The 52,828-nt window shown below is 61.7% G+C and carries 51 protein-coding genes, 1 tRNA gene and 3 pseudogenes; 24 read left to right on the top strand and 31 right to left on the bottom strand.

What is annotated here, in order from left to right:
- Positions 1-232: pseudogene (locus tag AC1DUR_RS22630) on the top strand (IS4 family transposase); the annotation flags it as partial.
- Between the two features lie 670 nt (positions 233-902).
- On the opposite strand, the gene AC1DUR_RS22625 reads toward AC1DUR_RS22630, so the two are convergent.
- The 7 genes from AC1DUR_RS22625 to AC1DUR_RS22595 form a co-directional block, all read right to left on the bottom strand.
- Positions 903-992 (bottom strand) — tRNA-Ser (locus tag AC1DUR_RS22625).
- 73 nt (positions 993-1,065) lie between these two features.
- Positions 1,066-1,722 (bottom strand): urease accessory protein UreG, encoded by a 657-nt coding sequence (gene ureG / locus AC1DUR_RS22620; protein WP_477720713.1) that lies wholly within the window; start codon positions 1,720-1,722, stop codon positions 1,066-1,068.
- An 80-nt stretch (positions 1,723-1,802) separates the two neighbouring features.
- Positions 1,803-2,504 carry an urease accessory protein UreF gene (locus tag AC1DUR_RS22615; protein ID WP_477720712.1) on the bottom strand — a complete coding sequence of 234 codons (702 nt, stop codon included), beginning with the start codon at positions 2,502-2,504 and terminating at the stop codon, positions 1,803-1,805.
- Between the two features lie 28 nt (positions 2,505-2,532).
- Positions 2,533-3,207, bottom strand: a complete 675-nt coding sequence (gene ureE / locus AC1DUR_RS22610; RefSeq protein ID WP_477720711.1) for an urease accessory protein UreE — start codon at positions 3,205-3,207, stop codon at positions 2,533-2,535.
- A gap of 118 nt (positions 3,208-3,325) precedes the next feature.
- Positions 3,326-5,047, bottom strand: a complete 1,722-nt coding sequence (gene ureC, locus AC1DUR_RS22605) for an urease subunit alpha (protein ID WP_477720710.1) — start codon at positions 5,045-5,047, stop codon at positions 3,326-3,328.
- Entirely contained in the window at positions 5,047-5,385 is a 339-nt protein-coding gene (locus tag AC1DUR_RS22600; RefSeq protein WP_477720709.1) for an urease subunit beta, read from the bottom strand. Before AC1DUR_RS22600 ends, ureC begins: the two co-directional genes overlap by 1 nt.
- A 317-nt stretch (positions 5,386-5,702) precedes the next feature.
- Positions 5,703-6,005, bottom strand: a complete 303-nt coding sequence (locus AC1DUR_RS22595) for an urease subunit gamma (protein WP_477720708.1) — start codon at positions 6,003-6,005, stop codon at positions 5,703-5,705.
- A gap of 187 nt (positions 6,006-6,192) precedes the next feature.
- On the opposite strand from AC1DUR_RS22595, the gene AC1DUR_RS22590 reads away from it, so the two are divergent.
- The 4 genes from AC1DUR_RS22590 to infA all read left to right on the top strand — a co-directional run bounded on the left by AC1DUR_RS22590 (position 6,193) and on the right by infA (position 11,748).
- Positions 6,193-9,717 (top strand): hybrid sensor histidine kinase/response regulator, encoded by a 3,525-nt coding sequence (locus tag AC1DUR_RS22590; RefSeq protein ID WP_477720707.1) that lies wholly within the window; start codon positions 6,193-6,195, stop codon positions 9,715-9,717.
- Positions 9,701-10,750 carry a response regulator gene (locus AC1DUR_RS22585; RefSeq protein WP_477720706.1) on the top strand — a complete coding sequence of 350 codons (1,050 nt, stop codon included), beginning with the start codon at positions 9,701-9,703 and terminating at the stop codon, positions 10,748-10,750. Before AC1DUR_RS22590 ends, AC1DUR_RS22585 begins: the two co-directional genes overlap by 17 nt.
- Before the next feature lie 384 nt (positions 10,751-11,134).
- On the top strand, positions 11,135-11,374 hold the full coding sequence (locus AC1DUR_RS22580; RefSeq protein WP_477720705.1) for a hypothetical protein: 240 nt from the start codon (positions 11,135-11,137) through the stop codon (positions 11,372-11,374).
- A 116-nt stretch (positions 11,375-11,490) separates the two neighbouring features.
- The gene (infA, locus tag AC1DUR_RS22575) at positions 11,491-11,748 is read left to right on the top strand and encodes a translation initiation factor IF-1 (RefSeq protein WP_477720704.1); all 258 of its coding nucleotides are present in this window, start codon (positions 11,491-11,493) and stop codon (positions 11,746-11,748) included.
- 89 nt (positions 11,749-11,837) lie between these two features.
- Here the strand turns inward: infA and AC1DUR_RS22570 are convergent, their stop codons facing one another.
- A complete protein-coding gene (locus AC1DUR_RS22570; protein ID WP_477720703.1) occupies positions 11,838-13,199 on the bottom strand; it encodes a dicarboxylate/amino acid:cation symporter in 1,362 nt (453 codons plus the stop codon).
- Between the two features lie 182 nt (positions 13,200-13,381).
- The gene (locus AC1DUR_RS22565) at positions 13,382-14,002 is read right to left on the bottom strand and encodes a DUF502 domain-containing protein (RefSeq protein WP_477720702.1); all 621 of its coding nucleotides are present in this window, start codon (positions 14,000-14,002) and stop codon (positions 13,382-13,384) included.
- A gap of 364 nt (positions 14,003-14,366) precedes the next feature.
- On the opposite strand from AC1DUR_RS22565, the gene AC1DUR_RS22560 reads away from it, so the two are divergent.
- The 7 genes from AC1DUR_RS22560 to AC1DUR_RS22530 all read left to right on the top strand — a co-directional run bounded on the left by AC1DUR_RS22560 (position 14,367) and on the right by AC1DUR_RS22530 (position 20,416).
- Positions 14,367-14,747: a hypothetical protein gene (locus tag AC1DUR_RS22560; RefSeq protein WP_477720701.1), complete on the top strand. Its 381-nt coding sequence runs from the start codon at positions 14,367-14,369 to the stop codon at positions 14,745-14,747.
- Positions 14,744-14,917, top strand: coding sequence for a hypothetical protein (locus tag AC1DUR_RS22555; protein WP_477720700.1), 174 nt, complete (start codon positions 14,744-14,746; stop codon positions 14,915-14,917). The genes AC1DUR_RS22560 and AC1DUR_RS22555 overlap by 4 nt, the downstream gene beginning before the upstream one ends.
- Positions 14,918-15,131: 214 nt before the next feature.
- Positions 15,132-15,362 (top strand): hypothetical protein, encoded by a 231-nt coding sequence (locus AC1DUR_RS22550; protein ID WP_477720699.1) that lies wholly within the window; start codon positions 15,132-15,134, stop codon positions 15,360-15,362.
- Positions 15,363-15,496: 134 nt separating this feature from the next.
- Positions 15,497-16,306, top strand: a complete 810-nt coding sequence (locus tag AC1DUR_RS22545) for a hypothetical protein (protein ID WP_477720698.1) — start codon at positions 15,497-15,499, stop codon at positions 16,304-16,306.
- Positions 16,307-16,856: 550 nt separating this feature from the next.
- Positions 16,857-17,549: a hypothetical protein gene (locus AC1DUR_RS22540; protein WP_477720697.1), complete on the top strand. Its 693-nt coding sequence runs from the start codon at positions 16,857-16,859 to the stop codon at positions 17,547-17,549.
- Between the two features lie 359 nt (positions 17,550-17,908).
- Positions 17,909-18,883, top strand: coding sequence for a Bug family tripartite tricarboxylate transporter substrate binding protein (locus tag AC1DUR_RS22535; protein ID WP_477720696.1), 975 nt, complete (start codon positions 17,909-17,911; stop codon positions 18,881-18,883).
- A 75-nt stretch (positions 18,884-18,958) separates the two neighbouring features.
- Positions 18,959-20,416 carry an aldehyde dehydrogenase family protein gene (locus tag AC1DUR_RS22530; protein WP_477720695.1) on the top strand — a complete coding sequence of 486 codons (1,458 nt, stop codon included), beginning with the start codon at positions 18,959-18,961 and terminating at the stop codon, positions 20,414-20,416.
- Positions 20,417-20,766: 350 nt separating this feature from the next.
- Here the strand turns inward: AC1DUR_RS22530 and AC1DUR_RS22525 are convergent, their stop codons facing one another.
- The 10 genes from AC1DUR_RS22525 to AC1DUR_RS22480 form a co-directional block, all read right to left on the bottom strand.
- Positions 20,767-21,744, bottom strand: a complete 978-nt coding sequence (locus tag AC1DUR_RS22525) for a Bug family tripartite tricarboxylate transporter substrate binding protein (RefSeq protein WP_477720694.1) — start codon at positions 21,742-21,744, stop codon at positions 20,767-20,769.
- A gap of 166 nt (positions 21,745-21,910) precedes the next feature.
- Entirely contained in the window at positions 21,911-22,660 is a 750-nt protein-coding gene (locus tag AC1DUR_RS22520; RefSeq protein WP_477720693.1) for a class II aldolase/adducin family protein, read from the bottom strand.
- Entirely contained in the window at positions 22,657-23,055 is a 399-nt protein-coding gene (locus AC1DUR_RS22515; protein WP_477720692.1) for a nuclear transport factor 2 family protein, read from the bottom strand. Before AC1DUR_RS22515 ends, AC1DUR_RS22520 begins: the two co-directional genes overlap by 4 nt.
- A gap of 4 nt (positions 23,056-23,059) precedes the next feature.
- On the bottom strand, positions 23,060-23,908 hold the full coding sequence (locus AC1DUR_RS22510; protein ID WP_477720691.1) for a fumarylacetoacetate hydrolase family protein: 849 nt from the start codon (positions 23,906-23,908) through the stop codon (positions 23,060-23,062).
- Positions 23,909-23,951: 43 nt separating this feature from the next.
- Complete coding sequence (locus tag AC1DUR_RS22505; protein WP_477720690.1) at positions 23,952-24,971, bottom strand: Bug family tripartite tricarboxylate transporter substrate binding protein; 1,020 nt, start codon at positions 24,969-24,971, stop codon at positions 23,952-23,954.
- Between the two features lie 34 nt (positions 24,972-25,005).
- Complete coding sequence (locus AC1DUR_RS22500) at positions 25,006-26,697, bottom strand: bifunctional 3-(3-hydroxy-phenyl)propionate/3-hydroxycinnamic acid hydroxylase (RefSeq protein ID WP_477720689.1); 1,692 nt, start codon at positions 26,695-26,697, stop codon at positions 25,006-25,008.
- The gene (locus tag AC1DUR_RS22495; protein WP_477720688.1) at positions 26,694-27,497 is read right to left on the bottom strand and encodes an IclR family transcriptional regulator; all 804 of its coding nucleotides are present in this window, start codon (positions 27,495-27,497) and stop codon (positions 26,694-26,696) included. The genes AC1DUR_RS22500 and AC1DUR_RS22495 overlap by 4 nt, the downstream gene beginning before the upstream one ends.
- A 45-nt stretch (positions 27,498-27,542) precedes the next feature.
- Complete coding sequence (locus AC1DUR_RS22490; RefSeq protein WP_477720687.1) at positions 27,543-28,370, bottom strand: VOC family protein; 828 nt, start codon at positions 28,368-28,370, stop codon at positions 27,543-27,545.
- A 368-nt stretch (positions 28,371-28,738) separates the two neighbouring features.
- Positions 28,739-30,094: a hypothetical protein gene (locus AC1DUR_RS22485; RefSeq protein ID WP_477720686.1), complete on the bottom strand. Its 1,356-nt coding sequence runs from the start codon at positions 30,092-30,094 to the stop codon at positions 28,739-28,741.
- Positions 30,095-30,360: 266 nt separating this feature from the next.
- Positions 30,361-32,754, bottom strand: coding sequence for an ATP-dependent DNA helicase (locus tag AC1DUR_RS22480; protein ID WP_477720685.1), 2,394 nt, complete (start codon positions 32,752-32,754; stop codon positions 30,361-30,363).
- 250 nt (positions 32,755-33,004) lie between these two features.
- Here AC1DUR_RS22480 and AC1DUR_RS22475 point away from each other — a divergent pair, with 250 nt between their 5' ends.
- On the top strand, positions 33,005-33,967 hold the full coding sequence (locus AC1DUR_RS22475; protein ID WP_477720684.1) for a rhodanese-like domain-containing protein: 963 nt from the start codon (positions 33,005-33,007) through the stop codon (positions 33,965-33,967).
- A 56-nt stretch (positions 33,968-34,023) separates the two neighbouring features.
- Here the strand turns inward: AC1DUR_RS22475 and AC1DUR_RS22470 are convergent, their stop codons facing one another.
- Entirely contained in the window at positions 34,024-34,449 is a 426-nt protein-coding gene (locus tag AC1DUR_RS22470) for an EF-hand domain-containing protein (protein ID WP_477720683.1), read from the bottom strand.
- A 344-nt stretch (positions 34,450-34,793) separates the two neighbouring features.
- Complete coding sequence (locus AC1DUR_RS22465; RefSeq protein WP_477720682.1) at positions 34,794-35,888, bottom strand: endonuclease/exonuclease/phosphatase family protein; 1,095 nt, start codon at positions 35,886-35,888, stop codon at positions 34,794-34,796.
- 131 nt (positions 35,889-36,019) lie between these two features.
- On the opposite strand from AC1DUR_RS22465, the gene AC1DUR_RS22460 reads away from it, so the two are divergent.
- The 4 genes and pseudogenes from AC1DUR_RS22460 to AC1DUR_RS22445 all read left to right on the top strand — a co-directional run bounded on the left by AC1DUR_RS22460 (position 36,020) and on the right by AC1DUR_RS22445 (position 38,104).
- Entirely contained in the window at positions 36,020-36,529 is a 510-nt protein-coding gene (locus AC1DUR_RS22460; protein ID WP_477720681.1) for an ArsR/SmtB family transcription factor, read from the top strand.
- Between the two features lie 8 nt (positions 36,530-36,537).
- A pseudogene (locus AC1DUR_RS22455) lies at positions 36,538-36,870 on the top strand (SRPBCC family protein); the annotation flags it as partial.
- A 24-nt stretch (positions 36,871-36,894) separates the two neighbouring features.
- Positions 36,895-37,272: a VOC family protein gene (locus AC1DUR_RS22450; RefSeq protein WP_477720680.1), complete on the top strand. Its 378-nt coding sequence runs from the start codon at positions 36,895-36,897 to the stop codon at positions 37,270-37,272.
- A gap of 46 nt (positions 37,273-37,318) precedes the next feature.
- Complete coding sequence (locus AC1DUR_RS22445) at positions 37,319-38,104, top strand: DUF899 domain-containing protein (RefSeq protein WP_477720679.1); 786 nt, start codon at positions 37,319-37,321, stop codon at positions 38,102-38,104.
- A gap of 39 nt (positions 38,105-38,143) precedes the next feature.
- On the opposite strand, the gene AC1DUR_RS22440 is transcribed toward AC1DUR_RS22445, so the two are convergent.
- From AC1DUR_RS22440 to AC1DUR_RS22430, 3 genes are all read right to left on the bottom strand, one after another.
- Positions 38,144-39,130: a response regulator gene (locus AC1DUR_RS22440; protein ID WP_477720678.1), complete on the bottom strand. Its 987-nt coding sequence runs from the start codon at positions 39,128-39,130 to the stop codon at positions 38,144-38,146.
- Between the two features lie 226 nt (positions 39,131-39,356).
- Positions 39,357-40,085, bottom strand: coding sequence for an aldolase (locus tag AC1DUR_RS22435; RefSeq protein WP_477720677.1), 729 nt, complete (start codon positions 40,083-40,085; stop codon positions 39,357-39,359).
- Positions 40,086-40,206: 121 nt separating this feature from the next.
- Complete coding sequence (locus tag AC1DUR_RS22430; RefSeq protein WP_477720676.1) at positions 40,207-40,452, bottom strand: SlyX family protein; 246 nt, start codon at positions 40,450-40,452, stop codon at positions 40,207-40,209.
- A 115-nt stretch (positions 40,453-40,567) separates the two neighbouring features.
- Between AC1DUR_RS22430 and AC1DUR_RS22425 the strand changes: the two genes are divergently transcribed.
- Entirely contained in the window at positions 40,568-41,272 is a 705-nt protein-coding gene (locus tag AC1DUR_RS22425) for a glutathione binding-like protein (RefSeq protein ID WP_477720675.1), read from the top strand.
- 44 nt (positions 41,273-41,316) lie between these two features.
- Here AC1DUR_RS22425 and AC1DUR_RS22420 read toward each other — a convergent pair whose 3' ends face one another.
- Entirely contained in the window at positions 41,317-42,084 is a 768-nt protein-coding gene (locus AC1DUR_RS22420) for a sulfurtransferase (RefSeq protein WP_477720674.1), read from the bottom strand.
- Here AC1DUR_RS22420 and AC1DUR_RS22415 point away from each other — a divergent pair.
- A complete protein-coding gene (locus AC1DUR_RS22415) occupies positions 42,071-42,223 on the top strand; it encodes a hypothetical protein (protein ID WP_477720673.1) in 153 nt (50 codons plus the stop codon). The genes AC1DUR_RS22420 and AC1DUR_RS22415 overlap by 14 nt on opposite strands.
- A gap of 322 nt (positions 42,224-42,545) precedes the next feature.
- Entirely contained in the window at positions 42,546-42,902 is a 357-nt protein-coding gene (locus AC1DUR_RS22410) for a hypothetical protein (RefSeq protein WP_477720672.1), read from the top strand.
- A gap of 124 nt (positions 42,903-43,026) precedes the next feature.
- Here AC1DUR_RS22410 and AC1DUR_RS22405 read toward each other — a convergent pair whose 3' ends face one another.
- From AC1DUR_RS22405 to AC1DUR_RS22385, 5 genes are all read right to left on the bottom strand, one after another.
- A complete protein-coding gene (locus tag AC1DUR_RS22405; protein WP_477720671.1) occupies positions 43,027-43,962 on the bottom strand; it encodes a hypothetical protein in 936 nt (311 codons plus the stop codon).
- A gap of 139 nt (positions 43,963-44,101) precedes the next feature.
- Positions 44,102-44,266, bottom strand: a complete 165-nt coding sequence (locus AC1DUR_RS22400; RefSeq protein ID WP_477720670.1) for a transposase — start codon at positions 44,264-44,266, stop codon at positions 44,102-44,104.
- A 38-nt stretch (positions 44,267-44,304) separates the two neighbouring features.
- Positions 44,305-44,724 carry a DUF1801 domain-containing protein gene (locus AC1DUR_RS22395; protein WP_477720715.1) on the bottom strand — a complete coding sequence of 140 codons (420 nt, stop codon included), beginning with the start codon at positions 44,722-44,724 and terminating at the stop codon, positions 44,305-44,307.
- A 106-nt stretch (positions 44,725-44,830) separates the two neighbouring features.
- A complete protein-coding gene (locus tag AC1DUR_RS22390; protein ID WP_477720669.1) occupies positions 44,831-45,694 on the bottom strand; it encodes an alpha/beta fold hydrolase in 864 nt (287 codons plus the stop codon).
- 169 nt (positions 45,695-45,863) lie between these two features.
- Positions 45,864-46,238, bottom strand: a complete 375-nt coding sequence (locus AC1DUR_RS22385) for a cupin domain-containing protein (RefSeq protein ID WP_477720668.1) — start codon at positions 46,236-46,238, stop codon at positions 45,864-45,866.
- A gap of 664 nt (positions 46,239-46,902) precedes the next feature.
- Here AC1DUR_RS22385 and urtA point away from each other — a divergent pair.
- The 4 genes from urtA (at position 46,903) to urtD (ending at position 51,995) form a co-directional block, all read left to right on the top strand.
- Complete coding sequence (gene urtA / locus AC1DUR_RS22380; protein WP_477720667.1) at positions 46,903-48,180, top strand: urea ABC transporter substrate-binding protein; 1,278 nt, start codon at positions 46,903-46,905, stop codon at positions 48,178-48,180.
- 286 nt (positions 48,181-48,466) lie between these two features.
- Positions 48,467-49,987 (top strand): urea ABC transporter permease subunit UrtB, encoded by a 1,521-nt coding sequence (gene urtB, locus AC1DUR_RS22375; protein ID WP_477720714.1) that lies wholly within the window; start codon positions 48,467-48,469, stop codon positions 49,985-49,987.
- Positions 49,984-51,117, top strand: coding sequence for an urea ABC transporter permease subunit UrtC (gene urtC / locus AC1DUR_RS22370; RefSeq protein WP_477720666.1), 1,134 nt, complete (start codon positions 49,984-49,986; stop codon positions 51,115-51,117). The genes urtB and urtC overlap by 4 nt, the downstream gene beginning before the upstream one ends.
- Positions 51,114-51,995, top strand: coding sequence for an urea ABC transporter ATP-binding protein UrtD (gene urtD / locus AC1DUR_RS22365; RefSeq protein ID WP_477720665.1), 882 nt, complete (start codon positions 51,114-51,116; stop codon positions 51,993-51,995). Before urtC ends, urtD begins: the two co-directional genes overlap by 4 nt.
- Positions 51,996-52,638: 643 nt before the next feature.
- Here the strand turns inward: urtD and AC1DUR_RS22360 are convergent.
- Positions 52,639-52,828, bottom strand: a pseudogene (locus AC1DUR_RS22360) (IS481 family transposase); the annotation flags it as partial.

The raw sequence follows: 52,828 nt of genomic DNA, 5'->3' as shown, positions 1-52,828 counted from the left end.
CAAGCACACGGTGCAACTGTGGACAGAGTGGGTCTCGCGAGGCCTCTCGGCCACGAAGGATTGCGGGCGGCTATTCACGTTGATCGCACAATGCAGGGTCGGCCATCGACCCGGACGCATCGAGCCGCGAATGCGAAAACGAAGGCCCAAACCCTACCCCTGGTTGAAGGTGCCCCGCGACCAGGCTCGCCGACACGTCCAGAGGCATGGTCATGCCTATGAGCCAAAGTAAGTGCCATTCGTATTAAGCGCCGCAGAGGCGCGGTGGAAAAAGCACTAGAGCTTGATCGAATGGGCCCTGTAGCACCTGACAAATTAAGCCGCCTCGCAAAGCGGCTTGGGCATGAATGATTTGTTGCCACCGTACGCCAGCACCCCCAGATGAAAGCCAGAAACGGCATTGATCTTGCCGCGCCAAAGAACACCTCCATTGGTAGGCATGCTGCCGTTTAGGAACTGAATCCTCGCATTTTGCAAATGTATGTATTGCGGCGGCATCGGCAGTTGCTTTCGCTTTGCTAGGTCGTAAATATCGTCGTACGCAGCGAACGAATTGTGAATTTCATCCTTGTCTTCGCCGGTCCATGCCGCGGAAAAATCAGCAGCGAAGGTGTCAAAGTACTTCCTGCCGCCAATGAGGATTCCGGAGACTACGCTGCCGCCCAGCGAGCGGGAGGCTTTTTGGGCATTCCTTGTGCTTCAATTTCGGTATCAGAAGTTCTTTCGAGAACCGACTGACTGACAAGGTCGCCGCTGGCCATGATGCAGCTATCAAGAGCAGAGCCTGAAGCGCTCCGCAACGAAACAGGAGTCGCACATCAACTCATGATGTCGCATCGACGTTGATGGACGAGATGACGGGGAAAAGAAAAAGGGCCCGAAGGCCCTGTTCATGCGGTTATTGGCGGAAGCTGTGAGATTCGAACTCACGGAGGACTCGCATCCTCGGCAGTTTTCAAGACTGCTGCATTCAACCGCTCTGCCAAGCTTCCGGACCGGTAATTTTAACCCAGGCTTGAGATGGACTCGAATAAACCCAAAAGACTGGGCTGAGGTATCTGCCGCTCAGCCGGCCTGCAGCATGCCTTTGGTTTCGATGAACGCGATCACTTCGGCCAGGCCCGCGTTGGTCTTGAGGTTGGTCATCACGAAGGGTTTCAGGCCTTTTGGTGTGGTGCGCATGCGTATGGTGTCGGCTTCCATCACGCCCAGGTCGGCGCCCACGTAGGGGGCGAGGTCGGTTTTGTTGATGACGAACAAATCGCTTTTGGTGATGCCGGGGCCGCCTTTGCGCGGGATTTTTTCGCCGGCGGCGACGTCGATCACGTAGATGGTCAGGTCGCTCAGTTCCGGGCTGAAGGTGGCGGCCAGATTGTCGCCGCCCGACTCGACGAACACCACATCGGCGTCGGGAAAGTCCACCAGCATGCGGTCAATGGCTTCCAGGTTGATGGACGCGTCTTCGCGTATGGCCGTGTGCGGGCAGCCGCCCGTTTCCACGCCCATGATGCGCTCGGCGGCCAGCGCACCGCTCACGGTCAGCAGGCGCTGGTCTTCCTTGGTGTAGATGTCGTTGGTGATGGCCACCAGGTCGTACTTGTTCTTCATGGCCTTGCACAGCATTTCAAGCAGTGTGGTTTTACCGGAGCCGACAGGCCCGCCTATGCCGACGCGCAGGGGCGGCAGTTTTTTGGTGCGGTTGGCGATGTGGTGCAAGCTCATGGGTTTACTCTGGTTGGATACGTTGGCGTTCAGGACGTTCAGGACGTTCAGGACGTTCAGGTTCAGGGCGTTCGGGACATTCAGGAGCGGAACAGCCGCGAATACTGGGTTTCGTGCTGGGAAGAAAGAATGGCAAGCATGGGCGAAAACGCCTGTCGCTCGTGATCAGGCAGCAGGATCGCGGCCTCGACGGCGGCGGGGATGTCGCTGGCCAGGCGCGCGAGCATGCGCTGGCCCGCGCTCTGGCCCAGGGGCACGGACTTGAGCGCGGCCTGCATCATGTTCTCCGCCCAGCCAAAGGCATAAGCCAGCAGGCAGTCGCGCACGCCCGCGGCCGTTTGCGACGCGGCCAGCGCAAATGCGACGGGGTAGGTCGGCTGCATCTGTGCGCAGGCTGCTATGTGTTGCGCATTGGCGCCGTCATGGTTGCGCAACCAGTCGAGCAGCGACCTGCCCATCTGCTCGGCCTGGGCCCGCATTTCGCTGGTCTCGCGGGTTTGCAGAACCCAGTCATTGAGCTCACGAATGCGCACCACATCGCCCGATCGCCAGGCCGGAATCGCCTGCGCGATGACGGCGAGGTCGCCGCGTGCGAGGCTCAGGTGCAATTGGTCCCGGAGCCAATCACCGGCCAGGGCTTCGGTCGTGACACCGGCTCGCTCCACCGCTGTTTCCAGGCCTTCGGAGTAGGAGAAGCCGCCGACCGGCAGGGCGGGCGAGGCCAGCCAGATCAGCTGCAGCAGGCTGGCTGCCGGCAGTTGCGCTGCGGGGGAGGCTGGCATGTCCACGGGGTTTAATGGATCAGAGGATTTAGGGGTTTGCGGGCCGGCGTTTGTGGATCTGTATCGTGGCCGGCTTGGCCTCGTGCGTATGATCGTGGCCGTGGTTGCAGTCGGGCCCGTGCACATGGGCAGCGGGCGTTGCCGCTTTGACCGGTGTGGCCGGCGCATGGTCATGGGCGCTATGGTCATGCTCGCCGTGGTCGTGGTCGTGGTCGTGGCCGCCGTGATCATGGCTATGGCCATGGCCCCCGGCGCTGTAAGCCCCGCCCTCCGGCTCAAATGCTTCCTCGACTTCATTGACGATCAAATGCATGGCGCGCAGCATGTCGGCGAGCACATGGTCGGGCTCGATCTTGAGGTGATCGGGCTTGAGTTCGATGGGCACATGGCGGTTGCCGAGGTGGTAGGCCGCGCGGGTCAGGTCAAACGGCGAGCCGTGTGCGCTGCACGCCGTGATGCGCAGCACCGGCTGCGGCGAGGCAATGACCCTGACCATCGAACCATCTTCGGCGACCAGCACATCGCCGCCACGCACCAGGGTGCCGCGCGGCAAAAAAACGCCGAGCGGGCGGCCCAGCGAATCGGTCGCGTCGAAGCGGCTTTTCTGGCGCACGTCCCAGTCGAGTTCGACGGTCGATGCGCGTTTGACGAGAACGGGCGCGAGACCCGCGCCCTGTGGAATGACTTTGGAAACCTGGATCACGTTTAACCTTAAAAAAACGAGTATGCCAGCGCGGCAAGCCCTGCGTAAACAAGGGTTGGACGCAGCCCGCCACACCATGGGCTGGTTCTGGCGGCCGAGAATCGTTCTTCAGCGTTCTTCAGAACAGGAAATAACGCTGCGTCATCGGCAGGCTGCTGGCCGGCTCACAGGTCAGCAGCTGACCGTCGGCACGCACCAGGTAGGTCTGGGCATCGACTTCCATTGTGGGCGCATAGTCGTTGTGGACCATGTGCTGCTTGCGCACCCCGCGGATGTTCTTGACGGCGCTGAGCGTCTTGGCGAGGCCGAAACGGTCCTTGATGCCGGCATTCATCCCGGCCTGCGAGACAAATGTGAGGGAGCCCCTGGCAATGGCGCCGCCGAAACCGCCAAACATGGGACGGTAATGCACGGGCTGCGGCGTGGGTATCGACGCATTCGGGTCGCCCATCGCTGCCATCGCGATGAAGCCGCCCTTGAGGATGACGGACGGCTTGATGCCGAAAAACGCCGGCTTCCATACCACCAGGTCGGCCCATTTGCCGACTTCGACCGAGCCGACTTCGTGCGAGATGCCGTGGGCAATCGCCGGGTTGATGGTGTATTTGCTGATGTAGCGCTTGGCGCGGAAGTTGTCGTGCCGGTCGCTGTCGCCGGGCAGTTTGCCGCGCTGCTGCTTCATCTTGTGCGCGGTCTGCCAGGTGCGGATGATGACCTCGCCGACCCGGCCCATGGCCTGGCTGTCGGAGCTGAACATGCTGATCGCGCCCAGGTCATGCAGGATGTCTTCCGCCGCGATGGTTTCCTTGCGGATGCGGCTTTCGGCAAAGGCCAGGTCTTCGGCAATGCCCGCGTCGAGGTGGTGGCACACCATCAGCATGTCGACATGCTCGTCCAGCGTATTGACCGTGTAGGGCATGGTCGGGTTGGTGGAAGACGGCAAAAAGTTCTGCTCGCCCACCACCCGCAAAATATCGGGCGCATGGCCGCCGCCGGCGCCTTCGGTATGAAAGGCGCAGAGGGTGCGGCCTTTGGTGGCGGCAATCGTGTTTTCGACAAAGCCCGATTCATTGAGCGTGTCGCTGTGAATCGCCACCTGCGTGTCGGTTTCCTCCGCCACATCCAGGCAGTTGCTGATGGCGGCCGGCGTGGTGCCCCAGTCTTCATGCAGCTTCAGGCCAATCACGCCGGCGTTGATCTGCTCGTGCAGCGCAGCGGGCAGGCTGGCGTTGCCCTTGCCCAGAAAGCCCAGGTTCATCGGGAAGGCGTCTGCCGCCTGCAGCATGCGCTCGATGTTCCAGGGACCGGGTGTGCAGGTGGTGGCAAACGTACCGGTGGCCGGGCCGGTGCCGCCGCCCAGCATGGTCGTCACGCCCGAGGTGAGGGCTTCTTCAATCTGCTGCGGGCAAATGAAGTGGATGTGCGAGTCGATGCCGCCGGCGGTGACGATCATGCCTTCGCAGCTGATGATCTCGGTACCGGGGCCAATGATCATGTCCACGCCGGGTTGGGTGTCGGGGTTGCCGGCCTTGCCAATGGCGGCGATGCGGCCGCCTTTGAGGCCGATGTCGGCCTTGACGATGCCCCAGTGGTCGATGATGAGGGCGTTGGTCATCACCGTGTCCATCGCCCCCTCGGCGCGGGTTTTTTGCGACTGCGCCATGCCATCGCGAATGGTCTTGCCGCCGCCGAATTTCACTTCTTCGCCGTAGCTGCCGGCGCGCAGCAGCGTGTAGTCGGCTTCCACCTCCACCACCAGGTCGGTGTCGGCCAGCCGCAGGCGGTCACCCGCGGTGGGGCCAAACATTTCCGCATAGGCGCGTCTGCCAATGGTTGCCATTACGTCGTTCCCTTTTGACTCTGCCCGAATTCGTCCAGGCCACCCTGTACCAGGCCCCGGAAGCCAAACACCTTCCGCTCGCCCGCATAGTCCACCAGCTCCACCGTGCGCTGCTGGCCCGGCTCAAAGCGCACGGCCGTACCGGAGGCAATATTCAGCCGCATGCCGCGCGCCGCCTCGCGGTCAAAGCCCAGTGCGGCATTGGTTTCGGCAAAGTGGTAGTGCGAACCCACCTGGATGGGACGGTCCGCGGTGTTTTGCACGACCAGTGTCAGCGTGCGCCGCCCGACATTGAGGATGTGGTCGGGGCCGTCGGTAAACAGTTCGCCGGGTGTCATGGCTGCCTCAATGGTTGTTTTGCTTATTTGCCGCCACGGGACATCCAGATGGCCAGCGCCGTCAGCGCGGCCACCGCCAGAAACCCCCAGGTGTCGGTGGCGTGCCAGTGGGTGGCGCCCATGGTGGCGTCCATGCCATGTCCTTCATGGGCCCATGCGGCACCAGCCCACATGATCATTGGGAAAACAGCTGTTTTTTTGAGAGCGTTGGGAGTTTTCATGATGAGCAATCGAAGGTAGGTGAAGGGGGCGGCGGGGAGGTGATGGGCGGGGTGAGGCAGGGTGGAGGGGTGCGTGATAAAAGCGGCGCGGCCCGCTCAAACAATGGGCTGGTGCACGGTCACGAGCTTGGTGCCGTCGGGGAAGGTGGCTTCCACCTGGATGTCGGGAATCATCTCGGCGATGCCGTCCATCACATCGGCCCGGCCGAGGATGGTGCGGCCTTCGCTCATGAGCTGGGCCACGGTTTTGCCGTCGCGTGCGCCTTCCATCACGGCCGCGCTGATCAGTGCGACGGCTTCCGGGTAGTTGAGCTTGAGGCCGCGGGCGCGGCGCCTCTCGGCCAGCAGGGCCGCGGTAAAAATGAGCAGCTTGTCTTTTTCTCGGGGGGTCAATTCCATGGGGCTCTCTCGGGGCTGGCTGCCTGCTTGTTGAGGTGAGTCGGGGTGCAAGAATGGTGCCACAAGCATCGTGCCACAAGAGGGTGGGCAGACCAAGGGCGGTCCGGAGGCCCCCGGCTCCATGGCACAGAACCTGCACTGAATACAGGTCACCACTTCGCCGCCACCCCCCATGGACGCCCCGGTCATGCCTTCGCCGCTGCCAGCCCGACCCGATGCGCCCCCGGCATCGCCGGACGCGTGCGCCAGGCCCGAGGTGGCGGTGCAGCGCATCATCAAGGTCCGGCGCGACTACAACAGCTGGGTCGCCAGCGAGACCATGGAGGACTATGCGCTGCGCTTTACCCCCCAGCGTTTTCGCAAGTGGTCGGAGTTCCGGGTCGCCAACACGGCGTTTGGCGCGGCCTCCTTCCTGATTCTGGAAGCCGTGGGGGCCACCCTGCTGGTGAAATACGGCTTCACCAATGCCTTCTGGGCGATTGTGGCCACCGGGCTGATTATTTTTCTGGCGGGGCTGCCCATCAGCATTTACGCCGCACGCTACGGGGTTGACATGGATTTGCTGACCCGCGGTGCGGGTTTTGGCTATATCGGCTCCACGCTCACCTCGCTGATCTACGCGTCATTCACCTTCATTTTCTTCGCGCTCGAGGCGGCCGTCATGGCCTACGCGCTGGACCTGGCCTTGGGCATCCCCCCCAGTTGGGGTTACCTGATCTGTGCGCTGGTCGTGATTCCGCTGGTCACCCACGGGGTGTCGGCCATCAGCCGCCTGCAGGTCTGGACGCAACCTTTGTGGATCGTGATGCTCGTGGTCCCCTTCATCTACGTATTGCTGCGCAATCCTGGTGCTTTTTCAGGGGTGCTGCACTACGGTGGTGATAGAGGGGGCGGCAGTGAGTTCAATTTGCACTTATTTGGTGCTGCGTTGACGGTGGGCATTGCGCTGATCACGCAAATGGGCGAGCAGGCAGACTACCTGCGCTTCATGCCGGTGCAGACCCGGGCCAATCGCTGGCGCTGGTGGGGCGGGGTGCTCGTCGGCGGGCCCGGCTGGGTGATTCTGGGGGTGATCAAGATGCTGGGCGGCGCCCTGCTGGCTTACCTGGCCATCACCAACATGGTGCCGCCAGACCGCGCGGTCGACCCCAACCAGATGTACCTGGCGGCGTATGAATATGTGTTTCCCGACTATGGTCTGGCGGTGGCGGCCACGGCATTGTTCGTGGTGATCTCGCAGCTCAAGATCAATGTCACCAACGCCTATGCCGGCTCGCTGGCGTGGTCCAACTTCTTCTCGCGCCTGACGCACAGCCACCCCGGTCGCGTGGTGTGGGTGGTGTTCAACACGCTGATTGCCTTCATGCTGATGGAGATGAATGTGTTCCAGGCGCTAGGCGACGTGCTGGGCCTGTATTCCAACATTGCCATTGCCTGGGTGATGGCCGTGGTGGCCGACCTGGTCATCAACAAGCCACTGGGCCTGTCGCCGCGGGGCATCGAATTCAAGCGTGCGCACCTCTACGACATCAACCCGGTGGGTGTGGGCGCCATGGCCCTGGCTTCCCTGCTGTCCGTGGCGGCCTACCTTGGGCTGTATGGCGAACTGGCGCGGGCTTTTTCGGCGGTGATCGCCATGGGGACCGCCTTTGTGACGGCGCCGCTGATTGCCTGGGCGACCAGGGGCCGCTACTACATTGCCCGCAGTTCGGGAGTGTCGGAGGCCGACGCGTCGTACCAGCGCTATGCCACGCAGCAATGCGTGATCTGCGAACGCGCCTATGAAGGCCCCGACATGGCGCATTGCCCGGCCTACCAGGGCCCCATCTGCTCGCTGTGCTGCACCCTGGACGCGCGCTGCGGCGATTTGTGCAAGCCGCAGGCAAGCCTGTCGGCGCAGTGGTCGGCGGCCCTGCGCTGGCTGCTGCCGCACCGCATCTGGCCTTATCTTGACACCGGGCTGGGCCACTTCCTGCTGCTGATGCTGATCATCGTGCCGCTGCTGGCCAGCGTGTTCGGGCTGCTCTACCACCAGGAGATGGGGGCACTCGGCGACTTCATGCTGTCCGGGTCGGCCCTGCGCTCGGGTTTTTTGAAGGCCTACATGGCGCTGCTGGTCATCGCCGGGCTGGTCGCCTGGTGGCTGGTGCTGGCGCACAAGAGCCGGCAGGTCGCGCAGGAAGAGTCCAACCGGCAGACGCATTTGCTGATGCGCGAGATCGAGCTGCACCGCCAGACCGATGAAGCCCTGCAACAGGCCAAGCTGCATGCCGAGCACGCCAGGCACGCGGCCGACCAGGCCAACCAGGCCAAGAGCCGCTACATCAGCGCCATCAGCCATGAGCTGCGCACGCCGCTCAACAGCATTTTGGGCTATGCCCAGCTGATGGGCGAAGACGCCGCGATACCGCCGCACCGCAAGCAGGCGGTCAATGTGATCCGGCGCGGCGGCGAGCATCTGCTGTCGCTGATTGAAGGCACGCTGGACATCGCCCGCATCGAGGCGGGCAAGCTCACGCTCACGGTCAAGCCCATGCAGTTTGCCGATTGCGTGCATGAAATGGCGGGCATGTTCGAGTTGCAGGCTGCCGCCAAGGGCCTGGGCTTCCGGTTTGAGACCACCGGCAACCTGCCCGAACTGGTGCGTGCCGATGAAAAGCGGGTCCGCCAGATCCTCATCAACCTGCTGGGCAATGCCATCAAGTTCACCGCCCACGGACAGGTGATCTTCCGGTTGCGCCATGCGCGCGAGATGGCCTATATCGACATTGAAGACACCGGCCCGGGGATGAGCGAAGCGGAGCTGGCGCAGATTTTTGAGCCCTTCGCGCGCGGCGCCACGGCCGGCCACAGTGCGGAAGGCACACCCGGCGCCGGCCTGGGCCTGACCATCGCCAAAATGCTGACCGACCTGATGGGCGGCGAGATGACGGTGCTCAGCACGCCGGGTGAAGGGTCGGTGTTCCGCGTCCGGCTGTTTCTGCCCGAAGTGCATGTGGCTGCCGGCGCCGGCAAAAGCACGCTCGCCGCACCGGCCAGGCGCCAGCCACGCGGCTACGAGGGGGTGCGCCGCAAGCTGCTGGTGGTGGACAACGAGGAGCCCGATCGCGAATTGCTGGTGCAGCTGCTCGAGCCCATGGGCTTTGACCTGCGCACCGCGGCCAGCGGCCATGATTGCCTGGACCTGCTGGCCGCCGGTTACCAGCCGGATGTTATTTTCATGGACCTCGCCATGCCGGGCATCGACGGCTGGGAAACCCTGCGCCGCGTGCGCAGTGCCGGGCACACCGGCACCCACCTGGCGATCGTGTCGGCCAATGCGTTCGACAAGGGGCTGGACAACGATGTCGGCATACCGCCGGAGGATTTCATCCTGAAACCGGTGCGCCACACCGAGCTGATCGACTGGCTGGAGCGGCGCCTCGGCTTGCGCTGGTGTTATGAGGCGCAGGCAGGCAGTACCTACCTGCCTGCTCCGGCGGCGCAGCCGCCGCGCGTCCTGCCCGATGCGCCGCAGCTGGCAGCCTTGCTCGAAGTGGTCACGCTCGGGTTTTACCGCGGCATCATGAACAAGCTGGCGGAGATTGAAGCGCAGCAACCCGCTACTGCCGCTTTCGTCGAGGACATGCGGGCGCTGGCGCGGCAGTTCCAGTTTGAAGCCATGGGCCGGCAGCTCACCAACCAGGAGGCCGCCCATGAACAGCGTGCTTGACTCCACCCGCGCTATGGACCGCAAGCTGGACCACACCCTGGACCGTGCCAACAGCGATGTGGTGCTGATCGTGGACGACGTGCCTGACAACCTCTCGGTGCTGCACGACGCGCTCGATGAGTCGGGCTACACCGTGCTGGTCGCCACCAGCGGCGAAGCCGCCCTGAACCGGGCCCGGCAGGCCGTGCCGGACATCGTGTTGCTCGACGCCATGATGCCCGGCATGGACGGCTTCGAGGTGGCCAAGCGCCTGAAAGCCATGGCCGAGACCGCGCACATTCCCATCATCTTCATGACCGGGTTGACGGAGACCGAGCATCTGGTCGCGGCCCTGGAGGCGGGCGGCGTTGATTACGTGACCAAGCCGATCAAGCCCAAGGAGGTCATGGCACGCATGGGCGTGCACCTGCAGGGCGCTCGCCGTGCCAGGCAGGAGGCCCGGCAGGCGGGTCAGGCGCGCAATGCGCTGGATGCGTTCGGTTATGCCAGCATCACGGTGCGCATGGGCGGGCCGGGCGACGGCAGGCTGATCTGGCAAACTCCGCTGGCGCGTGATCTATTGATGCGTTACTACGGCACCTCGGCGCCCCAGACCCCCGAACCGGTGCTGAACTGGCTGCGTCGCCACCAAGCCGAGGCGGGGGGTGGGCGCGAGCTTGAGCCGCCGCGCCTGGCCGTGGAACAGGGGCCGCGCCGGCTGACATTCCGGCTGCACCGGCACACCGGCGATGCGGGGGCAGACGGTGACGGCACGGGCGACTGGCTGATCGTGATGCGCGAGATCTCCGACGATGCGGTGGTCGAGGCCATGAGCCTGAGCTTCAAGCTCACGGCCCGCGAGGCCGAGGTGCTCTACTGGGTGATCAAGGGCAAGATCAACCGCGACATCGCCGGCATTCTGGGTGCCAGTCCGGCCACTGTCAAAAAGCATCTGGAGCATGTGTACGCCAAGCTCGGCGTGGAAACCCGCACGGCCGCCGCCGGCATGGCGCTGAACCGCATCCGGCAGCTTCATCCGCAGTTTGAGGCGTGAATGAAGCCGGGGCGTGAAGCTGGGTAAGGGCCTGGGATGCGCGATGCGGGCCAGACTGTTACAATAGCGGCTTCGGTATAGCACCAGATTTTTACATCGAAGCCTTTTGCCACAGGCTTCCTTCTCAAATACGGCGCTTCCCAGAGCCCGAATTCACAGTGCGTTCAGCGCCCCTAGAGCCCTGAACCCTTCACAGCACTGTTCCATTTCCTGGCGAGCACTCCCCCAACAGTGCCCCTCAAAGGCTCAACCAGCCCAGCCCTTTCCAAGGGGCCTGGCGGGCAGAAACCGAACACCCGCCGGCTTGTTCGCAAGCCGTTTACTCTTTATTTTTTCGACTTACAAGCCGGGACCCACGACTTGGCAACCCGGCCCAGGACATTTATGAACATTGATCACAACAAAATCGCGGTGGGCAAATACCTAGTTTCGCCGCTCGCCAAAGACCAGGGCGAAGGGCGTTACGCCGCTTCGGTTTCCATCCGCTCCGGGCGCGGCAGCGCGTCGCATGACCGCGTTCTGCGTTTCAGCGGCCTTTTTGACAGCGCGGCAGCCGCGCTGCATTACGCCACCGAGCACGCCCTGCGCTGGATTCATGAGCGCTCATCGCCGGCTTGCTGTTGACTGCCGGCCGCCCCTGTCGGGGTCAGCCAGGACAGCCAGATAAACGTTAAACAAGCAAGCCAAAAGACAGACAGATAGTCAAACAGGTTTTTTTCAAATTCTCAAGGAGTTACATCATGGCCAAAGAAGAACTGATTGAAATGCATGGACTGGTGGACGAAGTGCTGCCCGATTCGCGTTTCCGCGTGACGCTCGACAATGGCCACAAACTGGTGGCCTATACCTCCGGCAAGATGCGCAAAAACCACATCCGCATCCTGGCCGGCGATCAGGTGTCGCTGGAGTTGTCGCCCTACGACCTGAGCAAGGGCCGCATCACCTTCCGCCACATTGCCGGCCGCGGACCGGGCCCTGCCCAGCGGCCTGCGCGCTAAGCCAAGCCCGCGCAAAGGCAGACCCCGCAAAGCAGGAAAAGCAGGGAAAGGCCCGCGTTCAGGGATGACCGTTTCCGCAGCGCGGCCGGTCAGATGGCTTCGGCCTCGCGCGAACCCGCCATGTGCTCCGTTTTTTGGTCCAGCAGGACTTCAGGCTCCTGGGCCTCGATCCAGGTCTCATTGTCCAGGCCGGCTTTCAGCCGGCTGGTGTCCAGATCACCCGTCCACTTGGCCACCACCAGCGTGGCCACGCCATTGCCGATCAGGTTGGTCAGCGCCCGCGCCTCCGACATGAACCGGTCTATCCCCAGGATCAGCGCCAGCCCGGCCACCGGAACCGTGCCCACGGCAGACAGGGTGGCGGCCAGCACGATGAAACCACTGCCGGTAATGCCGGCTGCTCCCTTCGACGTCAGCAGCAAGACGGCCAGCAGCGTCAACTCCTGGGTGAGCGTCATGGGCGTGTTGGTCGCCTGCGCGATAAACACCGCCGCCATGGTCAGGTAGATGGATGTGCCGTCCAGGTTGAACGAATAACCCGTCGGAATCACCAGGCCCACGGTGGTTTTTTTGGCACCCAGGTTTTCCATTTTCTCCATCATGCGCGGCAACACCGACTCCGACGACGAGGTGCCCAGCACGATCAGCAGCTCTTCCTTGATGTACTTGATGAACTTCCAGATGCTGAAGCCGTGCAGGCGCGCAATCAGGCCGAGCACCACAAAGATGAAGATCAGGCAGGTCAGGTAGAACGCGCCCATCAGTTTGCCGAGTGAAAACAGCGTGCCGACGCCGTATTTTCCGATGGTGAAAGCCATCGCGCCAAAGGCGCCTATGGGAGCCAGCTTCATGATGAAGCCGACGATGGTAAAGAGCACGTGCGAGGTTTTTTCGATGAAGTCGAAGACCAGCGTGCCGCGCCCGCCGAAGCGGTGCAAGGCAAAGCCAAACATCACGGCAATCAGCAGCACCTGCAAAATCTCGCCCTTGGCGAATGCATCGATCAGCGTCGCTGGTATGACGTTGAGCAGGAAGTCGGTGGTGCCCACCATCTTGCCCGGGCCGGTGTACGCTGCGATGGATTTTGTGTCGAGCGTGGACGGATCGACGTTCATGCCCGCGCCGGGCTGGAACACATTCACCAGCACCAGCCCGATGATCAATGCAAAGGTGCTGACGACTTCGAAGTAGAGCAGTGCCAGGCCACCGGTCTTGCCCACTTTCTTCATGTCTTCCATGCCCGCGATGCCGACTACCACGGTGCAGAAAATGATGGGGGCAATCATCATCTTGATCAGCTTGATGAAACCATCGCCCAGGGGTTTCATTTCGGCGCCGAGGGCAGGATAAAAATGCCCGAGGGCCACGCCAGCGATCACGGCGCACACCACCTGAAAATAAAGGGAGCGGTACAGTGGAGGTTTGCTGCTGCCTGTTATTGTCGTTGTCATGGCCGGAGCGCATCGCCAGATGCGGTGTTTATGACGGGGTGTTCAATATAGCCTTGTGAGAAAAAATTGCAAGGCGGGTTCGGGGCACCGGAAACCCGGGCCACACAAGAGCTGCGGGTTGCCGTTCATGGGTCTCCGCCGCTCCGGGCGCGGCCCTGTAAAAGGCGATAAGGTGTCCCGGCTCAGGTCGCGGGGCCTGCGCCGCCGGGATGCGCGGTGGGCGTCGGCCGTGCCATCCAGGCAATCAGCGAGGACCGCATCGCTTCTTCCACCGACATGTCAATGGGCTGCACCCACTCGGTCGGCACGAACACGGTGTAGCCGCCAATCATGTAGCCCATGGGCAAATACACCGCGACGCGTTCACCCGGCAAAAAGCCTGCGGGCAAATCGGCAAAACTGCGTCGCGTGATCAGCCCCACAATTTCCAGGGGGTGACCAGGCATGCGCAGGATCACCACGCTTTGTTCCGCCTGCTTGCCGGCCGGTGAAAAGTAGTCTGCAAAGCTTTTCAGCGACGAGTAAATGCTCTTCACCACCGGCAGGTTGGTAAATGGCAGTTCGGCAAATGACAGCAGCTTTCGCACACGGGGCTTGGACACCAGGAAGCCAATCACCAGAATGATCAAAATGCCGAACACCAGGCCCAGGCCGGGCACATAAAAGCCGCCTATCACTGGACGCAATATCCAGAGGGCCGCAGTTTCTGTCCAGGCCAGAAAGATATAGAGCAGGTACAGCGTCAGGGCCACCGGCAAAACGGTGATGAGGCCGCGAAAGAAATATTTGTAGAGGCTTTTCATGGGAGTGAGGGTGTTTGTTCGTGGCCGCCGGGGGAGCCGGCAAAGGCATCACCGCAGATGACGTTGACAGCATGGTGTAACTCCGGGTCCCAATATAACCATTTCACGTGACGCGGCTTTTCACGTGACACGAGCGCTGTCCCCTGTCATCGGCGCCGTCCTACATTGGCTGGGTATGAAGCACTGCCCGCGCCGGCTTGCATTTGCCTAGACTGATGTTGAACCGGTTCGTCTTTATCTTCAATCTTCATATGCCTGCTGGTTCCATTGGTGAACATCGGTGAATATTGGTGAGTCTTGAGGAAAATTTTCAAATAATTTTTCAGGCGGATCGCTGTGGATTCGCCTGGATCTGGAACAAGCCATGAATCAGTCCAAACTGGTCAGCGCGCAGTTCAACGCGCCGTTGCGCTCGCTGGCCCTAACCGTCGAAGAAACGGCCCCCGGGGATTTTCGCTGGCGTATTCTGGAAGGCCACGGCAACCCTCCGGTATTCAAATCCATAGGGAGCGCCAACAGGACGTTTTCGGCCTACGACGCGGCACTCGCTACCGGCTATGGCGAGTTGCAGCGCCTGGTTGGCCCCGACCTCCAGTATGGTCCGCGTGCGGCGCCTGACGCTGTGGTGAACTTCATCCGCATAGCCTCTGCGCCGCCTCCGAGGCCTGTTGAACGTGCCGACCCCTTGAAGCCCCCGCCCGTGACCAATGGCGGCTTCACCTCGCACATACGAAGGCTCGCATGAAACCCGACTTGGAGGCTGACTACGCCCGCTTGCGGGCCGATCTGCAGGCCCTGATGATGCAGCCTGTGAAAGATTTTCTGCGCATCGACCAGATCGTGGACCAGCTTGAGCAGGTTCAGCTCGCCCTCAAGGCAGAGCACGGCGTCAAAGGCAACAACCCTAACGAATAGCCAGCTGCTGGACTGATGCGACGCCTTGAGCAGGTCCTGGTGCTTGCGAGTCGGCACATGGGTAGCATTTTGTGACCTCGCTTGTCCTACATGGCCCTTCGCATCGGACCGACGCTGCGCCGGAGGTGATCACGCGTAAATTCAAGGCAGCTGGCAATACGGCCAGCCTTCGACCCACCACAGTGCCTGTAATGGGCACGCTTAAGGAGTAGAAATGAAAGCATCCAAAACCCTGGCTTCTACCGTAGCCGCCGCTGCTGTGGTTGGTGCCATCGGGCTGGCTTATGCCCAGACACCGGATCCTGGCACGCAACCGGCTACACCGGCCGACACCTCCAGCCAGACCATGCAAAACCAGCCCAGCCCAAGTACCAGTTCGGGCATGACTACGGAAAGCCCGTCGACAGCCGTAACCGAGCGTCCGGCCCAGGCTGACCGCAACTGAGCCTGGGCGAACCCGTACGCGGGTGTGAGTTCTTCCCGGGCCGGCAGAACGCGTTTCGCGCTGCCGGCCCGAGGTGCGTTCATACGCGCCAAGGTCGTTAAAGGTTTGTCCACATGGCCCTCGGTAGAGAGTTCATGCAATTCGTGCGATCCATTCAAGTGCCCGGCTCCCAGGCCGCTGGTGGTGAGACGGCCCTGCCTCTGCCCGAGCCGGGGGAAACCGCCAACCGGCGCTCGGATCTGCTGGATGGCATCAAGCAGGGCGTTTTGCTGGGCGCTGCGATTCTGGCGCTTACATTGCCACCATTGCCACCGCTGCGCATGGGCACCCCTCACAGCCAGCCGGGGCCGCGCTATGCGGATTTCGCCGGCGAAAGCGCATCCGCCGATGCGCAGCATGTCGCCAACTGGGTGGTCGACTCGGGCGACAACCAGCGGCTTTTTTTCGTGATCCTGGACAAGAAAAATACCCGGGTGTTTGTGTTTGACCCTGCCGGCAAGTTGCGCGGTGCGACCCCGGTGCTGATCGGCGCCGCGAAAGGCGACGATTCCGTCACCGGCATTGGCGGGCGGCCCATTGCGGAAGTGGAGCCGCAGGAGCGCACGACGCCAGCCGGCCGCTTCATGGCGGAACCAGGCCGCAATACCCTCGGCGAAGACGTGGTGTGGGTCGACTACGAGGCGGCGGTGTCCATGCACCGGGTACGCGCCCTGGAGCCCAAGGAGCGCCGGCTGGAACGCCTGGCCTCGCCCACCACCGAAGACAACCGCATTTCCTATGGCTGCATCAACATGCCGGTCGAGTTTTTTGAGAACGTGCTCAAGCCGGCCTTCAACGCCCGCTATGGCGTGGTGTATGTGCTGCCGGAGGTCAAGTCCGTCGGCGAAGTTTTTACCTCAGCCTACGATGTGGCCGCCCGGCACGGCCTGAGGCCCGCAGGCTAGTCACAATACGGTTCAGCTAGCACACCGCGTGCAGTGCCGATCATCTCCTTCCCCCGCTGGGGAAGGCCGGAATGGGGGCTCACGGCGTGGGCGTCGCGCCGCCGTGCTGACCTGGTCGTCGCTGGCCCCCACCCCAACCCTCCCCCGGCAGGGGAGGGAGCTTCACGGCCCTCAAGGAATGAAAGGGCCTTCACATCCTGCTCCCTTTTTCCGATGACCTGATTTGTAACAGACCCTCCCGGTTGCCCGGGACGGATTTCGCTTGCCGGGAAAAAAAGGCGCCATGCAGAAAATAAGCCACAGCCCGGCATCTGTTACACGGCCCTCCGGCGGTGCAAAAAACAGGAGTGTGCCCACAAGGAATGGTCATCTCATGCTACAGAAGTGATAGCGAATTGGAGAGTGTTTTGATGGGGCATTCGTTGTAAACATTTGCTTGCATCGCTAACATCAGCGGCATCCGTAGCCGGACCAATCACCGAGGGGTGGGTCCGGCTTTTTTTGATCTGTGCGCTTGCGCACGTTATTGGCGCAATCCGCAGGATCTCCGATGTTGTTGACAGGCAAGCTGCTGCACGCTCCCATCGTCCAGATGGCACTGCTCGTGGGCGCGGCGCTGGCGCCCTTGCTGTCAGCTGCCGCGCCGGCGGCGGCTTTGGAGCCGATGGACAACCGCGGCTTTGACCTGGCGCTGGAGTCCGCTTCGGACGATGCGCAATACGCGCTGCAATGGATTGTCGGGCAGGGCGACAACCAGGGGCTGCCCTTTGTCATCGTCGATAAAAAGGGCGCCCGCGTCTTTGTGTTTGCGGCCAACGGCCGCCTGCGCGGCGCTTCCGCTGCGCTGTTGGGCCTCACACCAGGCGACCACTCGGTTCCCGGCATTGAGCAGCGCAGCGTGGCCAGCTTGCGGGTGGACGAACGCACCACGCCCGCCGGCCGGTTTGTCTCGGAGCCGGGGCACAACCTCCAGGGTGAGGCGATTGTCTGGATCGACTACGCCGCCAAGCTGGCCATCCACCGGCTGCGCCCGGCCGACCCGAAAGAACGCCGTGCGGAGCGGCTGGTGTCCGCCACGCCCGACGACAACCGCATTTCCATCGGCTGTGTCGTGGTGCCTGTGGATTTCTACGACACGGTGGTGGCCCCTGTGCTGGGCAAAAGCTACGGCGTTGTGTATGTGCTGCCCGAGACTCAGCCCGTGCAGCACATCCTGGGTGCCACAGCCCTGAGCCAGCGGTAAACCCCGCCTTATCTGCGCCCAATACGGACTGTACTGATCGTACTAACCGTACTGGCCACGCTGGCCAACTGAAGACCTGAGCAACTGCTTCATCGCGCAGTCTGTCCGGACGCCAGCTGTCCTACGTCAGCACCGCCACCCGCATCAGGTGGTCGCTCCGGCAATTGCTCAATTGCCCAATTGTCTTGTCGGGCATCGCTCTGACACCCCCGGCGCAACCGGAAAACCTTGAAATTTACCCTGCAGTCTCGCCGCTTGAGACGCTGGTTTGACGCGTCATCGAGCGGCGGCGACATTGGATCGCGCCCGTCCGGGCATCGCAAAACAGTTGCGCAAAAACCATTGCAGGAGACAAACCCATGATTTTCCGGAATCTCATGAAAATGATCGCCATGACGGCCGTCCTGGCAGCTTGCCAGGCCGCCATGGCGCAAGGCTACCCCTCTCGGCCGGTGAAGTTCGTCGTGGGGTCCGCAGCCGGATCGACTCCCGATGTCGTGGGCAGGCTGATGGCCCAAAAAATCACGGAGAATCTCGGAACGCCCGTCGTCGTCGACAACCGCCCCGGGGCATCCGGGACGCTGGCATCCGACGCCGTTGCCAAGGCTTCGGCGGACGGATACACACTGCTGTTTGCTGACAGTTCCGCGTGGGCCATCAATCCGCATTTGTTCAGCAAGCTTCCCTATCACCCGCTGAAGGATCTGGTCCCCGTCGTGGAGGTAGGCATCCTGCCCATGTTTCTGGTGGTGAACGGCTCGCTTCCGGTAACCAGCCTGCAGCAGCTGATGGCGCATGCCAAAAAAATGCCCGGCAAGCTGAGCTACGGCTCGGCGGGTAACGGCTCCATCCACCACATCAGTGCCGAGCTGTTCAAGTTCATGGGCGGGGTCGACATCACGCATGTCCCCTACAAAGGCGCGGCCCAGGTGGGTATGGCCCTGATGTCCGGCGAGGTGGACATGGCGTTCATGGGCTACACCGCAGCGACGCAGGGCGTCAGCGCCGGAAAAGTCCGCATTCTGGCCATCGGCACGGCGCAGCGCCTGCCGGCGTTTCCCAATGTGCCCACGCTCGCCGAGTCGGGCTTGCCCGGCTATCAGATGTATGCCACGGCCGGACTTCTTGCGCCCGCCGGCACGCCGCCGGAGGTCATCAAAAAAATGCACGATGCCGCCGCGGCAGCCGCCACGTCCAGCGAGCTGGCCGCACGCTTTTCCGCCGTGGGCGTTGGTTTGCGGGTGGGTTCGTCGGCGGAATTTGGCGCTGTCATCCGCAGCGAGTACGAGAAGTTTGGCCGGCTGGTCAAGCTGTCCGGCGCCCAGGTGGACTGAGCGGCCGCACCGCCAAAACATTCAGCACATTCAACACCCATTCAACCCCCCATTCAACACGTCCTGAAAGCTGATATGGATCAAAAAATACAAAACGTTCTGCCCGCACACCGCGATCTCTACTACGACGGGGCGTGGCACCAGCCCCGCGGCGGCTACCTGGAGACGAGCAACCCGGCTACCGGTGAAAGCCTGGGCCCCTGCGCCGAGGCCAATCAGGAGGATGTGGATGCCGCCGTGGCCGCGGCGCACAGGGCCTTTGCCGGCTGGCGCAAGACAACGCCGGCTGTCCGCGCCACTGCACTTCGCGAGATGGCGAACATCCTCAGGTCAAACGCCGAGGAGCTGGCGCTGATTGATGCGGCCAACTGCGGAAACCCGGTGCGTGAAATGATGGGCGATGCGGCAGCTGCCGCGCGCATGCTGGACCTGTCGGCCGCGCTGGCGGGAGAGGTCAAGGGCGACACCATTCCCATGGGCGAGGATGTCACCAATTTTTCAGTGCGTGAACCTTTTGGCGTATGCGGGCGCATCGTGGCCTACAACCATCCGCTCATGTTCACCGCGGGCAAGGCCGGGCCGGCGCTGGCCACCGGCAACACCGTCATCATGAAGCCTCCCTACCAGGCCCCGCTGTCGGCTTATCGGTTCATGGAACTGGTCGATGGCATTCTCCCGCCCGGTGTCCTCAACGTCCTGACCTGCGGCACCCCGGGCGCGCAGGCCCTGGTGGCCCATCCGCTGGTGCCCCGGCTGTCGCTGATCGGCAGTGTGCCGACCGGCCGCGCAATTGCCAAGGCCGGAGCTGAGCGGCTCAAGCATGTGACGCTGGAGCTGGGTGGCAAGAACGCCTGCATCATCTACCCCGATGCCGACATCGAAAAGGCCGCACGTGCTGCCGTGGACGGCATGAACTTCACCTGGTGCGGGCAATCCTGCGGGTCGACCTCGCGGCTGTTTGTGCACCAGTCCGTCTATGGCCGTGTGATGGACATCCTGCTCCAGAGAATGCAGCACTACCAACCCGGCATCCCGACCGAGATGCAGACCACCATGGGCTGCATCGTCTCGCGCGCGCAGCTCGACAAGGTGCTGGGCTATATCGAGATCGGAAAGCGGGAGGGGGCAACCCTTGCTTACGGTGGCAAGAGGCCGCAAGCGGCTGAGTTGCGCAATGGGTGTTTTGTGGAGCCCACGGTGTTCACCGGCGTAACACCCGCCATGCGGATTGCCCGCGAAGAGATCTTCGGCCCTGTCCTGTCTGTCATCCAGTGGGACGACGAGGAACAGATGTTCGACGATGTCAACGCCGTTGAGTACGGGCTGACCGGCTCGATCTGGACCACCAACCTGCGCAACGCCCACAAGGCGGCCAGCCGCATCGAGGCAGGCTACATCTGGGTCAACAAGGCCAGCACGCATTTTCTGGGGGCCTCGTTTGGGGGCTACAAACAATCGGGTATTGGCCGGGAGGAAAGTTTCGAGGAACTCCTCAGCTTCACACAGAACAAGAACGTGCATATCGCCTTCTAGTGCTGCATCCGATGGGGCGCCAGACCGTTCGATACGCCGGGCTGCCGCGTCTCCTGCCGTGGCGCGGGTGACACAAAGCCACGGGATGTTGCGCACGGTCTCAGGCCCTGAGGGCCCTGGATTGACCGACCGCCGGCTGGTGATGACATGGGCCTCCTACCGCAACCCGCTTTGACTGCAATCAGGCGGTGATCAAGAGGCAATCAAACCGCAATCGGTGGGAAATCAGTCGCGCAATCCCTTGGTCTTCTCCACTTTCGTTGCCCTGCCCACCCCATCAATCTGGGGTAGGCCGGGGCGGCAGGGCAGCGCGTGCGCGACAGGACGGCAAAACAAGAACCAGGAACGCTTCATTCCGGCTTGATATTGGCCGCCTTGGCCAGTTGCTCATAGCGCAGCTTGTCCGAGCGGATCAGCCGCGACAGGTCTGCACCGCTGCCCGCATAAGGCTCCACGCCAGCGTTGGAAAGGCGCGACTGCACGGCAGGGTCTGCCAGCACTTTTTGCACGTCGGCAACGATGCGTGTCACCACTGCCGCCGGCATGTTGGCCGGTCCCATCAGCGCGAACCAGGTGGAAAAGTCGAGTGGCTTCAGGCCCTGCTCTTCCAGCGTGGCCACGTCCGGCAGCAGTGCGTAGCGCTTTTGGCTGGCCACACCCACCACATTCAGCTTGCCTGCCTTGGCGTAGGGCGCGACCAGGTTGGCGCTGAGGATGGCCAGCGGAATCTGGCCGCCCACCACGTCCGTGACGGCTGGCGCGCAGCCCTTGTAGCCCGCGTGCACGGCGTCCAGGCCGGTCTTTTGCTTGACCAGTTCCATGACGAAGTGCATCGGTGTGCCCACGCCGCAGGAGCCGTAGCTCAGCTTGCCGGGGTTGGCCCTGGCATAGTCCTGGAGCTGCTTGAGGCTTTTCACGTTGAGGCTGGGGTGGGCGGCCAGCGCAATCGGCGTGATGCCCAGCAGCATGATGGGCGTCAGGTCTTTCTCGGGGTCGTAATTGAGTTTCACGCCCAGCCCCATGTTGACCACCATGGTGCTGTTTTGCAGCAGCAGCGTGTAGCCGTCGGCCGGCGAGCGAACCACGGCTTCCGAACCGATGTTGCCCGACGCGCCGGCGCGGTTGTCCACGGCGACGCCCTGGCCCCACAGCTGCTGCAGGCTGGCGCCCAGCTGGCGCGCCAGCGTGTCGGCACCGCCGCCGGTTCCGTAGGGAACGATGATGCGAACGGATTTGCTGGGGTAGGTGTCCGCCCGGGCAGCGGGTGCCGTGCTCAGGCAGGCCAGCGCCAGGCCGAGGATGCTGCACAGGCCCCAAGGCGATTTCAAGGTCAATTTCGATTTCGATTTCGATTTCAAATTCAAATTCAAATTCAATGCCGGTGTCATGTTCTGGTCTCCAGGTTGTAGTAGTGGGGAGTAGCTGGTGGGAAGTGGTGAGTGGTGAGTGGGGTATGGGGCGGGTGTTGGGGTGGTAGCGGCGGTGAGGGGGCGACTATGTGTCGGCGGTGCCGGCCAGCTCGTGCTGCCACAGGGCCCAGGCGCGGCCGGTCTGGCTGTCGTTGGCCGCTGCGGCCAGCGCTGCCTCGCGCTCGCTCAGGTAGGTCACCGGCCCCAGTCCCATGGCTGCGGTCTGCAGCCGGGCATTGGCTTCGGCATACACGGCCCTGTAGACCGCCTGCTCCAGCGATTTGCCGGTCACCGTGCTGCCGTGGCCGCGCATCAGCACGCAGGCGCAATCGCCCAGGGCCGTTGCCAGCGCCTGCCCGAGGGCCGGGCTGCGTATCAGCAGGTCACTGTCGCCCACGCTGTCGCGGCTGTCGAAATGCGCGGAGCCGCTGCCCAGAAAGCCGCTCATGTGGAAGACCGGGCGCAGGCGCTGGCCGGTCACGCCAAACGGAATGACGCTGGGCGAATGGCTGTGCACCACCGCCATCACATCGGGACGCGCGCGGTAGATTTCGCTGTGGATGAAGCGCTCCAGATAAGGTGCGCCGCATATTTCGCCCAGCGGATTGCCTTCGAGGTCATAGCAGCCAATGTCGGCCGCCGTCACCAGCGCCGGAGCGCGGCTGCGCGAGAGCAAAAAGGCGCCCGCGTCGGCCGGGTGCCGCGCGCTGACATGGCCAAAGCCATCCACCACGCCGCGGGCCGCCAGGATGTGGTTGGCCAGCACCAGCTGCGCCACCAGCGTCACCGGCGCCGCCAGCGCGGTCTCGGATGCTGTCATCGGGCTGCTGTTCATGCTGCCGCCGCCAACGGGGTGGCCTGGACCGCCTGCAGCTTCCAGCCGGCGGGCGTGCTCTCCCACACGGCCAGGTAGCTGCTGGCCACGTCGCGCCGGTTGCCGCCGCGCTGCACCGTGGCCTTCATCAGCGCGCTCACCAGCGCCACAGGGCCCAGCACCCGGATGACAGGCGCCACAAATTCCAGGGCCTCGTAGCGTAGTGCGCCGCTGGAAAGCTGCTCCAGGTAACTTTGCTTGCTGTCCTGCACACCCGTGGAGTGTGTGTAGGCCAGCGTGTCCGACAGCAGGTCGGCCAGCGTCAGGAGCTTGCCGTCCAGCATGGCCTGCCGCCGGGCTTCTTCAACTGCCCGCGCGCCCGCCGCTGCGGGGCTGTCTTCATTCGCGGTGGTCATGGCTTCAGCCCTGCGCCGGCTCGGCCGCAATGGCGTTGGACAAGATGCCGACCTTGCCGACTTCGACCTCGACGTGGTCGCCCGGCTTCATCCACACCGGCGGGTTGCGCTTGGCGCCGACGCCGCCCGGCGTGCCGGTCACGATCACGTCGCCCGGCTGCAGCGAGGTGAAGGTCGAGATGTATTCGATCAGCACCGGAATGCTGAAAATCATCGATGCCGTGGTGGTGCGCTGCATGACCTCGCCGTTCAGCCGCGTCTCCAGCGTCAGCTCCTCGCCATCGGCAATTTCGCCGCGCGTCACCATCCACGGGCCAAAGGCGCCGGTGGCGGTGAAGTTCTTGCCGGCGGTGAACTGGATGGTGTGCTTTTGCCAGTCGCGGATGGAGCCGTCGTTGTAGGCGCTGTAGCCGGCCACATGCGACCAGGCGTCCGCCGGGCGGATGCGCCGCCCGGCCTTGCCGATCACCACGGCAATCTCGCCTTCGTAATCGAGGTGGGTCGATTCGGTGGGCAGCACGATGGGCTGCAGGTGCCCGGTTTGCGACTCAGCCACACGGATGAAGAGCAGCGGATGCTGGGTCGGGTCTCGCTCGGTCTCGATGCGGTGCTCTTCATAGTTGTGGCCCACGCAGAAAATTTTGCCCGGTGTGGGGATCACCGGGAGGAACTGGATGTCGCCGAGGGCCACCGCGGGCGCGCCCTCCGCGGCGGCTGCCAGGTCTTCGAGCTTTCCGGCCTGCAGGGCGCTGAGCAGGGTGGGGTACTGGCTGCTGTGCAGGGGGACAATGCCGGCGCCGCTGGTCATGCCCCAGCCGGGTTGGCCCTGGTGAAGGTAGCTGATGATTTTCATGGTGTGCTTTCTGTGAGGTAAAAAATTCGGTCGCGGCCCGCGTTCAGTCCAGCGAAATATTGAGGCGCCGGATGGTGTCCCCGTAGCGCTGCGAATCGGTGCGCAGCTGCTGCAAAAACTGCTCGGTGTTGAGGAAGTAGGGCTCGTAGTACATGGCGCTGTACTTGTCTTTCACGTCCTGTTCGGACAGCACCGCCGCCACGTCTTTCTGGATTTTTTCCACCACGGCACGGGGTGTGCCCTTGGGTGCCAGCAGGGCCGTCCAGGCGCTCAGTTCAAAGCCGGCGGGGCCGCCGGACTCGGCAACCGTGGGCACATCGGGAAAGCCCGCCACCCGTTTGGGCGCGGCCACCGCCAGGTAGCGTGTCCGGCCCGCGCGCTGCATGGCGCCGGCACTGGCGGCGCTGCCAAAGGCCCAGTCGACTTCCTGGTTGCCCACCGCCACATAGAGCTGCGACATCTCCTTGTAGGGCACATGCGTCATCTTCGTGGACGTGGAGGCTTCCAGCATGGCCGCGCCAATGTGGCCGGGGCTGCCGACAAACCACGAGCCATAGTTGACCAGGCCCGGCCCGGCCTTGGCGCTCGCGACCAGGTCGCCCATGGTCTTGTAGCGGCTGCCCGCCGGCACCGTGACGAAGAAGTAGTTGCGCAGGATGGGCGTGACCGGTTCAAAGTCGCGCAGCAGTTCGTAAGGCAGTTTTTTGAAGAGAAAGGGTTGCGCCGCCATCTGGGCGTTGTCCATCTGCAGCAGCTCGTGGCCGTCGGGGCTGGCGCGCTTGATCGCTTCAATGGCCAGAAAGCCGCTGGCGCCGGGGCGGTTGTCCACGATCACCGGTTTGCCCCACAGCCTGGAGAGCTTCTCGGCCACCAGGCGCAGCGCCACCTCGGGCCCGCTGCCGGCCGGGAAGGGCGTAACGACCCGGACCGGCTTGGTGGGGAAGTCCTGCGCATGGGCGGCGGGTGCCGCGGCCAGCAGGACGGGCGGAACCAGCAGGGCCGCAAGGGTGAAAGCAAAAGTCTGGGCGGGCTTGAACAAGGCCGCAGGGGCAAGGGATGTCATGGTTTGTCTCCAGGGGGTGGGTGAAAGGCGCGGTCTATGCCGCGTTGGGCATGGGGTGGGCGTGGTGCGGTGAAAACTGACGGAGCAGCGCCTGCAGCCGGGTGGCGGCGCGCGCATCCTGGCGGTTGAAGTACGCCAGCACGTAGCGGTCGGGCCTGAGCAGCACGGCATCGGCGCCGGCGCTGCGAATGATCTTTTCCAGCGTGCCGTCGCCATCGCGCAGCACGGCATCGGGTGTGGCGCCCGGTGCGGCGACCGTGATGAAATCGTCTGCCTGCAGGACCACCTGCACGTGCCTGCAGGCCAGGCCCGAGGACGCCATGCTTTCCAGCGCGGCGCCCGCGTCGGCGCCGGCCAGCGTCAGCAACGCAAAGCCGGAGCCCAGTACATCGTCCAGCGCGGTGCGCGTGCCGCCTGGCAGCTCCACCATCGGCTGGGGCAGCAGTTGCCCGGCCGGCACCAGGGCCGGGGCGGCCTCGCCATCCGCAAAAAATCCGTCAGCAAAACGCGGCCGGGGTTTGAACTTGAGCTGCATCACATAGTCGCGCACCGGCCGGTACAGGCTGCACAGCTTGAGCGCACCCTGCGTCAGCATGGCGGCCAGCGCGGATTTGGGTTGCATGAAGGCACCGATGCGCACCGCCATGCGGATCAGCGACCAGGCATGCGGCTTGCGTTCCTGCTCATAGCTTTCCAGCACCGAGGCGGACAGCCGGCCTTGCACGACGGCCGCCAGCTTCCAGGCCAGGTTGGCCGCGTCGCGCACGCCGCTGTTCATGCCTTGTCCGGCAAACGGCGGCGTCAGGTGCGCCGCATCGCCGGCCAGAAACACGCGGCCTGATTTCCAGCGCTCGGCCACCCGCGCATGGAAGGCATACACGACCTTGCGCGTGATCGCCAGCGTGGCGTCCGCCGGCTCGCGGGCACGGATCCAGCTGCGTATGCGGGCCTCGTCCAGCATCTGCTCGGGGTCTTCACCCTCATGCAGCATGAATTCATAGCGCAGCGTGCCGGCCGGCCCGGGCAGGCGTATGGCGGGCCGCACCGGGTCACAGTAGGTGCGGGTATGGCGGAAGGCGCAGGTGCGGTCCAGCAAGTCCACAATCAGCCATTTTTCGTCGTAAGTACTGCCCGTCAGCTGGATGCCCAGCTGCTCGCGCACGCCGCTGCGCCCGCCGTCGCAGGCCACCAGCCAGTTGCAGCTGATGTGTTTTGTCTCCCCCGCATGCCTGAGTTCAAGGTGCACGGCTTCACCATCCACGCCTTCGTCCTGAAAGCGCACAAGTTCATGGCCGAACCAGATCGCCGACCCGTCAAAGCGTTGCAGCCCGTCGCGCAGCTGGCCCACCAGCACCTGCTGCCGGAAGGCGTTGCGTTTGGGAAAGCCGTGTTCCATGCCCCGCGGTTCAATGCGCGCGAACTCCTTGTTGCGCCAGGAGTAGTAGTGCACGCCATAGCCCTGCACCACCTGCGGCAGCACGTCGCGGATCAGGCCCGTGGCCTGCACCGTGCGCAGGCTCTCGTCGTCAATCGTAACTGCGCGCGGCTCGCCGACCGTGCTGGTGTTGCGCTCTATCACCAGGCTGCGGACACCCTGCACGCCCAGCAGGTTGGCCAGCATGAGCCCGGTGGGCCCGGCGCCCACAATCACGACCGGAAAGTGCGTCTCGCCTGCTAACGCGGGTAGCGGTGGCGAGAGCGATGAAAAAGGCAGTGGTGCATTCATGGGGTATCCGTTTTTTTGGTTGCGCGGGCTTTCGCACGCTGGTCTTGCAGCCGGCCTTCGATGCGGCCCGCGGTACTTTGCAATCGGGTCAGCATGGTCTTGCGCAGTGCGGCCGTGAGCGAAGCGGCCGGCAGCACGATGCTCAGGCTGCCAAGCAGGTACTCGCCGTCGCGCAAGGCCACGGCAAAGCCCACGGCGTCGGGGTCCACCTCGCCCGCGGTGATGCAGTGGCCCACCTCGCGGATGCCCCGCAACACCTTGCCGAGCTGCGCAAAGTCGTCGGGCAGACCCGCCGCCACCAGCGTCTTGCGCTCGGTGGCCCAGAGCTGCCTGAGCTGGGGTTGCGGCAGATAGGCCAGGATGATTTTTGACGTGGCGCCCCGGTACAGCGGCATGGCGCGCCCCCGGTCGTAGCTGACCGACAGGCCCGGCTGAGCCCCCGGATGGCGGTTCTTCAAGGGGCTGGCCTGGTGAATGCACATCACCTTGTTGCCGTGAAAGCGGCACAGCAGCACGATGCCGCCGGTCTCTTCCGCCAGCCGGCCCAGCAGTTCACCGGCGGCGCCCAGCAGCGGGTCGGCCAGGCGGATCTGGCGGTCCAGCTCCACCACCATGGGGCCCAGCACATAGCCGCGATCGGCCACGCGCTCCAGCATGCCCGCGCTGGCGAGCTGGCCCAGGTCGCGGTAGACGCTGGCGCGCGACACACCAAGCTGCTCGATCAGCCACTCCGGCGTGATGACAGGGCGCTCCAGGTTGAAAAACCCGAGGATGCGCAACATGCGGTTGGTGCTTGCCATGGTGTTTGTCTTTCGTGTTTGGCTCTCGCGTCTTTTTCCGGTGGCCTAGCTGCGCAAAATAGCTTTGCCCCACAGATTGAGCGTGCGCTCCTCGTGCGGCCAGAGCCCGGCAGGGCGGCCGGGTGCGCAGTGCTCTATCTCTGCTGAAATCTCGGCGAGGTTGCCGTCGGGGTCGCGTACCATGAAGAACACGTCGTTGCCCGGGCCGTGGCGGCCGATGCCCCAGACGATGGGCACCCGCAGGGCCGCCATGTGGTCGCCCCACTGTTTCATGCCGGCCCAGTCGGGTGCTTCAAACGACTGGTGGTCAAAGCAGGCGGTGGGCGCAAAAAACAGCGCCAGCGCATGGTGCAAGGCATCGGTGCGCAAAAAGCAGGCGCGCACAACGCCCTCCGCATCTTTCACCTCGTCCGACAGCACAAAGCCCAAGGGTCCGGTATAAAAATCCAGCAGGGCGGGCAGGTTGGGCGTGCGCAGCGCAAAGTGCTGCAATGCAGCGGGCGGCAACGCCGGATCAGTGCTTTCAGCCGTGATGCCCTCGCGGGATGTGAAGACCAGCAGGTTGCCGTCCGGGTCCCGCAGGGCGACGGCGGTCCGGCCGGCAAAGGCGGCGGGCAAAGCCTGGCGTGCAAGGCCTTGCGTGCGGGCGTCAAACGACTCCCATGCACGGGTGCTGCTCAGGGCAAAGTGCGCATACCTGAGCTGGTTGGCGGGGCCTGCCGACAGCTGCACCTCGCGTCCCGGGCCGCGGCACAGGTAGCCGTCGGTGCCGGGCTCCAGCGTCATGCCGTAGGTGGCGCTGTAGAAACGGGCGGCCCGCAGCGGGTCAGGCGAATAAAGGTGAATGCATTGCAGTGCGGCTTGCAGTTCCATGATGGCGGCTTGTGTGATGAATCGGTGCCATCACTGTCGCCGGGGTGGGAAAAGCTGTCAAACAAAAATCTCAACAGGTGAGACTGGAGCCATATTTTGTCGGCAGTCCTCCGGCACGATCTCCCGCAGAATTGCTATCTTTTCAGGAGCTTCTTGCCCTTGTCCTTATTGGATAGAAAGGCTGATTGGAGCCCATTCCAGGAGGGATCAGACTGGCTGCACGGCGCCACTGCACGCGCGTCAGACATTCCTTACCGGCGATAGGCCTGCAGGCCGTCAGGGGCGCAATAGTCCGCCCTCTACCGTTTGAGCGTCTCGCGTAGCACCATGAGTCTGCAATAAGGTACAGACGCTATTCATGTTGTGCTTTAAGAAGCGACAGCATCATTATTTTCGAGCTGATCCAGTCTGTTGCACTCATCTTTGACTTGCGCGCGCGTTTTGTAACCGGCGCCAACAAACGCGATCATATTGATTAGCAACCATGAAACCCATTGGCTTAGGTCGGATACATCGCGTTCAGACACGTGCGAATACCACGCTGAGTGAACCGCGTCTGACCGCAAGTCATACAGCGCCTTTATTCGTTTTTTGATTGAGGCGTACTCGGACTGCGGAATAAATCGAAAGCTCCCATAGACAAGTACGCTTGTGAGACCAGCGGATACCGACTTCGTGATATCTTCCTTCCCCAAGGAAAAGAAGACCTCGACACAACTCCAATACTTGATCAGCTTCATCACATGAACGGAATCTCGTTGTGCCTCGGAGTACCAATAAACGCACTTGACGATTGCGTCTTCCAATTCGCTCCTGTTGGTGTTCTCAAAAATCGCAAATGCTTGATCAAAGACATTTGCGGTGGAAAACTCTTCTACCAAAGCTTGGTCTATCTTGAAAAGTTGGGAGCTTTGAAAGCTGTATGTCGTTCTCAATTCCATTTCGTTTTCGTTCCATGAAAACCAAATGGCCCTCCCATCGTGTCCTTGTTCAGGGGACATAACGATTCCAATGCGGAATGCCGTTGCCCCGTTGACATAAGTTGACGCCGCGGATATTGCGAGCATACCCACCGCAAGTTCTGCTTGATGGCGAAAATTCTGCCTGGCCATCCGCTCAGTGCCAACTGCTGATCCAACTAACCAAAATCTGGATTCAGTTGCATCAATCGACTTGCCGACATCAGTGTGCGCATGTTTTACTCCTGAAGCATCAAGATAGGCGGCTGTTAATTTAATTAACTTCATCGATCCAAGATCGAGTGAGTCGATGCCGCTCAGCTCAATGCCAAAAATAGGTACAGCAAACGTATGTAACGAAATTTTCAAGGCAAGTTTGTCGCTGATCAGCTGAATGGCTTCTAAAGAATTTTCCGGCATTAGATTTTTTGCCAATAACTCTTGAAATGTGGTTATCCAGGCAGACCAGATGTCAGAGTACGCGGCACGGCCTTCGAATAGCTTGCTCGAGTCAATAATTGAAACTATCGTTCTGACCGCCGTCATCCCGACATCTGAAAGAAACCACATTCGGTTTCGATCCACTTGAATTTTTCGCGACAGACTGTCGTCTTTGCCGAGACGATCTTTGATTAACTCCAGTCGTACAAACGCCGAAGGCTTAAAAAGTTTCGAAAGTGCGTCATCAATGATGCGATGGTTTTTCTTTCCCATTTCAAAGGAATTGCTCTTCGCTTTGCTGCTGGTCTTATTCTCGATACTCACTTTTTAGTCCTTGAATTTCTCTTGACGTTTTGTGATCTTGTTTCGTTACCGAAGATATCGATCGCGCAGGACTAGGGGGCGATAGCTATTTGGATTTCTTTTTTTCTAATCAGCCATGCCATGGATGACGCGTACGCTCCAACCCTGTGCATTCTCTGTTTTTCATACTCAAAGCCTGCGAGAAGGCTTTGGGTATGTTTTGTGCATCAGTTAGATCATGCCGTGTCTCCGTGAATGGTTGTTTCCATGCAGGGGGCGCAGGGCGCTCACACCGCAGCCAGGCTGCTCCGTTTGCTGCGCCGCGCGCGCAGGTGCACCACCTTCCACCAGGCCGGCAACAGGCTTTGAATTTCGGGCCGGGTGAAGCGGTCATCCATCAGGTAGACCACGCCGCGGTCCGAGGTGGTGCGGATCACCCTTCCTGCCGCCTGCACCACTTTTTGCAAACCGGGGTAGAGATAGGTGTAGTCATAACTCTGGCTGGCGCCAAAGTTGGCGCCCATGCGCTCCCTGATCTGCTCGTTCACCGGGTTGACTTGCGGCAGGCCCAGCGTGGCGATGAAGGCGCCTATCAGCCGGTCGCCCGGCAGGTCTATGCCTTCGGCAAACGAGCCGCCCAGCACGGCAAAACCAATGCCCATGGACGTCGGCGTGAAGCGTGCCAGAAACGCATCACGCGCGGCTTCCTCCATGCCGCGCGTCTGCTCCCACATGGGGATATGCGGGTAGCGCTGCCTGAACAGCACGGCCAGTTTTTGCAGGTAGTCGTAGCTGCTCAGAAACGCCAGGTAGTTGCCGGGCTGGCCTTCATATTGCCGCGCCATCAGGTCCACGATGGGTGACAGCGAATCGTCGCGGTGCTGGTAGCGGGTCGAAATATCGCTGACCGCATGGACCGCGAGCTGTTCGGCCAGGAAGGGCGACTGCACATCGGTCCAGGCCGTGCCGACGGGCAGGCCCAGGGTGTCGGTGTAGTAGTTTTGCGGGCTCAGCGTGGCCGAAAACAGGGCCACCGACTGCGCCGCCGCAAAGCGGGGCGCCAGGAAGGGCGCCGGCACCACATTGCGAATGTTCAGCTGGGCCGTGTCCGGGCCCGCCTGCAGGGCATTTTGTTCGCCGGTCTCCTGGCGCAGCGTCACGTCAAACACCGAGTGTTCGCCAAACGCATCGGCCATGCGGGAGAAGTGCAGGGCCTCAAAGTAAAAATCCTGCAAGGCGCTGTCTACCCGGGTCGGGTTGGCCAGCAAGAAGTCCGTGATGTGGGTGAGGGCCTGCTGCAACACCTTGAGAAAGCTGGTGGGCAGCTCGGGGTAGACCTGATAGGTCTCCAGCTGCGTCTGGTGCAGTTCATGCAGGCTTTTGTTCAGCCGCTCCAGCGAAGCCCGGACGGCCCTGGGTGCCAGGGCGTGCACCTGCTGCAGCTGGGCCTGGTCCAGCAGGGCCGAGTACATTTTTCGCCCGCGCTCCACCATGTTGTGCGCTTCGTCCACCAGCACGCTCACGCGCCACTGGTTGGTGCTGGCCAGGCTATGCAGGAGCGCGCTGGTGTCAAAGTAATAGTTGTAGTCGCCCACCACCACATCCGACCAGGTGACCAGCTCCTGGCTCAGGTAATAGGGGCAGACCTGGTGCGCCAGCGCGACTGCGCGCAGGGCGCTCTTGTCCAGCATGCCATGCGCGGCCGCATGGCCCACCGCGGCGCTGCGCGCCTGCGGCAGGCGGTCGTAAAAACCTTTGGCCAATGGGCATGAGTCGCCGTGACAGGCCTTGTCGGGGTGCTCGCAGGCCTTGTCGCGTGCCACCAGTTCCAGCACGCGCAGCGGTAGGTGCCGTGGCAAGGGCGTGGCCTGTGCTGGTGGGTTGCCGGTCCCACCCGCGCTGTCGGCGCTGCTGGCCCGGATGCGTTCCAGCGCATCCAGCGCGAGTTTGCGGCCCGGGGTCTTGGCCGCCAGAAAAAACAGCTTGTCGAGTTGCTGCCCCGGGACCGCCTTGAGCAGCGGGAAAACCGTGCCCATGGTCTTGCCGATGCCGGTGGGAGCCTGCGCCATCAGGCAGGTGCCGGCCTGGGCTGTTTTGTACACGGCCCCGGCCAGCGCGCGTTGCCCGGGCCGAAAGTCGGGGTGCGGAAACTCCAGGGCCTTCAGGGCCGCATCACGCGCTTCACGGTGCGCCAGTTCCTGGTTGGCCCAGGCCAGGAAGCGCTCGCATTGCGCTTCAAAATACTGTTTCAGCGAGGCGGCCGAAAATTGCTCGGTGAGCGGTGTTTCCTGCAGGCTGGCAACGTCAAAGTAGACCAGCGTCAGGTTGATGTCGGAGAGGTTTTTTTCAGCGCACAGCAGCCAGCCGTAAATCTTCAGCTGCGCCCAGTGCAGCTGCCGGCGGTTTTCGGCCATCGCATGCAGGTCGCCGCGAAAGGTTTTCACTTCTTCGAGCTGGTTGAGCACCGGGTCATAGCCGTCAGCCCGGCCGCGCACTGTCAGGGTCTTGTAGTCGCCTTGCAGGCTCACTTCCGCCTGGTAGGACTCACCGCGCCGCGATGCCACCAGCGCATGGCCGGCCATGCCTTCCTGCGCGGAAGGCGACGGCGTAAAGCGCAGGTCGAGGTCACCGTGCTTGGCCGTGAACGCGCACAGGGCCCTGACGGCTACAAGGTATTTCAATCGGGGCTCGCTTGGGCGGTGGGTTGTATCATTTCAGAGGGGAAGGCCCATGGTAGCCATGGTAGTACAGTCACGGGCGGTGACTGTTCAGGCGCGGGTAACACTGCATTAGCGCACCCGCCATTTACCCGCGCACCCAGGCCGTCTACAGTCTGCCTATGGAGCCTTATGGGCCCTCATGGGTTCCTATGGGCCCGGCGGTGTGACCTGCGTTGCCACCTCCAACCCGCAACCGGACAGCATTGAATTTATGAACCAGATTATCCTGTGGCTGGAGCAATACGGCCTGGCCGCCGTCTTCCTGAATATCGGGCTGGAACAGCTCGGTCTGCCCATTCCGGCCTACCCGGTGCTGATCCTGACGGGCGCACTGAGCTTTACCGGCCAGTACTCGGCAGGGGGCCTGCTTTTCACGGCCGTGCTGGCCTGCCTGATTGCCGACAGCGTGTGGTGCTGGGCCGGCCACCACTATGGCGGCCGTGTGCTGAAAACCCTGTGCCGCATTTCCCTCTCACCCGACTCCTGCGTGCGGCAGACCGAGTCGATCTTCACGCGCTGGGGTGCCAAATCGCTGATCCTGGCCAAGTTCATTCCGGGCTTTGCCTCGCTGGCGACGGCGTTGGCCGGCAGAACCGGCGTGCCTTTTGGCCGCTTCATTTTCTTTGATGCGATTGGCTCCGTTCTGTACGCCAGCGGCGGCCTGGCCATCGGCCTGGTGTTCCACGATGCGGTGGCGGATGTGTTGCTGGTCTTCGAGCAACTGGGTCGCATCGGGGTGGTGGTGGTGCTGCTCTGCTTCGGCCTGTTTCTGGCGCACAAATGGTGGCAACGCCAGCGCCTGTACCGTCAACTGCGCATGGCCCGTATTTCACCCCATCAGTTGCAGCAGTGGACACAGGACAACAAGCCCACTGTGATCCTGGATGTACGCACGGAGCTGAGCCGTGCCGGCGGCGGCATCATTCCCGGTGCGCTGGTCTGGTCGGACCTGGATCGCAAGATGGCCTCGCTCGATCTGCCGCACGACGCGCATGTGGTGGTGTACTGCGCCTGTCCCAACGATGCGTCTGCCGCCCAGGTCGCCAAGCGCCTGATGGCTGCGGGCTTCAGCAATGTCCGCCCGCTTCACGGCGGCATCGATGCCTGGGAAGCAGCGGGATTTCCACTGGAGTACCCCAGCGGGCTTGAGCCCGCCGAGGTGGTGAAACCGTAGTGCCTGAAACCGCAATGCTTGAAACCGTAATACCTTGAACGGGAGCGGGCAGGACTTTACTGGGGCTTTCTGCCGTTCAATGCGCTTTCAAATTCCTCGCGTGAAAGAAATCCGTCGCGGTTGGTGTCGGCTTCGTCAAAGTGTCTCGCCACGCCGCGAAAACCGGCCGCTTCGTCGCGGCTGACCTTGCCATCCTTGTTGGCATCCATGTAGCTGAATGCCATCGCCATGTCCTTGGCTGCGTATTTGGGCGCCGCCGGGCTGGGTGCCGCCTGCGCAGGGGCCGCGGCGTCGGGCTCGGGCGTCTGGGCTTGCGCGCGCATGGCCAGCAGCGCGCCAGCAGCGGTCAGCGTCAGCATCATGGCGGTGGCATAAAGCCAGGACCTGTGAGATGCAGAAGCGACGCGCGAAGACATCCTCCGCGAGATCTGTTTTGCAGTAAAGGGCTTGGCGTTAAGGGTCTTGAGGGTCTTAAGGGTCATGGGTTGGCTGCTGAATGTTTGGAATGTTTTGGAGTGTTTTGAAATATTGTTGCTCAAGTTCAGGTAGAGCCATGACGAACATTGAACACCAACAGGTGCCCATGTGCCAGTACGCTTGCAGGGTGTTTCGCCGCTTTACATTCGGGCGTGCGGCGGACACATATCTTTGCTTCATGCCGCGTCATCTCCTGCGTGAACCCCTCGCATGGACCTCCATATGCGGCCCAATGGTGCCACGAAGCCTTCTCCGCACCCGAAGTGTGGCCTTCCAGCAGGCCGTCCCCTGGGCCGCGCGCAAGTGGTCTGCAAGTAGGTCTGCAAGTAGCCTGCATTTGGTCCGCAGCTCAGATCGCAAATTTCAGGAAGATCGCGCAGTGGTCCGAGGCCACGTTGTGGCTGGACACCTCCTTGAAGCGTTCAAACTGGAAATCAATCAGTAGCGCATCGGGGTCGTCCTCGATGGCCTCCACCCCCACCTGCTTGGGCAGGTAGCCGCCATCGACTTTCTTCGATTCAGCCCGAAAGCCGATGCCACGCCGCTCGATCGAAATCCCATTCTTCTTCAGCTTGCCGGCGAGGGCGGGGGACAGCAACACATGGTCCAGTTGCGACACACTGTTTTTCGCTTTCCAGTAATGCGTCCACCGCTCCTCTGGCGCCAGCATGGCCAGCGCATCCACCAGGCCCGACTTCAGGCAGAGCCGGGAGAGCTGTGGTGCCAGCGGCGTGTCGTTCAAATCACCGAGCACGGCGAAATAGTCTGACGTGAAGGCCGCGCCGGGAAACCGGGTCTTCAACAGCTTGGCCACGGTTTCGGCCTGGAGCTGGCGCCTCTGGTTGGCTGCGGCGCGCTCCCTGTTGCGGGCTTCTTCATTGGCCCCCAGCGCCAGCTTGGACTTGAAATGGTTGATGAACAAGGTGACGAACGCGGTCTTTTTGACGCGCAGCCGGACCTCCAGGCAGTCGCGGCTGAAGATGTATTTGCCGGCGGCCGTGTCGTCCACATGGGTGGCAATGCTGTCCAGCGGGTATTTCGACAAAATGCCCACATCAATCTGCCGCAAGTCGCGCGAGTCCAGCACCACGGCATACGGATAAGCCGCCGCCAGGAACCGCTCATTGAACTCGCGCAATGCAATCAGGCTCTCCACTTCCTGTATGCACACCACGTCGGGTAGCACGGTATTGCCCTGGGTGATGGCCAGCGCTGCCAGCTTGCGCTGCTCGGCGTTGAAGACCTCGAAGGCGCCCTTCTGGTAGAGCGGCAAATAGCCCACATTGGGGCTAGTTACCTGGCTCTTGCCACCCTGGTCGCCCGGAAATGTTTTACCGAACTTGTAGCGCACAAACAGGTTGTTGACGTTGAAGTTGCACAGCAGCATGGCACGCCCCCCGAGTGGATGAAGGCGCAGTTTATCCAGCGGGGCTGCGTGGCGCATCCTCCAATTGCAGCATGTCCGCCGGCGGGCCAGCAGGTCGGCATTATTTCCCACTGACGAATACACAAAGAAACAGATTTCTCCGCCTTGACGGGTTGACAAGGCGCGTGACTCGTCTAATACTAATCCATATGGTTAAGTATCAAGACAATGTAGACGATGTACTCAACACCGTGTTTGCCGCGCTGGCCGACCCGACGCGCCGCAAAGTGCTGCAAACCCTGGAGCAGGGAAGCCTTTCGGTGGGTCAGCTGGCAGAGCCGCATGGCATGTCCCTGCCCGGGTTCATGAAGCACCTGCGCGTGCTGGAAACCGCGGGGCTGGTGACCCGTGCCAAGGACGGGCGGGTCGTCAACCTGGCCCTGTTGCCGGAGCCCATGCAGGAGGCCGCCATGTGGCTGTCCCGTTACGAGAAATTCTGGTCCGATCGCCTGGATGCGTTGGGCCGCTACCTGTATCAGCAAGAGGAGTTAAACCCCCCATGGAAAACAGTAAAAACAGCGACGGCGGCCAAGGAAGTCAAGGCAGCCAAGGTGGTGAAGCCAGCAGCACCCAGGAGCGGCCGTCCGTCAACTTCACCCGGCACTACAAGGCCTCGCCCGAAAAAGTCTGGCGGGCCTGGACCGACCCGCAAGCATTAGCCCGCTGGTTCGGGCCCGACCCCGAAAGTGTGGTTTCGGTGGCCGACCTCGACGTGCGCGTCGGCGGCCGGTACCACATCCGGTTTGGCGCGCCCGGCGGCGAGGTGCATGACGTGAGCGGCGTGTACCAGGTAGTGGTGCCCTCCGAGAAGCTGGTCTTCAGCTGGGCCTGGAAGAGCACGCCCGAGCGGGTGTCGCAGGTCACTGTGATGCTGCGGCCCTGGGACGGCGGTTGCGAACTCACGTTTGTGCACGAAATGTTCTACGACCAGGCCGCGCGCGATAGCCACAACCAGGGCTGGACGGGGGCCTTCGCCAAACTCGACCTTCTTTTCACCTGATATGCCAATCCACAGGAGATCATCATGCTCGCAAACAGAAACGCCATGGCCACCATTGCTGTCAAGGACATCGACGTGGCCCGCAAGTTCTACGGAGGCACGCTGGGCCTTCAGCCCCTGGAGAGTTCGGAAAAAGGCGTGCTCGTCTACCAGAGCGGCGGCGCTGCCGTGATTGTGTATGCCTCACTCTATGCCGGTACCAATCAGGCTACGTCGGCTACCTGGAGTGTGGGCGACGAGTTCGACAGCGTCATGCGGGCACTGAAGGCCAAGGGCGTGGTGTTTGAACACTACGACCTGCCCGGGTTGACGCGGCAGGGCGATGCCCATGTTGCCGGCACCTTCAAGGGCGCCTGGTTCAAGGACCCGGACGGCAACATCCTTCACATCGTCAATCGCTGACCCGCCGGCCTTTTCACGTCCGGCCCAACTTTCAAGGAGTGCACCCGTGAACGCAAATCCCGCCATCCACGCCATCGTGTCGCCCGAAGAATGGGTCGCAGCCCGGCAGCACCTGCTTGCCCGGGAAAAGGAGTTCACCGCCCAGCGCGATCTGCTGAACGCCGAGCGGCGCAGGTTGCCGTGGGTGAAGGTCGACAAGCCCTACGTGTTTGAGGGCCCCCAGGGCAGGCAGACCCTGGCCGACCTGTTTGAAGGGCGCAGCCAGCTGATCATTTACCACTTCATGTTCGGCCCGGGCTGGAAGGAAGGCTGCCCCAGCTGTTCGTTGCTGGCCGACCATCTGGACGGCGTGTTGACGCACATAGCGCAGCGCGACATCACCGTGGCTGTCGTGTCGCATGCGCCGCTGGCCGACCTGGCCGCCTTCAGGCTGCGCATGGGCTGGCGCTTCAAGTGGCTGTCGTCATACGCGAGCGACTTCAATCGCGACTACCACGTCTCCTTCACCAATGAGGAGCTGGCCCGGGGCAAGGTGTATTACAACTACCGCATGACGGAAGGATTTGACGAACTGCCGGGCGCCAGCGTGTTTTGCAAAGACGACCAGAGCAACATCTTTCACACCTACTCCACCTACGCGCGCGGCCTCGAGCTGCTGCTGGGAACCTACAGCTGGATAGACCTCACCCCCCAGGGTCGCAATGAAGACAGCTTGCCTTTCACCATGGCGTGGGTGCGCCACCACGACAAATATGACAACTATGAAGGGGCGCCCAAGCCGGCCGCGCAGGCTGCCTCCAGTTGCTGCCATGCGGAGGCCGGCGCCATATGAGACCCAAGCATCCGCCCCGCTGAAGTCCCCGTACGCCGCTCAGAGTTTCGACCAGCCGGAATAGGTGACCAGATCGGGGTGCGGTGAATCGCCGAACAGTTCGCGCAGGGCGATACACAACTCGCTGAGGTCATGGGTCTTGCTCATCACCAGGGCCGCCCCCGCCTCGAGAGCGCTGGCCCTCAGCGCGTCATCCACGTAGCCCGACATAATGATCACCGGCAGGTCTGCGCGCAGCCGCTTGATTTGCTTGAGCAATTCAATACCGGAATAGCCTTGCAACCGGTAGTCGGTGACCACCGCATCACATCCGGACGGATCCGCCTTAAGGGCTGGCAGGGCGTCCCGGCCGCTTTCATAGCAGGTGACCCGAAAGCCGGCATCGGGCAGTGCCTCGCTGACCAGGCCCCGCATGGCTTGATAGTCGTCCACATAGACGATGTGCTTGAGGTCGGAGTGCAAGGTGTCGACTGCCGGGGTTTCCCTGGGCAGTGCGGTGGGAAGGTAAATATCAAAAGCGGTTCCCCGGCCCGGCTCCGGGGACGAGGTGATCATGCCGTGGTGCTGGGCGATGATGTTGCTGATCTCCACCAGCGGGAGCCGGCGCGCGCTTGCGGGCCTGTCGTCAACGAGCGTAGGCGCCGGCATCAGCGTGTGGGCGGGGCCTGTGGTCACCCGGCTGTTGTTGCTGACAACCAGCCGTACGTAACGCCTGGGCGGCAGCCCGCCCTGCAATTTGCCCGCGTCGGGGTCCAGCACAACGTCGTCCAGCAGCACCTCGCTCATCTCCACCACGATTCTTGTTGCCAGGCCAACCATGGAGTGCCATGCCACGATGAACACACTCACCAGCGCCTGCTCCAGCCGGTCTGCATGCGCGCGCACCTGGGGATGTTCATGAGCCATTTCAACCGCAAGCTCGACCTCCCCCGGCAGCAGGGCGCGAAAGCGCTGCAGGGCATGCGTCACGATGGGCTCAAGCCCTTGATTGACCGGCCCTGCGGATTGCGGAAGGTCAGGATGCACGGAAGCCTTTTCCAGTGACCATGCTAGGTGGTGTCTTTCTGCGGCGACCGCAAGTGCTGGCAGCTTATTTCGCCTCGATCCCTCGCGCGCCAGGATGACAGCGTAGAACTTTTGGCTAAAGGCGTCAATGATCGCCTACCAGCTTGCCTTGAGCGCACGCCAAAACAACAAATGCCAAAACCAAAACCAAATACACAAACGAAAACAAAAAACGCCCCGGCCTCAATCAAAGCGTGCGACGAAGCGCTTCAAAGAAAAGCTCGGACTGCAAACGCTCGCCCATGGTGTCCCCGGCCACGCGCTCGACAATCTCCGCATCGACCGGCACAAGGGGCCTGCCGGTGGACTGTGCCAGCACCTGCACCATGCAGGCCCGCTCCAGGTAATACAGGTCGTCGTACGCGTGGTCCATGCGCGCGCCGCAAACGACCACGCCATGGTTGCCCAGAAATACCACGTCCGCCCCCTGCATCGCCTTGGCAATGCGCAGGCCCTCGGTAGCGTCCAGCGCCAGGCCGTTGTAATTCGCATCAATGGCTACCCGGCCGTGAAAGCGCATCGCGTTTTGCGACAGCGTGGTGTCCAGTCCGCGGTCGGACGTCAGCGTCAGGGCCGTGGCGTAAGGCATGTGGGTGTGCAGCACGCAGGCCTTGCGGGCATGGCCGTGAATGGCGCCGTGGATGAACATGGCCGTGGGCTCCACCTCATGCCGGCCCGCCAGCTTGTTGCCCTCCACATCAATCATCACGATATCGTCCGCGCCGATCTCGCTCCAGAGCAGGCCGCGCGGGTTCAGCAAAAAGCGGTCCGAGCCGTCCGGCAACTCCACGCTGAAGTGATTGCAGACACCTTCGGCCAGCCCATGCCGCGCGGCGGCGCGCAAGGCCAGGGCGAGGTCGCTGCGCAGCTGGTATGCCGCCTCAAAATCTTTCTGGTGTGAATCGGCGTGGGGCATGAGCGGGTCTTTCTGTAATTCAAACGAACTCAAATGAATTCAATTAATTCAAATGAATTTGAATTCAAACGGATGACCCGTCTTTATAGCGCGGCGGCGGCCGGCGCATCGGGGCAGGGCGTCAGAAGTGCGGTGGCAGCTCGTCGCGCAGGCTGCGGCCCACCACAACATCGCCGTCGCGCACGGGCTGCTGCTTGAGTTCGGCAATCTCGTGTATCAGGGCATCAATTTGCTGCTGCTGGCGCACGATGACCTTGTCGAGCTGATCCATCAGGTCTTCGGTAAACGAGGCCTTGATCTCCAGATCGGTCAGGCGCTGGTCGGTTGTGTTGGCGGTGGTGTTCGCGGTGGTGTTCGGTTGTTCCATGGGCTTATTGGACATGAACTGGGGAAGTGACGTTTAAATACCCATTCCGGTTGCTCGGGCTACGGGGTGTGCCAAACCCGCGCTCGTGTTTCTGGCAAGACAATGCTGCTCCATCATGACCCAACTCTCTGCCTTCCCCATCACCCAGAAATGGCCCGCCCAACATCCTGACCGGATCCAGCTTTACTCCTTGCCCACGCCCAATGGCGTCAAGGCATCGATCATGCTTGAGGAAACCGGCCTGCCGTATGAGCCTCATCTCGTCAGCTTTGAAGCCCATGACCAGATGTCGCCAGAATTTCTGTCATTGAGTCCCAACAACAAGATTCCCGCCATCCTCGACCCGAACGGCCCCGGCGGCAAACCGCTGGCATTGTTCGAATCCGGCGCCATATTGCTGTACCTGGCCGACAAGTCCGGCCAGTTCATGCCGCAAGACGCCGCTGCCCGCTACGAGACGATTCAGTGGCTGATGTTCCAGATGGGCGGCATCGGGCCCATGTTTGGGCAAATCGGTTTCTTTCACAAGTTCGCCGGCAAAGACTACGAAGACAAACGCCCGCGTGACCGCTACGTCGCCGAGTCAAAACGCCTGCTCGGCGTACTGGAGCAGCGGCTGGAGGGCCGCACCTGGATCATGGGCGACGCCTACACCATCGCCGACATCGCCACCTTCCCCTGGGTGCGCAACCTCGTCGGGTTTTACGAGGCGGGTGAACTGGTGCGGTTTGACAGCTTCCCGAATGTGAAGCGGGTGCTCGCGGCATTTGTGGCGCGGCCGGCGGTTGTCAAAGGCCTGGGGATACCGAAACGGGGTTGACGGCTGCGCGGCTTGGTCGATAGCTGGCGAACGGTTGTCGTTCGTCAGGCTTGCGCACAAAGACCTGGTTGGGTCACCGTTTCGTGGCCGAGTCCATGACTCCACTCGAACCAGCCGCCGTCGTACACGCTGATGCGCTCCCAGCCCATCAGCCAGGCATAGTAAAACGCCACTGATGCGCGCCAGCCCGTGCCGCAGTAAAACGCTGTTTGCAGGCCGGGGTGTATGCCTTCTTCTGCCCAGAACTGGCAGATATCGCCGGCAGGCCGCATGGTGCCGTCCGGCCGTTGAAAGGCGCTCATGTTGTTCACATCAGCGCCATTGCCAGCGCGGCCCCAGCGTGCCCCTGCAATGTCGCCCTTGGCTTTGATGTAGCTGTAGCCAGAGGTCTTGCCGGTGAACTCATCCCACGTACGGATGCTGGCCAGCGCGCCGTCAGGCTGCGATAAAAGCGACTTCGCCTGGTGCGTGTTGATCAGGTAATGCGGACACCCCGGAAAGGCCGCGCCAAAGCTGGCTGCGGGCGGGTGGCGCTGCGGCGCGCCTTCTGCACAAGGCAGCGCCGCGCGCACCCAGGCGTCAAAACCGCCGTCCAGCAGGCGCACGTCCCTGACGCCCGCATAGAGCATCAGGTGAGCGGCACGCGCCGCGGCCGTTGTGTTTCGGCCGTACAGAATCACCGTCGTGTCATGACGAATACCCAGGCCCAACAACAATTGCAGCAAGGCCGAGTCAGGCACCTTGTTCCAGAACGGTCCTTCTTCCAGGCAGAGGGTGTCCAGGTAGGCGGCGCCGGGTATGTGGCTTTTCAAGAATGCGCTGGGCGCCCCGCAATCGACCTCCAACAAACGCCAGTTGTTCGCCGGTGCGGCGCTCACGCTGGCGCCCGCCATCAGCCTGGCGAGCCAGGCTGGCGTGATGAGCTGTTGCCAGCGTGGCGAGGCGACGTGAAAGAAGGGCAAAGCGCGTGCGTATTTTTAGAGGCCAGGATTCAGGCGATGCCCAAGCCAGTGGATTGCAATGAAGGGATAGATTTTCTCACGTCACGGCCGGGCGAACCCGCGCCCGTGCGGCAAGACCCCAGACTGTTGATGGCGTGGGCTATGGACCCAGTGAATATCTGCGAGAGAAGCTATCGTTTTGAGAGTGACTAGCGGGAATCTCCGATTAAATCAAGCGGCGCTGCCAAGGCCATTTGCAGAGTAATTTCATTGCCCTGATTTGCCTTGAATCCCAAGAAGGCATAGAGTGATTTCTCTTACGAAGGACCAACATGGCAACCAGCAGTATTTTCGGCGGCCTGCACGCTCCCGAACATGTCCGGGGAAAAGACACCAACGCACTTGGCCCCAGCGACAACTCCGACAGCGGCAGTGATGCCCAGGGCGCCTACGGCGACGACGAAATGTCCAGCGACAGCGACGCCGTGGGCACCGGCGAGCGCGCGTCGGCGGGCGCAGGCATGGACCCGTCGGACGCCGACATTCTGCCCGACCATATTGAAGGGGAAGAAGACGACGACGAGTCCTCGTCCGATGTCGACTCCGACTTTGACGCCGCCGTGGCCGACGTGCATGACCTGGCGGTGGATGAGTCGGATGATGAGGAAGATGAGGACAAGGACGGCTAGGGCTGAATTCATGCGCTCACTTGGCCGGCCTCATGGGCTAGCTCGGTGTCTTCCACAAAGACCGACCGGTCGAGCATCCGGGGTCGAAGGTCTACTCCAGACTGTCAGCGGCCAAAACGTCCGCCTAGATCTTGCCGCCCATTGCGCGGAGTATGTAATTCAAGGCAATGAAGGCAACAACAAAACTAGGCCAGGCCATTCCAGCAATGGCTACAGCTGAGTGTCTAAATTTTCCTTTTGCAGCAGCCATTCCTGCCGCTGTGAAAACAGCTATGAAAAGCACGATCACTGCACAAAAAATTATCGTTTGGCCATTACTTGCGCCCAATCGAAATAGAAGAGCCAACGGAAGAATCGCCACGCAGTTCACGAAAGCCATTGCCAATACTGGGGGCTCACCTTTCTCCGCTGAATCGGGCTCATCGTTTGTCATTGCTCCGAGAGGTTGATTTCGTTCGATAGAGGTAGACGCTCTCAGCTTCGCGCCAATTGAAAAACATATTGCGTGGACTAACCCTGGGCCATAAAGTGACAGCAGCGTTACTACAGGAGTTGTGGTTCCACGATTCATAGCTGCTGGAGCCCCACTTAAATAGCGATCCCAGAGGATGCCAAAGAAGGACAACAAAAGGGCCCCAATTGGAAACAAAGCCAGTTGAGGTCGCCCAATGGAGCCTCCCCGTGCATGAGCTACCCATACAAGACAAGCTGGTGCGATCAACGCAAAAAAGTAGAAATGAGGTGGTGTCTCGACAGGTCCGGTATGAGCAGACATGAAGACAAAAAGATAGGACCAAGGCGCTCCACCATACAGGGCCACCAACATCCCGGCGATATACGCCCAAATGAACTTAGTCCGACTCACTTTATTTTCTCCCCGCTTAATTTTTATATTGAGCGCAATATACCTTGATCCTCGACTGCGGCTGATCTCTTGGCGCTTCGGCAAGAGACCGCTAATTCCTCCCGTGATTAGTGTCCGCTTCCACGCTGCAATCCGGCCCATCAAAGAGTTGGTGGTGACAAGCTGAAAAAAACTGGCAAGGGTCATTCGTCTCATGGAGGTCACCGGCAGCATACGACCCAAAAGAAGTCCTTCGACAACTTGATGCAATATCTTGAAAGCAGCCTCGCGATGTGCGACACATCGTATGACATACACGTCCAGCAGTCGTAACGAATAATTGAGGCTGGAGTAGCTAACCGGGCTTCCCGAGAACGGCCACTCCCAAGAGGCATTTGATGCTGCGGCTGGAGACGAGGGCCCGGTTGTAGGCCAGCAGGACTATCTCGAGGAGGACGGCCGGGTCATAAGCGGGCGCGCCGGTGGCGTCGTTGTTGTAGCGGACATGCAGGGCACCCAAATCGAGTACATGATCAACCAGGTAGTCCAGAGAATCCCTTAGGCCTTCGCTTTCTTCGAAGGTTTCGACTTGCCAGAACTGTTGAGGGCGACTGCTTGGCGAACGAGCGCCTTGAAGGCGGACTCGTCAACTGCTTTTCCTTCGTGGATGTCGATCGCGCGGCGTACGTTTCCGTCGAGGCTCGAGTTGAAGAGACGGGCCGGATCCTTCAGAGACGCGCCCTTGGCGAAGGTGAGCTTCACTTTATCCTTGTAGGATTCGCCAGTGCAGATGATGCCGTCGTGCGACCAAACCGGAGTGCCCATCCACTGCCACTCCTCGACAACGTCCGGGTCTGCTTCCTGGATGAGCTTGCGCATTCTGCCGAGGGTTTCCCCGCGCCAGTCCCCGAGTTCGGCGATTCTTTTCGAGATGAGCTCCGATGCCGACTGGTCTTGGCTCGCGTCCGACTTTTTCATGTTTTCATCCTGGAAGTTCCAGATATATTTCATTTGCAAGACCGTCGGCTGGAGCGCATTGTTGGGCCGCAAATTGGAAAACAATGAGGCAAGGCCGGGGCTACTGTTACTTCGCCGCCGGTGCGTCCAGAAACGCGCTGATCGTCGGCACCAGCCACTCGGTGCGCGCCGTCACCTTCATGTGATCGGTGCCGGGGAGCACGGCAAGCTGCGCCTGCGGAAGGGCCCGGAACATCTCCACGGCGTGTTCGGGGCGTATGACGTCGGCGTCGCCGACGATAACGAGCGCCGGCGCGGTGATGCCGCGGATGGCGTCAGCCGGGATGTCCTTGAAGTCGCGCACGCGCTGGGCGGCCTTGTCGTGAAACATTCGCAGGTTCTCGGGGTGCGGCGCGACCTTGAGATACTCCTCCTGCAATTCCTTCGGCATGTTCTCCAGCTTGGCCTTGGCCATCGCCTTCCAAAGCCAAGGATAGGCGCCATCGCGCCTGGACAAGGCCGATGCCAATACGAGCTTGTGCACGACTTTCGGATGCCGGATCGCCACCTGCAACGCGATCGTGCCGCCATTGCTGAAACCGAAGAGATCGGCTTTTTCGATGTGCAGGTAGTCCAACAACGCGGCAGTGTCGTCCGCCGACTGCTCGAAGCTGAACGGACGGTCAGCAATGTCCGCCGTGTGCCCGTAGCCCTGCTGCTCGAACGCAATGATCTGCCGGTCACGCGCAAGCTCCGGCAGGATGTGACCGAAAGAGGTCTTGATTGTGTCGCCGCCGCCATGTAGCAGCACGAGTGGCGGTCGCGCCGGGTTGGCAATGCCGTGAATCTCAAAGTAAATTCGCAGGCCGTTGACGGGAGCATAGCCGGTCTGAACAGGCTGCTTGACGACGCCACTGGCGAGACTACGACTGCCGCAGCCAGATGACAGAGCTACACCAAGTAGCAGGATTGCCGCGCCGACAATCTTCATAGGTCTCCTTCTCTTGCGGCCCAACGTAAAGATGACCGGACCACCAACACATGCGGCGAAGCCGCCTCCTGCTGCTGTGGGTCCGTGTCGATTGATGGGGTTAGGCGTCATTTGAGTGGCGGCTCAATAGGATCACTCTCGGCGCGGCCTCTTGTGAGGGGTGTGGCTATTAGCCTGGACTTTGATCTGTTATGTAGTCAATGCGAAACGACTTGTTCGTAACGAACAGCGCTGTCATGTCTCCGTCTGGAGATGCGCCATGCTCCATTGCTTCACCCTCTGGAAACCAAACGAATGTTCCCGGACCAAATTCACCCCGGTGAGTTACAAGCTTGCCCTCAAGGACGTACATTCCGTGACCGCAAGGGTGTCTGTGATGAGGGTTTATCAGTCCAGCCGGATACCGCAATAGCGTCACACTCATCCCGGTTTCAGGTTCGTTGAGTAGGTTTTTGACATGAAACGGTCTTCCGATTTGCTCCATTAGCCTTTCAGTCCATTCCATCTCAGAGGGGTTTACTACCACTATGCTTCCGGTGATCATTTTCTCTCCTTGGCAAGTTTCTCAGCGTTTTTCTGCCCACCGTCACGTTGCACTGGTGGAAAAGTTGGTTGCTTCCTTCGCAGCAGAACAGCGACTGGGATCTCTTTGTAGCGGAAACGAGTAATAGAAGCAATCGACGTCGTAGGGTGCGCTGATGACGCCTAACTTTGATATATCCCGCAAAACTGCGGAATAACACGGCGCCCTGCCGGATAACATGGCGCTGAAAACTCAAAAACCCTGTTTTTAATCATTTAGTTAACTCGGTCAACTGCGTATTTGCACAGGTATATTGGATTTGAGAAAGTCGCCGTCGTCAATTACGGCACCAAGACATCCATTCTTAATTAACTGTGACGGTCTGGCTATCCTCGGAATTGAGGATGAGTGGTTGTCATCGGCCAAAGTGTTTGGACGGCTTGCCTCGGTCCAAGGTGGTCATTGCTCGCCTCCAACAATATCTTTATCTCTAGGTTAGCGGACTGGCCCAAGTGGCGTTCAACCAGCCTCAAACCACTTCTTCACCTGCCTGCAACATACGCCACCCGGCGTATATCCCAATCCCCCTCCGGTCCCCAGAATCCATTCATCGCTGCGTAAAAGCCCGAGTTTCCGGGCTTGAGCGCTGCGAAACGCGATTTACCACCCTACCGGAGAAGCACTCATGCAACGTCGATTTACCCTCAAGGCGCTTACCGCTGCCGTCGCGCTGACGGGCCTTTCTGCCCTGTCAGCACATGCCCAGACCACGGGCACGATCAAGGTTGGCATTCTGCACAGCCTGTCGGGCACCATGGCCATTTCCGAGACCGTGTTGAAAGACACTGTGCTGATGGCGATTGACGAGATCAATGCCAAAGGTGGCGTGATGGGCAAGAAGCTTGAGCCCGTGATTGTGGATCCGGCTTCCAACTGGCCGCTGTTTGCTGAAAAAACCAAGCAGTTGCTGGGCCAGGACAAGGTTTCGGTGATTTTCGGCTGCTGGACGTCGGTGTCCCGCAAGTCGGTGCTGCCCGTCGTTGAGGAAATGAACGGTCTGCTGTTCTACCCCGTGCAGTACGAAGGTGAAGAACTCTCCAAGAACGTGTTCTACACGGGCGCGGCGCCTAACCAGCAGGCCATTCCTGCGGTGGACTACCTGATGAGCAAGGCCGGTGGCGGCGCCAAGCGCTGGGTTCTGCTGGGTACCGACTATGTGTACCCACGCACCACCAACAAGATTTTGCGCGCCTACCTGAAGAGCAAGGGCGTGAAGGACACTGACATCGACGAGAAGTACACCCCGTTTGGCCACTCTGACTACCAGACCATCGTGGCTGACGTGAAGAAATTCTCTGCCGGCGGCAAGACGGCCGTGGTGTCCACCATCAACGGTGACTCCAACGTGCCTTTCTACAAAGAGCTGGGCAATGCCGGCCTGAAGGCCAAGGACGTGCCTGTGGTCGCCTTCTCGGTGGGTGAAGAAGAACTGCGCGGCGTGGACACGAAGCCGCTGGTCGGCCACCTGGCTGCCTGGAACTACTTCCAGTCGATCAAGAGCCCGGCCAACACCGAGTTCATCAAGAAGTGGTCTGACTACGCCAAGGCCAAGGGCATTGCCGGCCACAAAGACAAGCCTCTGACCAATGACCCGATGGAAGCTACCTACATCGGCATCAACATGTGGAAGCAGGCTGTCGAGAAAGCCAAGTCCACCGACACCGACAAGGTTATTGCCGCCATGGCTGGCCAGACCTTCAAGGCACCGTCGGGCATCGTGTCGAAGATGGATGAGAAAAACCACCACCTGCACAAGTCGGTCTTCATCGGTGAGATCAAGGCCGACGGCCAGTTCAATGTGGTGTGGAAGACGCCTGGCCCGGTGAAGGCCAAGCCATGGAGCCCGTACATCGAAGGCAACGACAAGAAGCCAGACGAGCCGGCCAAGGTCGCTTCGAAGTAAGCGCACCGCAGCCCACGCGGGCCTGTAACGCAAGCCGCACCTGGTTCGCAAGAAATAGGTGCGGCTTTTCAGCTGCAGACCCACGAAGGTCAAGGGTATGTGATTCTTGGCCCGCTTCTTGCGCCGTAGTGGTGCCAGTCGTTTCATCACCCAAGGGAGTTGCAGCCTGGGTCCTTGCCGAGCCCAGCCTACAGGTTCTTTCATGCACATCTACAGACGACTTTTCTTTTACCGACGCCTCCCGCAGCTTCTGCTGGTCGCGGTTTTTTCATTCGCCGGCCAGGCCATGGCCCTGACGGGCGAGGAGGCCAGGGCCATGGCGCTGGGCGAGACCGAGGCGCGGGTCGAGGCCTTGAACAAGGCCGCAGCCAATGCGGATGCGAAAACTGCCGCCTTCATCCAGGCCATGGCCGACGATGCCGTCAAAACCGCGGGCGACAAGGTGTTTGTGGTCAAGGACGACAAGGCTTTAGATCCGGTGACGGGCGCCGAGCTGACCTTGCCGGCCGATGCTGAAGACGTCATCAACAACAACATGATGCGTGGCGAGCTGGACACGGCACTGGCTGCGCTGAAGCTGTTCTCCAAAGAAGAGAAGGTGCGCCGCGATGCCATCAAGACCCTCTCGGGCGGCAGCGACGAAGCCCGCCTGCCGCTGATTGAAAAAGCCTATGCGGCCGAAACCGTGCCGGCGCTGAAAAGCCAGCTGGAGCTGGTGCGCGCCGCCATCCTGCTGGGCAGCAGCGACAAGGCCAAGCGCCTGGAAGCGGCCACGCAACTCGCCACCAGCAACAACCCCAACACCAAGACCGTATTGATCGAACGCCTGGGCAGCGAGGAAGATGCCGACGTCAAGGTGGCGCTGCGGGCCGCTCTGGCCAAGGTGGAGGCTTCGCTGGCCTGGGGCGACAAGCTGGGCGCCATCTTCAGCGGCATCAGCCTGGGCAGCATCTTGCTGCTGGTGGCGCTGGGCCTGGCGATCACCTACGGCCTGATGGGCGTCATCAACATGGCGCACGGTGAGCTGATGATGATTGGCGCCTACGCCACCTACGTGGTGCAGGGCCTCTTCCAGAAGTATTTGCCCGGCGCGTTTGACTGGTACCTGCTGGCCGCCGTGCCGGTGGCCTTCCTGGCGTCGGCGCTGATGGGCGCGGCGCTGGAGCGCAGCGTGATCCGCTTCCTGTATGGCCGCCCGCTCGAGACACTGCTGGCCACCTGGGGTATCAGCCTGATGCTGCAGCAGCTGGTGCGCTCCATCTTCGGCGCGCAAAACGTCGGCGTCGAAAACCCGGTATGGATGAGCGGCGGCGTGCAGGTGCTGGGCAATCTCTCGCTGCCCTACAACCGGCTGGTCATCATCGGCTTTGCCATTGCCGTGCTGCTGGGCATGGCCTGGCTGATCAGCAGGACGCGGCTGGGCCTGTTTGTGCGCGGCGTCACGCAAAACCGGCCCATTGCCTCGTGCATGGGCGTGAACACGGCACGCGTGGACACCTACGCGTTTGCGCTGGGCTCGGGCATTGCCGGGCTGGCGGGCTGCGCGCTGAGCCAGGTCGGCAATGTGGGGCCGGACCTGGGGCAGGGCTACATCGTGGACTCGTTCATGGTGGTGGTGCTGGGTGGCGTGGGCCAGCTGGCCGGCACGGTGTATGCCGCGATGGGCCTGGGCATCCTGAACAAATTCCTCGAAGGCTGGACGGGCGCGGTGCTGGCCAAGATTGCCGTGCTGGTGTTCATCATCATCTTCATCCAGAAGCGGCCGCAGGGCATCTTTGCGATGAAGGGCCGCTCGGCAGAGGCATGAACATGAAAATGCCCATCCCCATGCCCACCATCGTGCACCTTCCGGCCAAAGGCCCCTTGCTTACCCGCGCCGGCTGGAGCGCTTTCATGATTGCGCTCATCGCCGTCTGCGCGGTGGCGCCGGTGCTGAACCTGTGGGTGCCGCAGGGCAGCATGTTCCACATGAGCACCTATGCCGTGGCGCTGCTGGGCAAGATCATGTGCTACGCCATCTGTGCGCTGGCCATGGACCTGATCTGGGGCTACACCGGCATTTTGTCGCTGGGCCACGGCGTGTTCTTTGCATTGGGCGGCTACGCCATGGGCATGTACCTCATGCGCCAGATTGGCCGCGACGGCAACTACAAAAGCGACTTGCCCGACTTCATGGTCTTTCTCGACTGGAAGGCGCTGCCCTGGCACTGGACCTTCAGCGACAGCTTTATTGCCACGCTGATTTTGATTGTGGCGGTGCCGGGCCTGGTGGCCTTTGTGTTCGGCTACTTTGCCTTCCGCTCGCGCATCAAGGGTGTTTACTTTTCCATCATCACGCAGGCCATGACCTTTGCGGCCATGCTGCTGTTCTTTCGCAATGAAACCGGCTTTGGCGGCAACAATGGTTTCACCGACTTCAAGCGGATTCTGCACATCCCGCTCGCCACGCCCTCCATGCGCATGGTGCTGTTCGTGCTGACGGGCCTGACCTTGCTGGGCTTCTTCCTGTTTTCCAAATGGCTGGTCGGCAGCAAGTTTGGCCGCGTGCTGCAGGCCATACGCGATGCCGAAACGCGCGTCATGTTCTCCGGCTACAACCCGCTGGGCTACAAGCTCACCATCTGGGTGATTTCTGCCATCATGTGCGGTGTGGCGGGTGCGCTATACGTGCCGCAGGTCGGCATCATCAACCCCGGCGAAATGAGCCCGGCCAACTCGATTGAAATTGCCATCTGGGCGGCGGTGGGCGGGCGCGCCAGCCTGATCGGGCCGATTGTGGGCGCCTTCATCGTCAACGGCGCCAAGAGCTGGCTCACCGTGGCGTATCCGGAGTTCTGGCTGTACTTTCTGGGCGCCTTGTTTATTGGCGTGACGCTGTTCCTGCCCCAGGGCGTGGTGGGGCTGGTCAAGAAATTGCGTAAGGGAAGCGCGCAATGACCCCCGACCTGCTTGAGCAAGGCGCACGCCGCGTTGAAGAGCACCTGGCGCTGCTGGCGGCCGGAAAAAACAACACGGAATCGGGAGGGCGCAACGCCAGCACGGGCCGCATAGTTGAGTCCGGCGAAGTTGACACCACCCACGGCCGCATCCTCTACCTGGAAGATGTGAGCGTCAGCTTCGACGGCTTCAAGGCCATCAACAAGCTGTCATTGGACATTGCCCCGGGCGAGCTGCGCTGCATCATCGGCCCCAACGGCGCCGGCAAGACGACCATGATGGACATCATCACCGGCAAGACCCGGCCCGATGAAGGCACGGTTTTCTTTGGCAGCACGATTGATTTGCTGCGCCACAAGGAAGCCGAAATTGCTCAGATGGGCATTGGCCGAAAGTTCCAGAAGCCCACGGTGTTTGAACAACTCACCGTGTTTGAAAACCTGGAGCTGGCCCTGAAGACCAACAAGGGCGTGAAGTCCTCCATGTTTTTCAGGCTCGACTCGGCGCAAAGCGACCAGTTGGCCGAAACACTGGTGACGATTCATTTGGCCGACAGCGTGAACCGCATGGCGGGCAACCTGAGCCACGGACAAAAACAGTGGCTGGAAATCGGCATGCTGCTGATGCAGGACCCCAAGTTGCTGCTGCTGGACGAGCCGGTGGCAGGCATGACAGACGAGGAAACCGCGCGCACGGCCGAGCTGTTTCTGTCGCTCAAGGGCAAGCATTCGCTGATGGTGGTGGAGCATGACATGAGCTTCATCAAGACCATTTCGGAAATTGTGACGGTGCTGTGTGATGGGGCGGTGCTGGCGCAGGGGACGCTGGATCAGGTGCAGGCGGATGAGCGGGTGATTGAGGTGTATCTTGGGCGGTGAGGTGTTCTTTTCATCCGTTCAGGCTGAGTCTGTTGAAGCCCTGATGATGCGGTCGCCGCGTGCTTTCACGACGAGGCCGGGGGTAGCCCGGCAGCTAGTAACTTTCTTTTGCTTCGCCAAAAGAAAGTCACCAAAGAAAAGGCGACCCTGCTGTCTGCGTCCCTCCGCTGCGCTGCGGGCAGCCTGCGGTGCTCGGTCCAGGCGGGGTCTCGCTCAACTCGCTGCGCTCAGACAATCGCGATCCCTGATCCGCCTGGCCCTGCGCTCCTCGGCGCAGACAGAAGGGGGTTTGAGAGGAAAGCCCAAATACCGGAGTCCGAAGTCCGAAGATCACAATGACACGCCGTGGCGTGTCATTGTTTGTCTTGGTATTTTCTTTGGGCATTCGGTATTGCTATCCGCCCCTCACCCGTGTGGCTGGGCCGAGCAGCGCAGATGGAGGCGGGATCAGGGCCGCAGTTGTTTGAGCCGAAGGCGAGTTCTGCGGACCCCCGCCGGAGTCGAGCAGCACAGGTTGCCCGTAGCGCAGCGAAGGGACCCAGACTGCGGGTCGCCTTTCTTTTCCTTAGGTTTCTTTGGCGAAGTGTATGGACAGGAGACATGGGAAACAGGTGTTCGGAGACATAGGAAACACTTTGCCCGGTTAGTTGGAATCGAGGATGGTGTTCATGTTGATGCGCATGAAGTGATGATGGCAGAAGAAAGCATCGAAGCAACCATCGGCCCGGGGATCTGCCCTGAACGCGATGGGCAGTCGGTGCAGCGCAGTGGAGACCCTGAGCTTGACACCCTGAAACGCGACAGCACCATTCCAGCCCACGACCCGCACGATG

It is taken from the genome of Polaromonas sp. P4_F4 (assembly GCF_056401355.1).
Note: the sequence above shows the minus strand (reverse complement) of the source record. Positions and strands in the feature narration are given on the sequence as shown.

What these genes read in the sequence shown, in the direction of transcription:
- AC1DUR_RS22555 (WP_477720700.1), top strand. Translation starts at nt 14,744, where the DNA reads ATGAAACCCGACTTGGAGGCTGACTACGCCCGCTTGCGGGCCGATCTG.
- AC1DUR_RS22425 (WP_477720675.1), top strand. Translation starts at nt 40,568, where the DNA reads ATGACCCAACTCTCTGCCTTCCCCATCACCCAGAAATGGCCCGCCCAA.
- AC1DUR_RS22435 (WP_477720677.1), bottom strand. Translation starts at nt 40,085, where the DNA reads ATGCCCCACGCCGATTCACACCAGAAAGATTTTGAGGCGGCATACCAG.
- AC1DUR_RS22540 (WP_477720697.1), top strand. Translation starts at nt 16,857, where the DNA reads ATGTTGTTGACAGGCAAGCTGCTGCACGCTCCCATCGTCCAGATGGCA.
- AC1DUR_RS22585 (WP_477720706.1), top strand. Translation starts at nt 9,701, where the DNA reads ATGAACAGCGTGCTTGACTCCACCCGCGCTATGGACCGCAAGCTGGAC.
- AC1DUR_RS22490 (WP_477720687.1), bottom strand. Translation starts at nt 28,370, where the DNA reads ATGGAACTGCAAGCCGCACTGCAATGCATTCACCTTTATTCGCCTGAC.
- AC1DUR_RS22570 (WP_477720703.1), bottom strand. Translation starts at nt 13,199, where the DNA reads ATGACAACGACAATAACAGGCAGCAGCAAACCTCCACTGTACCGCTCC.
- AC1DUR_RS22495 (WP_477720688.1), bottom strand. Translation starts at nt 27,497, where the DNA reads ATGGCAAGCACCAACCGCATGTTGCGCATCCTCGGGTTTTTCAACCTG.
- AC1DUR_RS22465 (WP_477720682.1), bottom strand. Translation starts at nt 35,888, where the DNA reads ATGCGCCACGCAGCCCCGCTGGATAAACTGCGCCTTCATCCACTCGGG.
- AC1DUR_RS22595 (WP_477720708.1), bottom strand. Translation starts at nt 6,005, where the DNA reads ATGGAATTGACCCCCCGAGAAAAAGACAAGCTGCTCATTTTTACCGCG.
- AC1DUR_RS22520 (WP_477720693.1), bottom strand. Translation starts at nt 22,660, where the DNA reads ATGAACAGCAGCCCGATGACAGCATCCGAGACCGCGCTGGCGGCGCCG.
- AC1DUR_RS22390 (WP_477720669.1), bottom strand. Translation starts at nt 45,694, where the DNA reads ATGAAGATTGTCGGCGCGGCAATCCTGCTACTTGGTGTAGCTCTGTCA.
- AC1DUR_RS22550 (WP_477720699.1), top strand. Translation starts at nt 15,132, where the DNA reads ATGAAAGCATCCAAAACCCTGGCTTCTACCGTAGCCGCCGCTGCTGTG.
- AC1DUR_RS22580 (WP_477720705.1), top strand. Translation starts at nt 11,135, where the DNA reads ATGAACATTGATCACAACAAAATCGCGGTGGGCAAATACCTAGTTTCG.
- AC1DUR_RS22560 (WP_477720701.1), top strand. Translation starts at nt 14,367, where the DNA reads ATGAATCAGTCCAAACTGGTCAGCGCGCAGTTCAACGCGCCGTTGCGC.
- AC1DUR_RS22515 (WP_477720692.1), bottom strand. Translation starts at nt 23,055, where the DNA reads ATGACCACCGCGAATGAAGACAGCCCCGCAGCGGCGGGCGCGCGGGCA.
- AC1DUR_RS22535 (WP_477720696.1), top strand. Translation starts at nt 17,909, where the DNA reads ATGATTTTCCGGAATCTCATGAAAATGATCGCCATGACGGCCGTCCTG.
- AC1DUR_RS22530 (WP_477720695.1), top strand. Translation starts at nt 18,959, where the DNA reads ATGGATCAAAAAATACAAAACGTTCTGCCCGCACACCGCGATCTCTAC.
- urtD (WP_477720665.1), top strand. Translation starts at nt 51,114, where the DNA reads ATGACCCCCGACCTGCTTGAGCAAGGCGCACGCCGCGTTGAAGAGCAC.
- AC1DUR_RS22395 (WP_477720715.1), bottom strand. Translation starts at nt 44,724, where the DNA reads ATGAAAAAGTCGGACGCGAGCCAAGACCAGTCGGCATCGGAGCTCATC.
- AC1DUR_RS22450 (WP_477720680.1), top strand. Translation starts at nt 36,895, where the DNA reads ATGCTCGCAAACAGAAACGCCATGGCCACCATTGCTGTCAAGGACATC.
- AC1DUR_RS22510 (WP_477720691.1), bottom strand. Translation starts at nt 23,908, where the DNA reads ATGAAAATCATCAGCTACCTTCACCAGGGCCAACCCGGCTGGGGCATG.
- AC1DUR_RS22565 (WP_477720702.1), bottom strand. Translation starts at nt 14,002, where the DNA reads ATGAAAAGCCTCTACAAATATTTCTTTCGCGGCCTCATCACCGTTTTG.
- AC1DUR_RS22470 (WP_477720683.1), bottom strand. Translation starts at nt 34,449, where the DNA reads ATGACCCTTAAGACCCTCAAGACCCTTAACGCCAAGCCCTTTACTGCA.
- AC1DUR_RS22590 (WP_477720707.1), top strand. Translation starts at nt 6,193, where the DNA reads ATGCCTTCGCCGCTGCCAGCCCGACCCGATGCGCCCCCGGCATCGCCG.
- urtA (WP_477720667.1), top strand. Translation starts at nt 46,903, where the DNA reads ATGCAACGTCGATTTACCCTCAAGGCGCTTACCGCTGCCGTCGCGCTG.
- urtC (WP_477720666.1), top strand. Translation starts at nt 49,984, where the DNA reads ATGAACATGAAAATGCCCATCCCCATGCCCACCATCGTGCACCTTCCG.
- AC1DUR_RS22430 (WP_477720676.1), bottom strand. Translation starts at nt 40,452, where the DNA reads ATGGAACAACCGAACACCACCGCGAACACCACCGCCAACACAACCGAC.
- AC1DUR_RS22460 (WP_477720681.1), top strand. Translation starts at nt 36,020, where the DNA reads ATGGTTAAGTATCAAGACAATGTAGACGATGTACTCAACACCGTGTTT.
- urtB (WP_477720714.1), top strand. Translation starts at nt 48,467, where the DNA reads ATGGCCCTGACGGGCGAGGAGGCCAGGGCCATGGCGCTGGGCGAGACC.
- AC1DUR_RS22405 (WP_477720671.1), bottom strand. Translation starts at nt 43,962, where the DNA reads ATGAGACGAATGACCCTTGCCAGTTTTTTTCAGCTTGTCACCACCAAC.
- AC1DUR_RS22505 (WP_477720690.1), bottom strand. Translation starts at nt 24,971, where the DNA reads ATGACATCCCTTGCCCCTGCGGCCTTGTTCAAGCCCGCCCAGACTTTT.
- ureG (WP_477720713.1), bottom strand. Translation starts at nt 1,722, where the DNA reads ATGAGCTTGCACCACATCGCCAACCGCACCAAAAAACTGCCGCCCCTG.
- infA (WP_477720704.1), top strand. Translation starts at nt 11,491, where the DNA reads ATGGCCAAAGAAGAACTGATTGAAATGCATGGACTGGTGGACGAAGTG.
- AC1DUR_RS22500 (WP_477720689.1), bottom strand. Translation starts at nt 26,697, where the DNA reads ATGAATGCACCACTGCCTTTTTCATCGCTCTCGCCACCGCTACCCGCG.
- AC1DUR_RS22410 (WP_477720672.1), top strand. Translation starts at nt 42,546, where the DNA reads ATGGCAACCAGCAGTATTTTCGGCGGCCTGCACGCTCCCGAACATGTC.
- AC1DUR_RS22545 (WP_477720698.1), top strand. Translation starts at nt 15,497, where the DNA reads ATGCAATTCGTGCGATCCATTCAAGTGCCCGGCTCCCAGGCCGCTGGT.
- AC1DUR_RS22415 (WP_477720673.1), top strand. Translation starts at nt 42,071, where the DNA reads ATGTGGCTTTTCAAGAATGCGCTGGGCGCCCCGCAATCGACCTCCAAC.
- AC1DUR_RS22600 (WP_477720709.1), bottom strand. Translation starts at nt 5,385, where the DNA reads ATGACACCCGGCGAACTGTTTACCGACGGCCCCGACCACATCCTCAAT.
- ureC (WP_477720710.1), bottom strand. Translation starts at nt 5,047, where the DNA reads ATGGCAACCATTGGCAGACGCGCCTATGCGGAAATGTTTGGCCCCACC.
- AC1DUR_RS22475 (WP_477720684.1), top strand. Translation starts at nt 33,005, where the DNA reads ATGAACCAGATTATCCTGTGGCTGGAGCAATACGGCCTGGCCGCCGTC.
- AC1DUR_RS22615 (WP_477720712.1), bottom strand. Translation starts at nt 2,504, where the DNA reads ATGCCAGCCTCCCCCGCAGCGCAACTGCCGGCAGCCAGCCTGCTGCAG.
- AC1DUR_RS22385 (WP_477720668.1), bottom strand. Translation starts at nt 46,238, where the DNA reads ATGATCACCGGAAGCATAGTGGTAGTAAACCCCTCTGAGATGGAATGG.